This is a genomic window from Mesorhizobium sp. M0633, assembly GCF_040320645.1.
In the GTDB taxonomy this organism is placed as follows: domain Bacteria; phylum Pseudomonadota; class Alphaproteobacteria; order Rhizobiales; family Rhizobiaceae; genus Mesorhizobium.
The window spans coordinates 1-57,671 of record NZ_JAMYQC010000017.1; the positions used below are offsets into that span (position 1 = coordinate 1).

A 57,671-nucleotide genomic window follows, 5' to 3' on the forward strand; every position below is an offset into this window, starting at 1 on the left:
ACCGAAATCTCCACCCCGCGGGTTCCTTCCCTGGAGGCTTCCGGACGCCGGCCTCGAGCCACGCCATCTCAGTAGACGGCCGGCATCCGAAACCCATCACAGGAGCGGTCATTCGATGTTCTGCCGTTGAACGGCTTCATTCGCCAGTTTAGCGGAAATTGGGCGACAGCATGGTTGCCTGAACAGGGAAGTTCGAAACCCTCTTGGTCCGCGAATCCCGCTGATTGCACGCTGCGGTGCGATATTCTGCAAGATAGCCACCCAACCAACGCCGATAGCCGCATTGCTCTCGACAAGAGCACTCCTGCCGCACACCACCTAGCTGGCAGACACTTGGCTGATCCCGGCATCGACCCAGGCACGCGTCTGCTCAAGCACTTCATCCGAGAGCGCGGGATCGTCGATCGCCCGGGCGAGGATTACTGCCCCCACCATCGCTGCCCAGCCTCCGATCGCCGCGCGGCGTCTGTCTGCCGGATCCAACTCCGGGAGCGCCTTGCCGATACGGTCGATCTGCGATCGTAGGCCTTCCGTCATGGCCGAGCGTGCAGCCTGGGTCTGATGGCGGATGGCTGCGGCAAGGCCCGCCGTCGGGCAACCGCCGGCGCAGTTGTCGCGATGCCGGGGCGAAAGATAGGAACCTACATAAGCGCGAAGATCGCCCCCTCCGCCTGAGTCCGCGGCGAGGACGTGGGCAAGGGTCTGCGCGATCAGGTCGTCCTTCGAACTGAAATGGCCATAGAAGCCGCCATGGGTGAGCCCGGCGGCCTTCATCACTTCCGCCACGCTGACCGCGTCGAACCCCTTCTCGCGAAACAGCCGGCTGGCCGCATCCAATATCCGGTGACGGTTCTCCGCCATCTGCTCTCGACTGACCTTCATTTCAAAATTCTCCGTCGGCCCCGTTGACATTTACATGATGCCCATCATATTTAGCCGCAATCATGATGATCGTCATGAATATAGGTTCCATCAGACAAAAGAGCAATGCCATGACCACCATTCCATCAGTCCTCATCACCGGCGCCTCCACGGGCATCGGAGCTTCCTATGCCGAACGGTTCGCCCGCCGCGGACACGACCTCGTGCTGGTTGCCCGTGACGTGGCACGAATGGAGGCACTGGGAGCCCGGCTCCGTCAGGAAACTGGCGTTGCGATCGACATCGTCCAGGCTGATCTTACGCAGCCTGCCGAGCTTGCAACGGTAGAGACGAGGCTGCGCGATGACGCCCGCATCGGGATTCTCGTCAACAATGCCGGAACAGCCATCGGCGGAAGCTTCATCGAGCAGAGTACCAATGACGTCGCCCGGCTCGTTGCGCTCAACACGACCGCACTTCTGCGGCTTGCCAGCGCCATGGCCCCGCGTCTTGCGAAAGCTGGCGAAGGGGCGATCGTCAACATCGGTTCCGTGGTCGGGCTGGCGCCGGAGTTCGGCATGACGGTCTACGGCGCAACCAAAGCCTTCGTGCTGTTTCTGTCGCAGGGGCTCAGCCTCGAGCTTGAGCCGAAGGGCGTCTACGTCCAAGCCGTGCTGCCCGCCACGACGCGAACCGAGATCTGGGGCCACGTCGGCGCCGACATCAACACGCTCTCCAACGTGATGGAGGTGGACGATCTGGTTGACGCGGCGCTGGTCGGCTTCGACCGCCGCGAACCGGTGACCATCCCGCCACTCCCCGATGCCGGTCAGTGGGACGCGCTTCAGGCCGCGCGCCAGGCCATGCTTCCGAACTATCGGAACGAACATCCCGCCGAGCGGTACCGCAAGGTCGCCTGAGCACCAACGAATCCATTTGATAACGACCTCGTCGCGGCGGGGACAAACAAGGTGACCTATGACCAACAAAGCACTTTTTGAGCCTTATTCTCTCGGCTCGCTGACGCTCTCCAATCGTATCGTCATGGCGCCCCTCACGCGCAATCGCGCTGGCCCGGGCTTCGTTCCGGGTGATCTTGCCGCCGAGTATTACGGCCAGCGGGCCTCCGCCGGCCTGCTGATCTCCGAGGCCACGCAGATCTCGCGGCAGGGACAAGGTTACCAGGACACGCCCGGCATCTATTCTCAGGCTCAGATCGACGGCTGGCGAAAGGTCACGACCGCGGTGCACGCCAAGGACGCGCGGATTTTCCTGCAGCTCTGGCATGTCGGCCGCGTCTCGCACGTCGATCTGCAGGAGAACGGCGCCGCGCCCGTCGCGCCCTCGGCAATCCGGGCCGCGACCAAGACGTTCGTGAACAACGGCTTTGTCGAGGTTTCGGAGCCCCGCGCGCTGGCGCTCGACGAGCTTGCGGGGATCGTCAACGATTTCCGGCAAGCAGCGGCGAACGCCATTGAGGCCGGCTTCGATGGCGTCGAGATTCATGGCGCCAACGGCTATCTGCTGGACCAGTTCGCCAAGGACGGTGCCAATGTCCGCACGGATGCTTATGGCGGATCGGTCGAGAACCGCGCCCGGCTGATGCTGGAGGTTGCGACTGCGGTGGTCGAGGAGATCGGCGCAGAGCGCACCGGCATTCGGATTTCGCCCGTCTCGCCCGCCAACGGCGTCTCGAGCAGCGCCCCCCAGGCGCAGTTCGACTATATCGTCGATCAACTCGATGCTTTGGGCATCGTCTATATCCATGTCGTCGAGGGCGCCACGGGCGGATCGCGCGATGTCGCGCCGTTCGACTTCGGATCGCTCCGCCGGCGCTTCAACAATACCTATATCGCCAATAACGGCTATGACCTCGAACTCGCGGCGTCGCGGCTCGCCGAGGGCAAGGCGGACCTCTTCGCCTTCGGGCGCCCGTTCATCGCCAATCCCGACCTTGTGGAACGGCTGAAGACGCGCACGCCGCTGACGGAGTTCAACTCGGCGACGCTCTATGGCGGCGGCTCCGCTGGCTATACCGACTATCCCGCGATCGCCGCCTCAAGCCGCCCATGAGCTATCGGAGGGCGGCGCCTGCGAGGCAGCCATCCCACGTGACAGCAGCGCCTCAGGGCATCTCTCTGGCGCTCCGCTCGAACTGGTGTCCAAACCCAGGGATTCAGGAGGGCCATGGAGGGCTATAGCATAGACGTTAGCTCCTCTGGTCCGCCCAGGACCAGCCAGGCGAGATTCGTAGCACATCGTACGTTCGCTTTACAGGCGCAAGCGGACCCGTTCACCGTGATTTCAACTGTCGTGAATGGGTCAATCCTTCCGGTTCACGAACAGGAAGGATGCGCCATATCGCGACATGGTGCTTCTCCAAACCTGCCGTTCGCGCTCGGCCGAATTCACGCCCATGACCTCTTGCAGACGGTCAGACTAGTTCTGTGCAAGGGCCGACTGAAACTCCTTGGTGTTGTTGCGATTGGGATAGGACTGGTCCGGTACTGCCACGCCAAGATGCAGGCAGAGCGGCTCCCATCCGTCGCCCAGATTGTGGACCAGCAGTCGACCCGGCGTACTGTCGCAATGATCGCCGTTACATTGGCTTCGTAGACGGCTATGGCATTGGCGCGATCGTGCGGCCGGCCGCCGAAGACCTGCCTGGAGACCAACGCAAGACCCAGTGACTCCTGATCCGTGCTCTGGCTGATAGCTGCCAGGATCGTTTTCTCGAAGCTTTTCCACCAGCTTCCGGCGATCGGTATGTCAGGATGACCAGGGCGTCCGGATAGAAGTCAATCAGGTCACGCCAATAGTGTGCCGAGGGCGAGTCGATGCAGGACGCGTAGCCCGCAATCAGCTGGTTCCAGTCTGGTGCCGCGCCCTTCGCTAGCGAACGCCAAAGCCGTTTCTGGTCCTCATTGGCCATGACTTCGAACATGTGGTGACAGGGGCCGAAGCCAAGAATCGTCAGCGCCTCACGCATCGAATCCGTCCCCGTCCGACCGAAGCCCGCTCCGATTACCCTTATCGTCATTGTTCCCCCGTTCAGGCCCACAGCCGTCAGATCAGTCTTTCGCGAGCACCATCCGCAGTCGGTTTCCCTCAGGGTCGGAGAGGTCCAGTGCCCCGTCAGTTTGCAGCGAGGGCACGTGCGCATCCTCGAGACGTCGCGCGACGCCCGCAAAGTCTTCCTGGGTGGGAAGCACGACGGTAAAATGCTCCAGACCTGCCGCGCCGAGTGGTGGCTCCTTCAGCTCGTCGCGAGCCCAGATGTTGAACGCCACCATGTGTGGGCGTTCCTCGGTGCCGCAGTCGAACAAGCCAAACGTTGCAGACTGGATATGTGGCCTGAAGCCAAGCACGCCGAGGTAGAACGCCATCAGCGTTTCGGGCGACCGCGCGCGCATATGAATGTGACCGATGATGGAATCCGCCGCCAGCGGGACTTTGACACGGTCCGCCGGGTCGAGCTCCTGCAGCAATCGATCGATATCGAGAGGTTCGAGCCCGGAATGTCTCGTGCCGTCCTTGGCGACAAGCAAAACACCGCCGCCAGCCATCTCTTCCCTGGAGGCCAGGCGCTCGGGCGTGTCGAAGCAGATCTCGATTCCGTTGCCTGAAGCGTCGGAAACGTAAAGGGATTCCGAGATCAGATGATCCTGAGCGCTGTGCCTCAGGCCGGAGGCACGCAGCTGGGCGGCGACTCGGGCCAATTCCTTGCGGGTCGTGACGTGGATGGCGACATGAAAAAGATCGCGGGACTTTGACGGCAGGACGGTTGTTGCCCCGGCGTGCAGCGCAATAAGGGTCTTGCCGTCGACGCCGAGTTCGGCGATCCCGCCGTCCCTGGTCAGGGTCGAGAGGCCGACCACGTCACGCCAGACCGGTAAGGCGGCGGGAATGTCGACGACGCGCAGATGAACCGGGCCGAGACGGGTGGTGTTGGCCAGAATTTCTTGACTCTTCATCGGCCGTTGTCTCCCTGCAGCGCTGGAACATTAGCTGCGAAAGATATGCCTGTCTGGCGCCTAGTTCGGGTCGACCGTTCCCGGCGCGTATTCGCCTGTGGTAGCCGGGCCGTTGGGTCACCAAAGGTAACTATTTGAGCAAACTAGCCGACCCAGGCCCGTAGCAGTAATTGCGCAAGAGATCATCGATTCAAGGCAGCGGGATCGGCTTGTCACTGAGTGTGCGCAAGTAGGCGATCAGGTTGACCCGTTCGGTCTCGTCCGGGACACCAGGCGTCTCCATCTTAACGCCCGGTGTGGTGAGCATAGGCCCGAAGAGATATCTGTTCAGGTCCTCGTACGTCCATACACCCTCCCAGCCCAGCAAGGCGTCGGAGTAACGCATATTTGCCATAGATGCCTTGTCGCGGCCGACGACGCTCCACAAGTTCGGTCCTATTTTGTTCCCTCCCTTTGGCTCCGCGTTGTGGCAACGGTTACACGCGCGGGTGAAGGTGGTTCGGCCTTTCTCGACATCGGCAGAAGCCAACTTCATTGAGACCGGAGCTGGTGTTGGCAAGACCACGCCGTGGGATATGAGATAGTCGGCAATTTCGCGTTGCCCCTGGCGTTTTGCCAGATGGAGTGGTGTCTTGCCGTCCATTGCCTTCGCATTCACGTCTGCGCCGGCCTCGACCAGTGCCTTCACGCAGTCGAGACAACCGAGAGTGACGGCGACATGAAGAGCGGATTCGCCGCCACGGTCGGACTTTGGATCTGCGTCATGCTCCAGCAAAAGATTTAACAGATCGATCTTGCCTACCCCTACAGCCGCCATCAGCGGGGGACCCCAAGTCGTCTGGGCGTTGACGTCCGCGCCACGTTCTATGAGCAGTTTTGCCGCTTCTATGTGGCCCATCATGACCGCAAAATAGAGCGGCGTTGCGTCTCCATCGCTCTCATCGACGCCGGCACCTGCATCGAGCGCTGCCGTGATCGCCCCGACGTCGCCCTCTTTCGCGGCGTCGTGAATGTCGGCCGCATGCGATATAATCGGGATGTGTAGAAGCAGTAGCGGAATGAAGAGCAAGAACCCGCGCATTTAACATCTCCTAAGGCAAGCCGGAGGACGCGGCACGATTTCAAGGCGGCAAAGTTTACCTCAAAATCCTTGATGCTACCACGCCCATCTGTTGCCTAAACAGATTGTGGAATCCCTTAAGGGAATGAGAGTTTTCAAGACCGGCTACCTCGCTGGCTGTCTCGCAACGGGCGGTGAGGTCCCATCCGGGTCACGACCAAGCGCTGGCCAAGTTGGCCGAAGCAAACGCACCCATGGACCGGCTCGCGCGGCATCAGTAGGCCACCCTCACGCCCGCCTTCGCATCGGCGCGATGTGCGGCGGATTATGCGGTCCATAAATCCACTGATAACCTGCTCTCATTAAGCGGTGCAATGCTCATGCCGCTTCGTGGCACGGCTTAACTTATTCGTTCGGCGTACGGCGGGAGAATGGCCATTGACAGCAAACGGTTATGAAAGGAACGACGGGCCGGAGCCTGATCGGGTTCCTCCGCTGGGCCTGGGCGGCTCCGCTGCTCTGTTCGGCGCGGGTGCTCTGCTGCTGTTCCTGACAACGCGGGTAGCCGTCCCGGCGTTCGTCTCCGCCACCGGGGCAGAGCCTGTGGTGATGTGGTTCCTGGCCGCAAGCATCGTCCTTTTTGGCCCCCTGCTTCTCACGGCTGCCCTGCTGTTGTATCGGGAACGGCGTCTGCCGGGTTCGTTGGGCGCGCGGCTGTGGCTTCGCCTGATGAATGGCGGCGACTGGCTCTGGGCAATTGGAGGGCTGGCGGCTGTCGGCGTGCTGACCGGCGGCATCGGCGCCGCGCTCCTGATGCTGCAAGACGGGAAGACTCTTCATCCCTCGTTCATGGCTTTCGAGCCGCTCGGTCCTGGGCGGTACTGGATTCTCGGCGCGTGGCTGCCGTTTTTTGTACTGAACGTCATTGGGGAAGAGTTTGTCTGGCGGGGTGTCGCACTGCCGCGGCAAGAGGTTGCCTTCGGGGAGCGGGCTTGGCTGGTCAATGGGAACTGTGGTTGCTGTTCCACGCTGCCTTCCCCTGGCAAGTCCTGTTGACGCTCGTGCCGATCACGTTGCTCCTGCCCTATGTCGTCCAGCGGCGTCGCAGCACACGGGCCGGGATCGTTATCCATGCCGGGTTCGGAGCAATGGGCTTCCTGGTCCTAGCATTCGGGCTTGCCTAAGTGTCCTCACAGCGCCGAACCATCCGCTGCAGCAGACGGCGGCAGCGATCTTGGTATCTCGGAGTTCAGCCGCCGGTCCACGGCCGATATCTTCGTTTCAGCGGCCTGGCCAGAGAGATTTCTGCCTACTCCATCAATTTGGGATATAGTCCGGGGAACAGAGCAGCCCCCCGCAGCCGAAGAGGAGAAGGGGCGTGGATATCGCGGCATGGCTCCTGAGCCTCGGCCTGCAGCAATACGAGCCGGCTTTTCGCGAAAACGACATTGAAGCTGATACGCTTCCCCAGCTCACCGCCGACGATCTCGTGGCGCTCGGGGTCATATCGATCGGCCACCGCCGCAAGCTGCTCGCCGCCATCGCCGCCCTGCGCGCGACTTCGGATACAGCGGTTACCTCGACCACGCGATCCCTGGCGGCGATCTCAGGGGCAGCCACGCCGCTTCCAGACGCTGAGCGGCGGCAGCTAACGGTCATGTTCGTTGACGCCGTCGGCTCGACGGCACTCGCAGCCCGCCTGGACCCCGAGGACATGCGCGAGGTGATCGGGACCTACCATCGCTGCGTCGCGGAGACTGTTGGTCGCTATGGCGGCTTCGTCGCAAAGTATATGGGGGACGGTGTACTGGTCTATTTCGGCTGGCCACAAGCTGATGAGGCCGATGCCGAGCGCGCCGTGCGCGCTGCTTTGGCTACGCTGGAGGAGGTCGGCCAGGCCGCCCCGGCCGGCGAACGGGTTACCGCACGCATCGGCATAGCCAGTGGCCTCGCCGTCGTCGGCGACCTGCTGGGCGCCGGCGCCGCACAGGAGCAGACGGTGATAGGCGAGACCCCAAACCTCGCCGCGCGCCTACAATCGCTCGCTGATCCTGGCTGCGCATTGATCGACGCAGAAACACGGCGGCGCATCGGCGGCTTGTTCGAGTACCGCGAGCTTGGCGACTTTGATCTCAAAGGCCTGCCTGGCCCTGTGCGCGCGTGGCTGGTGCTGGGCGAAGCCTTGGTTGAGAGCCGGTTCGCGGCAATGCATGCGGCTTCCCTCTCGCCGCTGGTCGGGCGCGATGACGAGCTCGGCCTGTTGCTGCGCCGCTGGCAGCAAGCAAAAGATCGTGAAGGGCAGGTGGTGCTCATCTCCGGCGAGCCCGGCATCGGCAAGTCCCGCCTGATCGCTGCGCTCGAGGAGCGCGTGGCCGGGGAGGCGCATCTCAAACTCAAGTACTTCTGCTCGCCGCATCACCGCGACAGCGCACTGCAGCCCATAATCGCACGCTGGCAGAACGACGCCGGCTTCGTGCGCAGCGAGTCTGCGGGCGCACGGCTTGACAAGCTGGAAGCCCTGCTTCTCCCACTCGGCGCCACCCTGGAAGAGGTGGCGCTCGTCGCCGAGTTGCTCAGCGTGCCGGGCGGAGAGCGTTATCCGCCACTAGCTCTCAGTCCGGAGCGCAAGAAGGAGCAGACCTTCGGAGCGTTGAACCGGATTCTGGACGAAAAGGCAGGTCGGTCCCCCGTGCTGATCCTGTTCGAGGACGCGCATTGGGCCGACCCAAGTTCGCTTGAGCTGTTGGACAGGTTAATCATGCGTCTAGCCGCATTGCCAGTGATGGTGATCATTTCCTTTCGGCCAGAGTTTCAGGCGCCTTGGGTCGGCCAAACCAGCGTGACCTTGATTGCGCTGAGCCGGCTCGGCAATCGCCAGGCAACGGCGCTCGCAAGCCAGGTTGTCGTCGGTCAGGCGCTACCGGCTGGGATGCTGGAGCGGATTGTGGCGCAGACCGATGGGGTGCCTCTGTTCATCGAGGAATTGACCAAGGCCGTGCTGGAGCGCGCCAGTCAGCCCGATATCGCGGGCTCGCTTTCGGTGCCGAGCACCTTGCAGGCTTCACTGGTGGCACGGTTGGATCGGTTGCCGTTCGCAAAACAGGCGGCGCAGATCGGCGCGGTTATCGGCCGAGAGTTTAGCCATGAGCTGCTGGCCGCGGTGGCGAGAATTCCCGAGGCGGCATTGACGCAAGGATTGGACCAGCTCGTGAGCGCCGGTCTGGCCTTCCGTCGCGGCACCTCGGCCGAAGCTACTTACTCCTTCAAGCACGCTCTCGTTCAGGATGCCGCCTATGTGAGCCTGCTGCGTAGCACACGACAGAAGTTGCACTCGCGGATCGCCAAGGTGCTGGAAGAGCGGTGGCCGGACGTGGTCGAAACCCAGCCTGAGCTGCTTGCCCATCACTTCACCCAAGCCGGCTTGATGGAGCGCGCCGTCGATTACTGGCAGCGGGCTGGCGAACGCGCGTTCCGGCGCTCGGCAGCTGCGGAAGCCACAGGCCATCTTGCCAAGAGCATCGAACTCTTGCGAACCTTGCCGGAAGACCGCGCTCAAGCGGAGCGCGAGCTGCATCTCCAGACGATGCTCGGCCAGGCGTGCATCGCCCGCCACGGCTACGCCGCGTCTGAAACCGCTGCCGCTTTCGCCCGCGCCCGGGATCTGGTCGAGGCCATAGGCGACGTGTCACAACAATTCCCCGTGCTGTATGGGTTCTGGGCTGTCCAATACGTCCGGATGGCGGTTCGAGAGCAGCAGAACCTCGCCCGACATATTCTCGCGTTGGCCGAGCAGCACCCCGACCCGGAGCGACTATGCGTAGCGCACCGGATTTGCGGGGCGACCAACGAAATGACGGGCGAGTTGCCCGCCGCCCGGGAGCACCTCGAGCAAGCTATTGCGCTGTACGACCCGGAGCGGCACGGTTCCACAGCCTTTACCTTCGGACAAGACCTTGGGGTTGCCGTGCTGTCGCACCTGGTTTGGGTGCTGTGGCTGCTGGGCTACCCCGATCAAGCATCTCGCCGGCAAGCCGAAGCACTGGCGTTGGCGCGCCGTGTTGGCCACAAGAACACGCTAGGGTTTGCCCTGATGTACAGCGCGATGGCGGGTGCCTATGGCCACAACGCTGGAGTGGCCGCTGAGCACTCCGCATCCTTGCTGGAATTGGCCCGGGAGCAGAAATTTGATCTGTGGCGCGCCGGCGCGACGGTGGTCAATGGCTGGGCCACTGCTCGCCAAGGGCACGGAGCAGTCGGCATTGCGGCGATCGAGCGCGGTCTCGCGGAGTGGACGGGCAGCGGCGCAGAATGGATGCGACCATTCTTTCTCAGCCTGCTTGCCGACGCCTGCGCACTCTCCGGTGACGTGCTACGGGCGCTCGGGGAATTGGATGAGGCTAAGGCGGCGGTCGAGCGGACGGGGCAGCGCTGGCCGGACGCCGAACTGCATCGATTGCGAGGGCAGTTCCTGACAGCTTTGCCGGACGGCGGAAGACCAGGCGAGGCAAGCGCCGCGTTTCAGAGTGCGATCCAGATCGGCCGGCGTCAATCCGCAAAGTTCTGGGAGCTACGTGCTGCCACCAGCCTCGCCCGACTCTGGCGCGATGAGGGCAAGCATGCCGACGCCCGCGATCTGCTCGCGCCGGTGTATGCTTGGTTCACCGAAGGCTTTGAGACACCCGACCTCAAAGAGGCCAGGGCGCTGCTCGACACCTTGAGGTGAATAGAGATCCACGCTACTCTCGTGCGGCTTCCTGAGCCAGAAAGCGTCGGACGAACCGCGGCGCGTTGCCATCCCATCTGCCGCGGGTGGAAGGATCGTCGACATCGAGGACCATGCCTGCCCACGCTGCCGCAATGGCTTGCATCGGATCGGCGAGGACGTGAGAGAGCGGCTCGACTCGGTCCGGCGCAGCTGCGTGTAATCGTGTGCGCCGGCCTAATATGCCTGCCCCGCGGCCATTCTGCGTGCCTGCCTGCGGCGCAGCGATCAGGATGAGATTCAGCATCAATCAAGATGAGACTCGGCGGAGGTGGTGTGACGCAGTGAGGCGTAGCCCGAACGGAGTTACACCACCTCCGCGACGCCCACTGCCGACGTCTGTTGAGCGCGGTTGGCTGAAGTACCTTGGCGATTTTCTGAGAATGGAGAATCACCTTTGTGCCACGCCGTCATGTAACCGACCATCAGACGGCTCTTTATGAAGTTACGACAGGAACACACGACCGAGATTGCCGCGGCCAAGGCGTCGATCAGCAGAGCGACGGCCTATCGCATCAAAAAGCATCCGGACCTGCCATCGCAAAAGCAAAAGGCTCGCGGCCGGCGACGGCCTGGCCCTCTCGAGCACATCTTCGATGCCGAGGTCCTTCCCCTTTTGAAGGCGGCGCCAGGCATCCCTGCTGTCGCCATCTACGAAGGAATACTACGGCGGCAGTGCCGAGCAGGCAGGGATGTTACTCCGCGCGCGCCGGACCTGAGAGCCGTCTCATCGGACCTCTCTAATCCGACCAGACGAAGTGGGAACAATGTCACCGTTCGGCAGTTCTTCTCCGTCCACTAAGGAGATTTGAAAGTCAGAGGCGCGAGAATGGCTTGCCCAATGGCTTAGAGATGCTCATGCCATGGAAGAGCAGGCCGAAACGATGTTGAACGGGCAGTTGAGCCGTATCGAGAATTATCCCGAGCTCAGCGACCGAATCCGACTGCACCTTGATGAAACGAGGCAGCAGGCTGCTCGGTTGAAAATCTGCCTCGACCGAATGGATGAGGGTTCATCCACGATGAAGGATGCTGGCGGCAAGCTGACGGCGATGGCGCAATCGTTGAGCGGCATCTTCGCCGGCGACGAGGTGATGAAGGGATCACTCGCGAGTTACACTTTCGAGCACATGGAAATCGCCTCCTACACGATCCTGATTGCCGCCGCTGAATCGCTGGGCGAAAGCGAGGTCGCGCGGGCTTGCGACGAGAACTTGCGAGAGGAGGTCGCGATGGCGGAATGGTTGAAGGACCATCTTCCCTCGACAACCGAGCAGTTCCTCGCGAGGGCCGAAACGGAAAGCGATAGCGCGAAGCGCTGATGAGCTTGCAGGGTACGCGCCGCTTCTGAATCCTTCCGAGGAACCCTGATGCGCCCGTCGGCCGAGATATTCATCTGGCGCTCGGTTGCCGAGAAAACATCGCCGCCGCCGCAGCGCCGTCTTGGCGCCGGCTTGGGACCCCGGCGATGATGGCGCCCGGAACACACAGCTTCAGATCCTCGAAGCGCATGCCCCTGACTCAACTATGGCGCGGGGAATAGCTTGGCGACGTGGTGGCGGTTGCCACGACCGCAGAAGCCCCTGATCGCGGGAAGGAAGCTCGCTGTCAGCCGGCGTCCGCGATTTGGAGGTGGCGAAACGAGATGCCCCATGGCGAACTGCAGTGAGCAAGTAAAGGCTTGCCTAATGACGTCGTGATTGCATCGTCTGAGGCTGCCAAGTCTGACCCGGCGTGCGAGCTCACTATCCAGACACCGCGCCACGCCATGCAGGTCAAAGCATACCGTCCATTCGTCTCCAAAACTTCCCTGTAACCCCGGGACAGCCACCAAAGATGTGGGAACATCGGGATAGATCCGACTTACGGGTCCGCACCTTAACTGATCGAGGGCGCTGCCAAGTGTAGGTAGATAGCACGGCTGTGCCCATCGGCGCTAACCCGAAGGGGCACCGGGGCCTTCGGGGGAGCGAGTTATCCGATCCCCAGACAGCATTCCCAGGGAACAACTCTGGCCCTCGGATGGTTCGGTCCTATGGTCGCATGCAGGCTCGTCGATGGTTGAGGTCGACAAAAGGAAACAGAAGGTTATCGCCGACCTTGTACGACGGTGGATCAGGGCAGAAGCCATCCGCAACTACCTTCGCAAGGCGCTAAATCTTCCGGTAGAACAGGAGCTACCGGATCACCACAGGTCATTGCTCGACCAAATCGATCGGGCCGACAAAGAGTGAGTACGTGTTGGTCGTGAACTCACCAAATAAAGTCCAGGACGTTTTGTCAAAAGCGTACGTGGCCAGACACATCGCCCCCATCGGCTTATAGTTACTTTTCCGAACGGGAGGCTGTCATGCTACCATTGCCCCACGCCGGCGAGTCAGAAGTACTTGCCGAGATCAATAAATTGCTAGACCATCACGCCGGGGCAACGCCGGTGCCGGTTCACAAACTCGCGGCGATTATCCGGCTGCGCCTAAAGAGCCATCTCTCCGTCGCGACTATCGAGGGGCTGATCGTAGACGAGGCCGGATGTCGCCAATTGCCTATGCTCTTTGAAATGCCGGGAACAGATGCGACTGTCGTTTCATCTGCTCTGGGCCGCGCGCCTTGAAGGTTAGGCGATCTGGCATTGGGCAGTAGGAGAGGGAGCCCGCCGCCTCGGAGGGATTGGCGACGGACCCCGGCAGTGGCTGCACCGAGACGGATCGACCGCTGCGAGTCTTTAACCGGCGAGGGCCTGCATTGTTCCCCCAATGCGTGTGGCGCTAGCATCGAGCATGCAATCGACGATCGCCTGAAAGCCGGGCTCCATCGCCTCCTGGCAATCGATCTCGCGGTCGGCATATTCGCGCTGTCGTCTTGGCGCTGCAGGCTGGACGCGAAGAGAAATGATGCGGCCCCTCTAGAGGCTCATCGCTGCCGACAAATGACGCAGAGGGACCACGCCGAGGTCGCGGCGCAGCTCGCCATCGCGCGCGCCATCCCATGCGGCGGTCGGCCTTGACGTCGGGCGGGTAGGCGCCAGATGGCGCCGAATGAAGCGCATCCGAACCAACAACATCGCCACGGGGTACAAGGGCGAGACGCATGACGGCCCCGCCGACGACGAGTCCAAACATTCATTTACTGCCCGGTTTGCGGGCAGACATTCGACGCGCGCGACCTGGGACAGGTGTTTCACCATGCAGAGCCTGTGCACCATCCAGTTCCAGTGGAACAGTAGAACTCTCCAGCAAGGCTGCTCGGGACGCGCGGCCATTGCGTACGGGACTGGGCACCGTTGGATCGAACATGGCGACCCCGCTCGACGTCGCGGCTCAAGGCTGCCAGGGGGTAGTGAGGAGCGACCCGAGGAATTTTCGTCGATCTCCGCAGGGAAACCCATTCGCCGCTCACGTTCAACGACTCTGTCTTGGAACGACACCGCGATTTCATACCGAGCGGCGACACCGGTGAGCCGTCCTGGTAGGAGGCCCGGCCCCGTCGTGCCAGAGCCTGTGGGGAGTGAAGCGACCCTGGCCCCGAGACATGGGGATGCCGGCTTGCCGATCAAGCGGGCATACTCTGCCTCCGGCTGCCCATACGACCCGTTTGCCAAGGAGATGAGGGCAGCTCGGTCGCGGACGATGACCTCGCCACGATTTGACCTGATGAGCACGCGGCCTTCCGGCATTTGAAGTGCCACGGCGTTATGCAAGCTTCCGCTGGAAAGAACCATGCAAGGCGAGCGCAGCACCGCCCTGATCGCGTGAAGCTGGTCATCGAGCACAGGGCTGCGAGTTAGCCGACGAGCGTGGCTGTTTCTATGTAACCAAACCACCTGCGCCGCGTTTCGTTCAACGCGATCGCGACACTTCGGTCACGGCGCAAAATTCGGCAGGTCAGGAGGCCATCGTGGTGGCGCGAAGTTCGCCGAGTCGTAGTGAATTATGGGACTGTCTCATCATCGGCGGCGGCCCGGCCGGCCTGTTGGCCGCAACGTATCTGGGACGTTTTCTGCGTCGCGTGATTGTCATCGACTCTGGCGAAAGTCGGGCGAAGTGGATTCCCGAAAGTCACAATTGTCCGGGTTTCCCAGATGGCATTTCTGGCGTCGATCTTCTCACGCGCATGAGGGAGCAAGCCGTGCGGTATGGCGCGGAGCTGGTCGACGATATGGTGCTAGACGTCTGCCTTGACGGGACAGACTTCCTTGTCGCCGCGAGCTCTCGTATTCGAGCTCGCTCGGTGCTTGTGGCCACCGGAATCGTCGACACACTGCCAGATATTTCGGAAATCGCGGCTATGATCGAAGCCGGTTCCCTGCGGCTATGCCCAATTTGCGACGCATATGAGCTTATCGGCAAGCGGGTGGCCGTGTTCGGTCCGGCCGACGATGCGATGAAGAAAGCGCTGTTCCTGCGAACGTACACCCAAGACGTCACCATGCTGGTGACCAGTGCGGTCACGGCATTGGACTACGACGCTGGCGCATTGCTAAGAAGGGCTGAAGTCAAAGTAGAGGCATGCATGCCCGGCTCGCTGCACTCCAAAGGTGGAGCCAGTGTCAGGCTCATCAACGGGGATGTGCGCGTCTTCGACACCATCTACCCCGCGATGGGCTGCACCATACGCTCGAAACTGGCTATCGACCTGGGTGCGAAATGTGATGAGGTCGGCAACGTGGTCGTCGACTCGCATCAGCGAACCGCCATTGCTGGCCTCTATGCCGCTGGCGACATCGTCAACGAGATCAACCAGCTCGCGGTCGCATTCGGGCACGCCGCGGTCGCTGCAACCGACATTCACAACTACCTGTGCGAAAGAGACGGCGAGCGCCCACCGCGCGGTTGACCCGCAGGCATCACAGCTGGTCGTTGTTCCTTGGTCTCTCCAGCGCGCCAATTCGAAAAACGACCGGACGTCTATTTCGCCGTGGGCATTGTTGGCCGCCTGGAGCAACCGGATCGGAGGCCAGGCGGCGTCACGATTGGCGGGAGACATCGTTCTCGTCGCCAGAGAATTCTTTTGGGGTGGAAGGGCTGATCTCGCCGCCGGCGACTTTGGCGAGCAGCATCCCCAAGGTCAGGCGCGCTCGTTCATGGCTGCGCCGGCAAAAATATTCTCAAGAAGCTCGATAATAGAGACGCCAAGTATCAGAGCATCATGCGATCCCTCGATAGCGAAATGGCTGGCGGAGCGGGAAGTGAATTGAACCAGGGGGTGACCCACGAACTTAGAGTGACGTGCAGCGACACGTCTCAAGGAACCTTTCCGGCGTTGCGCGCTTGTTGAGCATGCGTTTCACAACCCCGTGAACGACAACAGAAAAATGCTGGAACCAAAAGGAAATCCGCCCTGGCGAAAGAAAAGACATTGGACGATCTCTTCCTCGATACGCCCAAGATATCTTACGCGGAAAAGAAGATCCTGAAGGCGCTTCCCAAGATGGCGCGCGCCGCATCATCGGCCGATCTGAAGGCAGCCTTCGAGAAGCACAAGGACGAAACCGAAGGTCATGTCGTGCGCCTGCAGCAGGTTTTCGAGCTCCTTGGCAAGCGGGCACAGGGCAAGACGTGTCCCGCGATCGACGGCATCATCGAGGAGGGCGAGGAGATTATGGAGGAGTTCAAGGGAACTCCCGCACTGGACGCCGGTCTGATCTCCGCTGCCCAGGCCGTCGAGCACTACGAGATCACCCGCTATGGCACGCTGAAGCGCTGGGCCGAGGTCTTGGGCATGAGCGACGCAGCCAAACTGCTCGACCAGACGCTCGCGGAGGAATCCATGACGGACGAGGCATTGACGGGTCTCGCGGATGCTTCCGCCAACGAAATGGCCAAGGCCGCCTGATCACACACCAGCCACCCCAACATGTTGGGTTGGCTGTTTTACTTCCAGCATCCGTTCTTTCGATAGGAGACAATCATGGGTCGAGGCATTCTACTCTGGCTGCTCGGAGTTCCTATTCCGATCATTATCCTTCTCGCGGTGTTCATGCGGTAGGAGGAATTCATGGCATCAACCATCCTGGCGACGGACGTCGCCGCGCCGGTCGAGTCCTCGTCATCCGCAGTCAACTGGGGACCGATCATCGCCGGCGCCTTCGCTGCCTCGAGCCTGACGTTCATCCTGATGCTTCTCGGGTCCGGCCTCGTGTCTCCATGGTCCAACGAGAGCGCCAGCGTGACGACCTTTGCCATGTCCACCGCGATCTGGCTGGTCATCGTTCAATGGCTGTCATCGGGTCTGGGCGGCTATCTGACCGGGCGCCTTCGCACCAAATGGGTCGGCGTTCACAGCGATGATACCTTCTTCCGGGATACCCACACGGCTTTATGGCTTGGGCACTCGCCACGCTGCTGGTTGTGTTCGTGCTCGGCTCGACCCTGTCCGCGGCAATCGGCACCGGCGTTCAGGCGGCCTCGACAGTGGCCTCGGGAGTAGCAATGGGTGCCTCGGCAGGCGCGACCGCAAACGCCGGGAACGACGGAGGCAGCGACGCGACGTCGTATTTCGTCGATGCGCTGTTCCGCCCGACCGATCTTTCCAGGCTGGCGGCGCCGGCCGCGGAGGGCGATGCGACAGCAGCCGCACAAGCTTCCCGCATCCTCATTACGAGTGCGGCGGCCGGCGAAGTCTCGGCCGACGACAAGACTTATCTAGGCCAACTCGTGGCCGCTCGCACTGGCCTGTCGCAAGCGGATGCTACTGCCCGGGTTGATGCGGTGCTTGCTCAGGTCGAGGCGGCCAAAGTCCGAGCACAGGAAGCAGCCGACACAGCTAAAAAAGCCGGCGCCACCTTCGCGCTGGTTGGCGCGCTTTCTCTCATCATCGGTGCTTTCATCGCCAGCGCAGCGGCTGCGTTAGGCGGCAAGCAGCGCGACGACGAAGAAGACGCGCTCTATCTCACAGCTAGTCGAGGCTGAAGACGTCTACTCCCGGCCGGCCCAGATGGTCGGCCGGACTCCATCTCCCCGCGCTCTCTTGTTCTTGTGCGTGCAGCAACGATATTGCTGCAAGCGCGTTGCACAGATTGCCGTCCATTCCGGGCGTCAGAACAGGGACGGCCCCATTGCGAAAAATCTCCGATACGATCGCCCACCTGGCCGCGCTGCAGGCGCGACATGCCGCACATCCCGCCGACCTCGGTGCGTCAGACCATCTCCGGACGCTGGCCGAGTTCGGTACCAATCCCGGCGGGCTGGGAGCGAAGTTCTACATTCCCAATGACCTATCCAAGGGCGCCACGCTCGTCGTCGTGCTGCATGGCTGCACACAGAACGCGGCCGGCTATAACCATCATTCCGGCTGGTCCCAACTCGCCGACGAGGCTGGCTTTGCGCTGCTCTTTCCCGAACAGCAACGCGGCAACAATCCGAACCTCTGTTTCAACTGGTTCCAGCATGGCGACACCAAGCGTGGTTCGGGAGAGGCGCTTTCGGTTCGCCAGATGATCGAGACGATGGTCGTCACCCACGGTCTCGACCGAAAGCGCATCTTCATCACGGGCCTTTCGGCCGGAGGCGCAATGGCGGCGGCCATGCTGGCTACCTATCCGGAAGTGTTTGCCGGCGGTGCGATCATTGCCGGTCTGCCCTACGGCAGCGCAGCGACCATCCCGGAGGCCTTCGATCGCATGCGCGGCCACGGCGGTCCTTCGGAACAGGATCTGCAACGGGCCCTCCGCGGCGCATCGGATCATCGGGGACCGTGGCCGAGGATTTCGATTTGGCACGGTGCCGCTGACCACACGGTTTCGCCTTCCAACGCGGAAGCGATCGCAGGCCAATGGCGGGGAGCCCACCGGCTTGAAAAAGTGACGCGTCAGGAAGCTGCCGGCCCGCACGCAAAGCAGGTCTGGCGTGACGGCGCGGGAGAGGCCTTGATCGAAATCAACATGATCGCCGGGATGGGCCACGGCACGCCGGTCGGCGACGGCGTCGGCGCTCCAGGACCTTATATGCTTGATGTCGGCATCGCCTCCACACGGGAGATCGCGCAGTTCTGGGGCATCGCGGCAACGGAGGAAAGCGCCTCCCGGAAATCGAGGCCGCAAGTCCCCGCCAGCCAACGGCCACCCCAGTCACCGGCGCCAGCTATGGAAAATGCGAAGACGAAGCCCCGACAGTCGACTGCCATCCATCAGTTCCCGCGTCACCCGGAATCGGGCCAACCCGGCGTGAAGAAGATCATCGAGGATGCCCTGCGGGCAGCGGGCCTGATGCGCTAGGCGGGCGGCGCAAATCGCTCGCCGACTGTCTCGCCGGCCCGCGAAGGTCAAGCGGGTCCGACCAAGCAAGGGAACGCGTTGTTCTTTGGAATCGTTGACCGCTTTTCAGCAAGCAGTCGCATGCACCTCGTCCAGATCCTGCTTCCCCATCGACTACCGAGCGGCTGCCTTCGGCCGGGTCTTTATCAAGACGGTTTTTCCTAGACATGGCACTTTCTCCGTTGAGAAATCGCCAACTCGGCATGAGGAGCAAAGTCCCTCGATTGGGCGGCTTTCCGCTTCTGCCCTTCCCGCTGGCGATACCGTGCCCCAGTCGGACTAAGCCGCCGGGCGCTCAGGCGGGCAGAGGCCCGTCTTCCTCTGCTTTTCGATCGGCCTCCGCCGCTTCCATTTCAAGCCGCGCCAAATGGGCTTGGATCTCCTCGGGCTCGGCGTGCTCTAGCCCGACGACATTGTTCCTCGTTTCCTGCAGTGCAACGATGATCTCATCAAGTTTTGCATGAATAGCAGCGGTGTCGCGATAACCCTGGATCAGGACGACACCGGTAATCACAATCGCAGCTACTGAAAGCGCATAGGTGACTACGTTTGTTAGCCCGAAAGGAACCATCGCCGTGCAAGCAACCATCGCGGCGATCATCAAATAGAAGCCAGGCGGCCGGGACAGAAAGTCGGCAACCGCAAAGAGAAATCGGTTCATGCGAATCCCCAGCAAACAATCTATTACGATTGGGGCGGGATTTTACATTTTCGTCAATGCTCCGGGGGCTATGAGCCGGACGGGCTTGAATGATACCGGCTGACGATCAGTCTTCGAAGCAACGGCGAAAAGCGCCATGACGGGTTTGAGATGGATGGACTCTTTAACGGTTCTCAGCAACCTTCCGCCAGGGATCGCACCATACGCGCCACAATCGGATCGTACGGGATTTTTTCATCGCTGCTGTAATTTATGGTAAAGAGCGCGGCACGGTCGTTGCAGACCGCAATGGCGCGGACATATCGGATGTGTTCGTTCTTGATCCCCGAGTAGCTGGCCCATCTCGGCGTGACGCGCCTATAGGTCAGTTTCCAGCCCCGCTTTTCATCCTCGACCATGCGGTGCTCGATCTCTGCGCGAAAACTGTGCTTGCCGAGCCTTGCGCCCCACACGGTAAGAAGGGCATCGTTTTCGCCCCGAAATTCCGCGCCCTGGTCCGAACGCTGCGTCAGGACAAAGCCAGGGGGAACATCGAATATGAAGCCAAACTGCCTGACGCCGAAGAGCTGCCACGCGTGCGCTTGGAGAAGCGTGCTGCAAAATAAAACCGAAACGAGGCTCAACAGAAAACGTGCCATTGGCATTAAATTAGCGTCGCGTCATATACCGTCCAGACCGGACAAGATTGGCGACAAAGAAAAAGTCGCAGACGACTTGCCGCTGATGTCAGCCTCGTGCACGACTGAAACCCGGGAGACCACCCTTGAAATTCTTAAGGGTTGATCACTTGGGACGACACTTCAAGCCGGGCTCCTATCAAGCACGGCGGCGGGAGATGTTGGCATAGCGCCGGGGGCGGACTGGCAGGTCTCGGGGACGTTATGCACTTCGATCCAGGCGGTCGATCTCATCGGGCGTTCGCCCCCGCCGCTCGCGATAGCGTGGCAGCGACCATCCCTTCTGCAACGCCATGCCGCGCACGAGCAGCCCGGCAATGAGACCTGCCCCGAGCACGACCTCGCGACTTAAGCCGATATTCGTGAGCACAACAAAGACCATCGCCCCAGCAAGCGCTGCCGTGACATAGACTTCACGGGAAAGCACTATTGGACTTTCATTGCCCAGCACGTCACGAAAGATTCCGCCGGCACTCCCATTGCCACCGCCACCACCGCGCCTAAGCCTGCAAGCAAAGCGCGCTCCGCACCCGTGACAGCGAAGAGCGCCAAACCGAGGGCATCGAGCCACAGGAGCCAGCGGTAGCGACTCTGCGGGATGTGAGCGGTGAAAAACACTGCGCATGATACGATGACGCATGCGAGAAGAATGGCGGGCTCCCGCACCCAGAAAACGGGGCTCAAGCCCAGAAGAAGGTCGCGCAGCGTGCCACCGCCGATGCCCGTCACCGTGCCGAGCAGGACGAAGCCGACTACGTCCAATTTGCTTGCTCGAGGCGACCAGCGCGCCCAAGATCGCAAAAACGATCAAGCCCAGCCAGTCGAGAAGTGCGGCGGCTGTGTCGAAGAGCATAGGAATCTTCCGCTTGGGTTGGCGACCGCAGCGCGTCTTCCGCTGCTGCATACGCTCGACTACGCGTCAACACAGAACCATCGCGTTGACTCTATCGAGGTTTTCGGCGTATTTTACCGCTTGCCATAACCAACAAAAACCCTGCCGAAGCGGGGCTTTGTCGTACAGCCGTGGCGGCGAGATGGTTAGGCGCCTCGATCCGGGCGCCCTCGCCGATCTCTTTTAGCATAGCCTCTGCTTTGGCCTTGTCCTTCGTGGTCAGCACGGTGCGCCAGTACGGCTTCTCGAAAAGGCTAACGATGTACGTCGTCGCAGGCTTGTCGTTCATCGCCCGTCCAGCCAATTTGCTATGCGGCTAATGTAGATCCAAGCACAAAAAGCTCGCCCATTCGTTCGCATGTTTCGCTTCGAATTGACTTGAGCGCATCTATTCGTCAGCCGGCCAGTCCACCATTTTCTCGCCGGTTAGGCCCGGCGGCCGAGCCCCAACGACGCGGGCCGCTGTGTCATAGTTCGCAACATGGGAGGAAAGCGGTGCCCAGACCCCAACGCGCTGCCTGTGATAATCCAGAGGGCTATGACGGCCTTTTGGAAACCCGAATTGAAGTGGTAGAAGTCCACGGCGAGTGGTCGGTGCACGTAGTCGAGGAAGACGAAGAACGCATCTACGCATTCGTGCTGGAATCCTTCGCCCTAGCCTTCGCGGAGGGCCAGAGGATGCGCCTGAAACTCGCTGATATTGTGCGGCATTAGCGCTGCGTTTGGGTGGCGTCCTTTGCCTCGCTGTAGGTGTTCTACCTACCCGACATCGGCGCCGCATGCGGCCGCTCGTAGTCGGCCGGCCTGCCGTTCAGCAGATTGATCGCCCGCTTTATATCCCCGTGCAGCCGGTCGATCACGTCCCAATGCTCATGAAATGGCTTGAGCGACAACTGCGCGTCGCGGAGTTCTACCGTCAGAAGCCACGCCTGTGGTTCAATTTTGGCGAGGTGATATTCGGAAACGGCTTCGTGTCGGCGAGGGTGCGGCATCCCGCAAAATAGGAATATATTCCGCATCCCGTCAAGGCACATAGACTTCGTCCCGCCCTCAGCGCATGCTCGAGATCGGCGAGCTGAAGGGCAACATGGACGCGATCAACGCAGCCCGACGAACGGGCGGCTGTGTTGCACTCTGTAAGCCGTTCCAACGATAAAAATTGTCGGGTTGCTCCCCGCCCTCGCGACTGCGGAGTGGTCGTTTCATCGATTGACTCGCGTAATGCACCGGCAGTTAATCTCCCCGCCAGGGCAAAAGAGGGGCTATGAAACTGGGAGCAAACGATGACTGTCCAAAAAGAAGACTATCGAACCAACAGAGCCGACTACGCCATAGCTGCCATGCATAGCCGAGCGACCGCTGAGGGCGATCGTGACGATTTGGTGGCGAGGAAAAAGTCCCTGTGGGTAACAGATCGGCGATCTGCAAAATTGGCTGCAAACCCGTCCGAAAGCTCGCCAGAACCCAAGGCAAAACCGCGCGGTAAGTGAATCGGACGCCAGCCACTTTCTTACCGCCGCGTACTTCGTTCGCATGGTTCGATTATATTAGAGGTATCTAAAATACCAACCAGCCAGTCGAGCATTCCCTAAAGGCTCGCTGGTCAGGCCCAGCGGCCGCCCCCTAACCCAAGCTGCTGGGCCGCCCGCTAAGGAAGTGCGTTGTATCCCTGATACGGTCGTCGGTGACCCCCTCCGTACCGCGGCCGTGATCGCAACCACGTCACCGATGCGAAGGCCCCGCATCGGTACCACTCAAACGAATGGCAATTTTCTGTCTGGATGCGTTTAGTATCCATTCTCCGGAGACCCGCGCATGGGCTCGCGTGGGAGACAAGTGACTCCCCTTTAAAGGCATCGAGATGCTACGAGCGCTGAAAAGTCAGTTCCTTAGACCTAAGGATCGGGCGATTTGCCAGCGGGCTGTCGACCAGATAACCGCCGACGCTAAATGGTACAGCACTTCGATAGTCAGATTCTGGCCTCGACCACGCTGAATCTCTTTCAATCAGGGGTCGTAAACGAAACGAATTTGCTGGCACATGTTCGGGCGCGGCGCCACGACTTCACTAAACTGACAGGCTAGCTCCACCCGGGCGGAAACAGCGCGTTTCAGCAAATCGTGAATTGACTGCATCCATGAAAGCCGGTTGGCGGCACGGCGAGGTGATGCGGTCGCTCCGTCGCCTGATCGCAGCCGACAACATGACGCAAAAGGAAAATGCCAAGGTCGAAGCGCAGCTCGCCATCGCGCGTGCGATGATGCGTGCGGGCCGGCCTTGACGATCGCCAGACCGGCGCCAGACGGCGGCGCACTGGCGCTCGGCGGCGTCATCGTGGTGAATTTGAGACGCTGATTCAGCTGCTCCCCGCAAGCTGATTGCGATCGAGACAACTTTACCGGCTCGCGAAACGGACCCTCCATATGCTGCCTCTAGGTTAGTCCCAGCTAAATGAAGGGGGCTTCCATGCGTGTGACGTTTTGGCGTTCAGAACGCGGCAACCTCGCCGTGGTGTTTGCGTTGGTCTTGCCAGTCGTGCTTTTGGGCGTCGGAGTGGCGATAGACTTTGCGCGCGTGAGCCGAACTGCCCAACAGTTGCAGGAGGGAGCCGACTCCACGGCCCTTCAGTTGGCCGTGGCAAGCGCGAACAGCAGCGATATGACGTCGGAACAGCGTCAGGAGAACGTTGATACTTTCGCCAGCCCCACCTTTGTGGCCACGCGAAGTCCCTATAGTGGTGACGCCCACCACACGGTTGGATCAACCAATCCCACAATCGTGACGGTTGTATTGCACCAACCGCAGGAATTGGCCTTCTCGGCAATCCTTGGCGTCGATAAACTTGATATTAGCCGAAGCGCAACCGCGATTGCCTATCCGCGATACCCAGTCTGTCTTCTCGTGTTAGATCGGTCCGCCTCGAACGCATGGTCGAATTCGGGGTCTTCGTCGATAAATGGCCAGAAATGCGTTGCGCAGGTGAATTCAAGATCGGGGTCTGCGCTAGCCACGAATGGCTCATCGTCCATCAGGACATTGGTGACGTCAGTCGTCGGCCCCTCCGGGCCGTCTGCCGGCTTCAACCCTCAACCGGTTTTCAATCAGAAAGAGCTGGCAGATCCCATTATCTCCCGACTGGTCTGGCCAACAGACAATGTCTGCACCTACAATAACCTGGTGATCAAAAACGCCACCGCAAATCTCGTTCCCGGCACTTTTTGTGGAGGGCTCACTCTATCGGTCGGAGCGGTGGTCAATCTTGCCGCGGGAACGTATGTTATCAGGACGGGAGGGCTTTCGCTCTCCTCCGGCGCGGTTCTCGATGCAGCTGACGGTACCACCATCGTTCTACTCGACGATCAGGCCACCACCACAATGCAGGCCGGCGCCAAGCTACGCCTGACGGCGCCGACCAGCGGCCCGTGGATGGGGATCGCGCTAGCTCAAAAACCCCAAGGCGTGGAGAGAACCTCCACGCTCATTGGCGGTGGCGATACAGATCTAGGCGGTATAGTCTATCTGCCGTCACAAAAGCTTTTTCTTACAGGTGGCGGTGCATTGTCGACCGACAGTAAGCCTCGCATCTTTGTGGTCAACCGGATCGAGATGAACGGCAATGGCTCAATTTATCTTGCTGGCGCAAGTGCCTTATTGACAACGAATTCTGCAACGAGACTGATGAAATGAACTTGGCTATAGCCAGCGCAGTGTTGTGAGACAGACTGCATTTGAGGTTCGCTTGCTTCCGTGTTGGACGGATCGAGCGACTGACCCGCGGCCCGAATTGAGGTGCGCCCCTCAGCCTCGCTCGATCATGGGGACCTAAGTTTGACCTGGCTGCGCAATGGTCCGGGTGCAGACGGCGGCTGCGTGTCATGTGATTTCGGAGTGGTGAAGTAGCCGCGTTACCTACGCGCCCGGCAATTGGATGGGCAGGGGTCCTAAGAGGAAACAGGCGGCGAAATGGGGCAATGTATTTCTCTAGGGCTGCCGGTTGGTAGACCCGACGCCGCCGACGCGCATATGATTTTCCACGATCCGTGCACCGGGCACACCTGATCCCCGCCCCCGAGTCACCTTGCGGATATCCGGCGCCTTGCCCTTGTAGGCGAAAGAGGAATTCCGGGCGATCACGAAAAGGCCCGAGACCTTTGAGAGATCGGTGATGATGTCCTCCGTGATGCCGTCGGCGAAATAGCCCTGCTCCGGGTCGCCGGACATGTTGTCGAAGGGCAGGACGGCTATCGACGGCTTTGCCGGAAGCCGCGGCTGGGCTTCGACGGCAGCCTTGACGGCACCGTCCGCGCGGTTCGGCGACCAGGTCCAGATATGCACCGGGCGCTCGATGTTCTTGACCTCGTGATGGCCGCTGTCGACGAAATCGACCCCGATGCGGCCGTGCAGATGTTCGCGAACGCCATCCGAAATCGCCACGCCCCCAAGATCGGCGAGCGTCTCGAGGCGGGCGGCCACATTGACCCCGTCGCCGTAGAGATCGCTGTCGTCGACCATCACGTCGCCGAGGTTGACGCCGACGCGAAGCACGATGACGCGGTCCGGCGGCACGTTTTCGTTGGCGGCGGCCATGGCCTGCTGAAGGGCGGTGGCGCATTCGACGGCGTTGACGGCGCTGCCGAACTCGACGAACACGCCGTCGCCGGTCCGCTTGAAGACACGGCCCTGATGGCGTTTGACAAGCGGCTCCAGCACATCCTTCCACCGCGCCATGAGCTGCGTGTGCGTAGCCGTTTCGTCGCGCTCCATGAGCCGGCTGTAGCCGACCACGTCAGCGGCCAAAATGGCAGCAAGCCGGCGTCGGATGGATTCGTTGGCCATATGCAAGGGCGCCTTCCTTGCACCCATTGGTCAAACTTTACTGGCGTCTTGCTTCCAAGTCTATTCGGCTTGAAGCTGGCCTTGGTTGACATCCAGCGTTCATTGCAGTGCGCGCAAACCTCCGCTTGTGTGGCGCGTTTTCCCGTTGAAGGGACGGATCGGAATTTCCGCTCTCCACCACCCCAGCCAGCCTTTCGACGCTCGTTTCTGGCGTTCTGCGGCTCAGGTGTTTGAACCAGGGACGCGCCAGGAGCGGAAGCTTAGCAGGGGTCACGCCAGCGCCGAGTTAGCGCTACGAAGCAGACCTTCAGCCTGTGCCGGAAGCGGGGCCCGGCTTACCAAGTGGCATATCCAGGAAGCGCGTCCCCCTCCTCAGCTCGGCACCGTTTTCGGCTCTACGCTATACCTGCGCGACGAGCCCCTTCCTTAATCGCAGCGAGGGCCAGAGGATTGGTGACGGGATAGGTTCGGATGAAGTTCTCGACGGTGAACCTTGGAAACTCGACGGCAATCCGCCTGGCGATCGACTGCGCCTGCGCCGGCTCTTCGAGCAGCGCGTGACACAGGGCACGGAACATCAGAGTGACGGGAATATCCGGCGGACTTTGGCGCAGCGACGACAGACTGTCGGCATAGCGACCGGCGACGAACCGCGCCCGGGCGAGCTGCGCGTAGTACCAACTCGGAGCCTGCGGATTGAGGCGAAGCGCCCGTTCGGCAAGAGCACAGCCTTCTTCCGGATTTCCACACACGAGAGCTCGGCTTGAGGCAAGCATCGACAGCACATCGGCGTCATTGGGTGCCAGGGCCAGCGCCCGGTCGTATTCCTCTGCGGCCCCGCTGATATCGCCGCCAATGGCGCGGAGAGCGCCCATGTAAAGGCGCGTCATCGGATCGGTAGGGTCGAGCGCCAGAGCCTTTTCCACGCATTCTCGCCAGCGCTCGACCGAAGCGGCTGAATCTGGCGTGAAGGCATTGAAGGCATCGACCGCATGTGCCAATCCCAACGTCATCCAGGCCCGCGCGAAGCCGGGGTCGAGTTCCACGGCGCGGGACAGCATGCGTATGGCTTCTGCCCTCGCATCGGTCGTGAATCTGTCGTGCAGTTCCACCCCGAGTAGATAGCAGTCGTAAGCACCCAGGCTCGAGGGAGGCTTCCGCCGAGCCACCTCACGCCCGAGATTGGCGAGCTTGCCGAAAGTGCCTGCCAGGGCATTGATGACGTTCTGTGTGATGCTGTCCTGCATGAGAAAAAAATCATCGGTCGACTCGTCGAACCGCGCCGACCAAAGGTTGGCTCCGGTCCGGGTGTCGACCAGCTGCACCGCGACGCGGACACGCTGTCCGATCGCCTGGAGGGTGCCTTCCAGCAGGTAATCGGCGTTCAGTTCCCGTCCAACCGAGCGTGTGTCGCTCGCCCGTCCCCGATAGGACTGCATGGTCTGGCGCGAAATGACCGCAAGGTCGGGATAGCGCGCTAGGTCGCCGACCATGTCGGCCGACAGGCCGTCTGCCAGCCGCCTCCAGCCGTCGTCGGCGCTCAGGTTTTCGAACGGCAAAACCGCAATTACCGGCGGCTTACTGTTGTCGCCGGCAGAAAGGCCTGGTTTGGCACCGACGATCTTGCCCGCAGTAGCGGGGTCGATCAAGACACGGTACACGCGAACAGGTTCGGCGATACTTTTCATTTTCTGCACGCCGAGTGAGGCAAAGCCGATCGGCACCTTTCCCCTCACATGGTCGCAGGCGGTGGCGGAAATCGCGATTCCTCCAGGTTCCGCCAGCCCTTGCAGCCGATCGGCGATGTTCACCGCATCGCCGTGGATGTCGTCACCCTCAACCATAACATCGCCCAGATTGATGCCGATGCGGAAATCAAGCCGCCGTTCTGGCTGCGTGAGAACGTTCACCTCCGCCTTCCGTTGCTGGATTTCGACCGCGCAGCGTAGGGCGTCGACCACACTGTGGAACTCGACCAGCATCCCATCTCCCATGGTTTTCACCAGGCGACCATGGTGCGCAGCGATCCTTGGCTCGAATACTTCGTTCAGGTCGGTTCGGAAAAGCGCACGCGTACCCTCGTCGTCGATCTGGCTCAAGCGGCCATAGCCGACGACATCGGCAATCAGGACGGCTGCGAGATGACGTTCCATCCCTCAATCCTTCGCGGATTGTTACCCGCTTTCCAAGCTTACAGCAGGTCGCAGGTTGATGCCATTGCCGCCGCCCTTGAAAGACAGCTTTTCGGGTCTGTGTACCTGCTGCATGAGAGCCCGAATGTCGGACAAGGGTCAGATCGCGTCATGCGACGCTCCCAACTGGATGACGGCAAAGGGTCGAACTCGGTCGTTCAGAGTGATTGGGTTTTGACCCAAGCATTTTGCAGCCAAGTGGAACGCGGCTAAAACAAATAGATAGAGCGGGATTGAACTTGAACGCATCCCGCCTCAGCTGAAGCGGCTACCGATCAGCCGGCTCCACTGCTCGCCCGCAAGCCCGTTCAGAAAGACTTGCGAGTTCTTCATCGCGTCCAAAAGCTCTGGATCACGTGAATGTACCACCGTTGAGGCAACGGTCAGGAAAGCAATGCGTCGTCCAAGCATCGCCTCCAGAAGTGCAGGTTGAATGCGTCCGCGCAGGCCGCTGACGCCGCGCGTGGCGGCGTGATCGATCAGGCAGTCAATCACCGGGCCCGCCTGGCCGGGGAGGGCGAAGATTTGCAGCACGCGACCAATTTCATACTTTCGTGCGTAATAGGCGAAAGCGCCGACATTGGTGCCGACTGGCGACGTCACACAAACGTAGACAAGCTCGCCCAGATCCGGTTTTTGTGCCGCATCGGTCAGGATGTGGTCGAGTTGGTCTTCCGTCCATTCCGGGCGCAGGGCGAATTGAGCGGTAAACGGTTCGATGAGCCTGGCAAATGCGTGGCTGTCGATTTCGGATGTACGAAATGCTCCGTGGCCTGCCCCGTCCACCGCCACACCCGACCAGCGTCGTTCGCTGGACGTCATCCTTCTGCAGTAAAATCGGTCGACTGTACGCGCCAGCGGATTGAGCATTCGCGCAAGCGCCATGCGATTGGCGGAAAGGCTGAGCATGAAGGCCGCGGGGCGCATCACGCGGACCCAGTCAAGGCTGTATTGCGGCAGGACCACGCCGCGCAGCCGGGTCCACAATTTCACGGAAATATCGTTGGCCGTCTCGCTGAAGGAGATGTCCTGCGGACCATCCAGGTAAGCTTTCAGCAAGCGGGCGCCGGCCAGCGGGTCGTGCTCATGGTCCTCGACCATGAGCGAGCTACAGATGGCCGCGCGTAGTTGTCGGCCGTTGAACGTCATCGGCAGGACGTGGACGCCGACAAATCCGGAGACGCGACCGGCGTCGTTGACATGGACAAGCGACCGGAGGTTGTCTGCGCAACCGGGCGCATCCAGATAAAACCGTTTCATGTATTCCACGAGAGAGGCCGGCGCTTCGGTCCTCTCCTTCAACAGCACGCGCTGAAACATGTTCGCAACTGCCGGGAGGTCGGCGCCTTGCAAGGCGCGAATGACGCTCAAGCCCGGCTCCCGCCACCAAAGTCCCATCCACCGAGCTTTCGGGCCAAGGCGACGCGAGGCACGAGAACATCGGGCGCGCGTTCCAACTCGACGCCCATGAAGCCGTGCAACCTCGGCCAGTTGCGATCGCCCCGGTGACAGAACGGAGTGCTGAATTGCTGCGGCAAGGTGGAACCCTTTGCTTGACCGACGAAAAACCGGCGTCATTGCTGCTAGCAGATTCAGGTAAACCGATATTAAAGTCGTTGCTTTGAATGGTAGCGAACCGGGTTTGTCCGGCCCCATCCTGGACATCAGCAATTTTGGTTCCTGGCGGACTCTACACGACCAGCGGCATGAGTTGCGTGCTCCGCGCCGAACCGTTTCGGCTGGCCAAAGTTTCGCGTGGCGGCTCTTGACTGGGAGCGCGGGCGTAATACGGTGAGGACAAATACCGGCTCTGACCGCCGGGCGGCAAGAATGCCTCGTATGCTCTCGCCTGGCGGCGGTGGCTGCGGGGCATTGTCATTTTGAGGCATTGCTTGAAACGGCATATCGAGATCGGCATTCTCTATTCGCGGTCCGGCAACTACCAGCTGGTGTCCGAATCCTGCCGTGCGGGTGCGATGAACGCCATGGCCGACGTCAACGCCGATCCCGCTATCCCATTCGAATTCATCCCGATCGAGCGCGACCCGCAGGGCAACATCGATCGCTATGCAAGCGGCTGCGCGGACATTCTCGCCAACAGCGGCGCGCGTCACATCATTGGCTGCGTCACCTCGTGGAGCCGCAAGGAGGTCATTCCAATCCTGGAGAGGGCAGGCGGCACGCTGTGGTACGCCTGCCCGTACGAGGGCTTCGAAGCCAACGAGCATGTCGTCTACACACACGCCTGCCCCAATCAGCATCTCGTACCGCTGCTTGCCTATGTCGTGCCTCGTTTCGCCGCCGACGGCTTCCTGCTCGGTTCCAACTACATCTGGGGTTGGGAGACCAACCGCGTGGCGCGCGACCTGATTGCGGACGCTGGCGGCAAGGTGCTGGGCGAACGCTATCTGCCGCTCGGCGAGGTCGATGTTGCGCGGCTGATCGCGGAGATACAGGCGACGAGACCTGATTTCATTCTGAATAATCTCATCGGCCCTTCTTCTTATGCCTTCATCGCTGCGTATGCGGAGCTTGGCCGGCGCGACCCGCATTTCAGGCCGGAGCGTTGCCCGATCCTGTCCTGCAATCTCACGGAATGCGAATTGCCGGCGCTCAACGGGGCAGGCGATGGCCACCTTTCCGTTGGGCCCTATTTTCACGACATCTCGGGGGCGGATCGCCGTGCGGCTCCAGTGCCTTCCGTCATGCCGGCCTCATCGTTCGAGGCGGCGGCTTATGCCTCGGTGCGCATGCTCGCCGAGATCCTCACCCGCAACCCCGGTGCACAATGGACGGACCTTCCCAAGGTCTTTACCGAAACGTCATTTCGAACGCCACTGGGCGACATCGCCATCGACCCGCAAACCCAGCATGCTACCTTGCCGGTGCTAATCGGACGTATCGATGGAACATCGTTCAAAACGGTCACGCTGACGAAGGGCGTGGCACCCGATCCCTACCTTTCCCGCTATGACCGGACGGAGACGTTCGGGCGGCCACGCCTGCGGGTGGTGTCGTGAGCAAGATGGCGCGTATCCCGAACCTTGGAGGCGCTAGGGCTTTTGTCCTGCATCGTCCACATCCGACCGTGCAGGCGATCACAAGGCAATTGTCGGCCATCGGCCTTGAGGCGATTGGCTTTTGGCCGGAACTGCCGGCCGAAGCCTTGGCGGCGGACTTCGTCTTCTTCGACGTCGATCTCGGCTTTGACGAACAATTTCCGTGGAAGCCGGGCGAGGCACCGATGCCGCTAATAGCACTGATCGGCTCCGAGGCGCCGGGGCGCGTCGAATGGGCATTGTCGCACAAGGCCGATGCGCAGTTGCTGAAACCGGTCGGCAATGCCGGCGTCTATAGCGCGCTTTTGATCGCAAGGCAGAGTTTCGAGGCGCGCAAGCTTCTGGCCAGCGAGATTGCCTCGCTTCGTCAGCGGGTCGCGGAGCGCCAGACCATCGTACGCGCGGTGGAGGTCTTGTCGAAGGGCGCCGAGGACGGCCGTGCCTATGCGCAGCTCCGCTCGCTGGCGATGAGCTGGCAAATCAGTGTCGAGGAAGCCGCGCGCAGGATCGTGGCGATGACACAAGAAGAAGGCGACGATGACCAATCCGATCGCGCCTGAGCTTTCGGCCGCCGGGCGTCTGCCAGCCAAGCCTCGCGCCGGCGTCTGGCGACGTCTGCTAAAACGGCCTCTCGCTTTACTCGGCCTCGGGATTATTGCCGTTGTCTTGGCCGGCGCCATTCTTGCACCGTGGCTGACAGGCTACGATCCAAACGAGCAGATGTTCGACGGGCTCACGCTTGAAGGCGCACCACTGCCGCCGGGGGCCCAATTCTGGCTGGGCACCGACCTGCTTGGCCGCGACCTGCTGACCCGTCTCCTTTTCGGCGCGCGCACGTCGCTGATCATCGGCATCGTCGCCAATGGCGTGGCGCTTCTGATCGGCACGTTGGTCGGCATCACGGCCGGCTATTTCCGCGGCTGGATCGGCAGCGCGCTTATGCGTTTCACCGATTTGATGATGGCTTTCCCGGCGCTGCTGCTCGCCATCTGCCTGGCGGCGGTGCTCCAGCCGAGCCTATGGATCGTCGCCATGGTGATCGCATTGGTGAACTGGGTGCAGACCGCCCGCGTCATCTACACCGAGACAAGTTCGCTCTCCGAGCGCGAGTTCATCGATGCCGAGCGCACCATCGGCGCAAGCGCCCCGCGCATCCTGTTTCGTCATATCCTGCCGCACCTTTTGCCGACGATCATCGTCTGGGGCACGCTCGGCATCTCGACGACGGTGCTTCTTGAAGCGACGCTCAGCTATCTCGGCATCGGCGTGCAACCGCCGACTGCTTCCTGGGGCAACATCATCTTCGAAAACCAAACCTATTTTCAGGCAGCGCCCTGGCTGGTTTTCTTTCCGGGTGCGGCGATCCTGGCGCTGGCGCTAGCCTTTAACCTGGTCGGCGATGCGCTGCGCGACATCCTCGATCCGACGCAAAGGGGGCGGGCATGATCGCCTATCTCGGCCGCCGCGTTGTCCAGTCCGTGCTCATCTTGCTCGGCGTCTCCCTGATCACCTTTGCGTTGCTCTATCTGCTGCCCGCCGATCCCGTCCGCCAGATCGCCGGCCGCAGCGCCACGCCCGAGACGGTCGAAAACATCCGCCGGCAGCTCGGCCTCGATCAGCCCTTCGTCGTCCAGTACTGGCACTATCTGATCAGTCTGCTCAGCGGCGATCTGGGGCGCTCCTACATCCAGCGCTCGGAGGTCACGGAGCTTATCGTCTCGCGGCTGCCGGCAAGCCTGCTGCTGATGCTCGGCGCAATTGCCTGCGAAGTCGTGATCGGGCTGACGATGGGCCTCATCGCCGCCGTCAAGCGTGGCACCGCCACTGACCAGTCGCTGATGGTCGCCTCCTTCGTCGGCGTCTCGGCGCCGCAATTCGTCGTCGGCCTGCTGCTGCTTTATGTGTTCGCGGTGCGGCTCGGCTGGTTCCCGATCGGCGGTTACGGCACCTGGCGTCATCTGGTGCTGCCATCGCTGACCATGGGAATTCTCGGTGCCGGCTGGTACGCCCGCATGATGCGCTCGTCGATGATCGACGTGCTGCGCCAGGATTACGTGCGTACCGCGCGTGCCAAGGGTCTTACACGCAGCGCCATTATCTTCCGGCACGCGCTGCCCAACGCCATCCTGCCGGTCATCGCCATGATCGGCATCGACATCGGCATCTTCATGGGCGGCATCGTGGTTGTCGAAAGCGTGTTCGGCTGGCCAGGCATCGGCCAGCTAGCCTGGCAGGCCATTCAGCGCATCGATATTCCGATCATCATGGGGGTCACCCTGGTTTCGGCCTTTGCCATCGTGCTCGGCAATCTCCTGGCCGACACTGTCGCACCGTTCATCGATCCACGCATCAAGCTCAGATGAAAACCAAGAAAACCAGAGAAAGGGAACATGACATGAGAAAATATCTGATATCGACCGTGGCGGCATCGGCGCTTGCGCTGGTGCTTGGCATGACAAGCGTACGCGCCGAAGACGCCGTCGATCCGAATGCCAAGCAGGGCGGCGCGATCACCATCACCTACAAGGACGACGTCGCCACGCTCGATCCGGCCATCGGCTATGACTGGCAGAACTGGTCGATGATCAAGAGCCTGTTCGACGGGCTGATGGACTACGAGCCGGGCACCACCAACCTGCGGCCCGACCTTGCCGAGAGCTACGAGATTGCGCCCGACGGCAAGACCTTCACCTTCAAGCTGCGCCACGGAGTGAAGTTCCACAATGGCCGCGAGATGACCGCCGACGACGTGAAATATTCGCTCGATCGGGTCACCAATCCAAAGACACAGAGCCCGGGCGCCGGCTTCTTCGGCTCGATCAAAGGCTATGACGACGTCGCTGCCGGCAAGGCGGAAAGCCTGGCGGGCATAACCGTCGTCGATCCCTACACGATCAAGTTCGAGCTGACCCGGCCCGACGCCACCTTCCTGCATGTCATGGCGATCAACTTCTCGCATGTCATGCCGAAGGAAGAAGTCGAAAAATACGGTGCGGACTTCGGCAAACATCCGGTCGGAACCGGCGCCTTCAAGCTCGCCGAATGGACGCTCGGCCAGCGCGTGGTCTTCGAGCGCAACCCGGATTACTGGCACAAGGGTCTGCCGCATCTCGACAAGATCACCTTTGAGATCGGCCAGGAGCCGATCGTGGCGCTGCTGCGGCTCCAGAAAGGCGAGATCGACGTTCCCGGCGACGGCATTCCGCCGGCGAAATTCCAGGAGGTGATGGCCGATCCCGAGCAGAAGGCCCGTGTCGTCGAGGGCGGCCAGTTGCACACCGGCTATATCACCATGAATACCACCATGGCGCCCTTCGACAACGTGAAGGTGCGGCAGGCGGTCAACATGGCGATCAACAAGGACCGCATCGTCCAGCTGATCAACAACCGTGCGGTGCCGGCCAATCAGCCGTTGCCGCCGTCGATGCCCGGCTATGACAAGGCATTCAAGGGCTATCCCTATGACGTGGCCAAGGCCAAGGCCTTGCTTGCCGAGGCCGGGCATCCCGACGGATTTGACACGCAGCTGTTTGCCATGAACACCGATCCCAACCCGCGCATCGCGCAGGCCATTCAGCAGGATCTGGCGGCGGTCGGCATCAAGGCCGGCATCCAATCGCTCGCGCAGGCCAACGTCATCGCCGCCGGCGGCGACAAGGCCGGTGCGCCGATGATCTGGTCCGGCGGCATGGCCTGGATCGCCGACTTCCCCGATCCGTCGAACTTCTACGGCCCGATCCTCGGCTGCGCTGGTGCCGTCCCGGGCGGCTGGAACTGGTCGTGGTATTGCAACAAGGAGCTCGACGCCAAGGCGGCCGAAGCCGACTCCATCGTCGACCCGGCCAAGGCTGGCGACCGCGCCAAGATGTGGAGCGAGATCTACGGCAAGATCATGGAAGACGCGCCCTGGGCACCGGTCTTCAACGAGCAGCGGTTCACCATGAAATCAACCCGCATGGGCGGCGCCGACAACCTCTATGTCGACCCGGTCCACATCCCGATCAACTACGACAATGTGTATGTGACCGATGTGCAATAACTGCGACTACACCATCCACGGGCGCCACCATCATTTCGGCTGGGACAATTCCTTTGTCCCGACCGAACGGGTGGCGCCAGGGTCGACGATCGAGTTCCAGTGCCTGGACTCGTCCGGCGGGCAGCTGACGATGGAGAGCACCGTCGACGACGTTGCTTTGCTCGACTTTGCCAAGGTGAACCCGGTCACTGGGCCAATCTATGTCGACGGGGCAGAACCGGGCGATGCCCTGAAAATCACCATCGAGGCGTTCAAGCCGTCAGGCTTCGGCTGGACGGCGAACATCCCGGGATTCGGTCTGTTGGCGGATGACTTCTCTCAACCGGCACTGAATATCTGGAAGTACGACGCCGCCTCGCTCGAACCGGCGCTGTTCGGCAAGAGCGGCCGGGTGCCGCTCAAGCCCTTCGCCGGCACCATCGGCAATGCCCCGGCTGAGCCGGGTCTGCATTCGGTGGTCCCGCCGCGGCGCGTGGGCGGCAATCTGGACATCCGTGATCTCGCCGCCGGCACGGTTCTCTACCTCCCTGTGGAGGTCGCGGGCGCGTTGTTCTCGGTCGGCGACACGCACGCCGCGCAAGGCGATGGCGAGGTCTGCGGCACGGCGATCGAGAGCCCCATGAACGCCGTGCTGACGCTCGATCTGGTCAAGGATGCACGGCTGCGGACGCCGCGTTTCACAACGCCCGGTCCGGTGTCGCGGCATCTCGACGCCAAGGGCTACGAGGTGACAACCGGTATCGGGCCGGATCTGATGGACGGCGCCAGGAGCGCCGTTTCCCAGATGATCGACCTGCTCTCCGGCCGCTACGGCATGGATCCGGTAGATGCCTATATGCTCGTCTCGGTTTGCGGTGACCTGCGCATCAGCGAGATCGTCGACATGCCCAACTGGGTGGTTTCGTTCTACTTCCCCCGCTGCGTCTTTGAATGAAGGTGGAGGACATCAAACGATCCGGGCAGGCCGCCGCGGAGAGTGGCTCTGTCAGACCGGTACTCAGCGTCTCAGGTCTGAGCGTCGCCGTGCGCGGCGAGGAGGGCGAGCGCGACGTCGTTTCCGACCTGACATTCGGCCTGATGCGCGGCGAAACGCTTTGCATCGCCGGCGAGTCCGGTTCCGGCAAGTCGATGACGGCGCTGGCCATCATGGGCTTGCTGCCGCAGCCGGCGGCACGCATCGGATCAGGCTCCATCCGGCTCGGCAATCAGGATCTCGCGGCTCTCAGCGAGAGCGGCATGCGCCGCATCCGCGGCGACCGTATTGCCATGATCTTTCAGGAACCGATGACATCGCTCAATCCGGTTCTGTCCATTGGGCGGCAGCTCACGGAGGCGATCGAGGCACACACCTCGCTGTCGCGCTCCAACTCGCGGCTGAGGGCGCTCGAGGCGCTGAAGGCAGTCCGAATTCCGGATGCCGAACGGCGGCTCGAGCACTATCCGCACGAACTGTCAGGCGGCATGCGCCAGCGCGTGATGATTGCCATGGCTCTGGCCCTGAACCCGGACGTGCTGATCGCCGATGAGCCGACGACCGCCCTCGATGTTACGGTTCAGGGCGAGGTGCTGGAGCTGCTGCGCGACCTCCAGCGCGAGCACGGCACCAGCGTCATCCTGATCACGCACGACATGGGCGTCGTCGCCGAGATGGCGGACCGCGTCATCATCATGCGCGATGGCCGGATGATCGAGCAGGGCAGGGCGGCTGACATCTTCAATCGCCCGCAGGCCGACTATACACGCGAGCTTCTGGCCGCCGTGCCGCGTATCGGCGGCGGACGGACGGCCGAAGGCCGACAAGATGCCGCCAACATGCCGGCCGAGCTTGTATCTGTCAGCGATCTTCACGTCCGCTTCGACCTGCACGGCGGCTTCTTCGGCCGCGTTGACCGCAGGGTGCACGCGGTCGAAGGCGTGAGTTTCTCGATCGCGCCGCACGAAACCCTGTCGCTGGTCGGCGAATCGGGCTGCGGCAAGTCGACGACGGCCAAGGCGATCGCCGGACTAGTGCCTTTCACCGGCAGCATTTCAATCGGCGGCCACGACCTGTCGGCGCTCAGCCGCAAGGAGCGCAAGGCTGTCCGCCGCAATGTGCAGATGATCTTTCAGGATCCCTTCGCGTCCCTCGACCCGCGCATGCGGGTCGGCGATCTCGTCGCCGAGCCTCTGCTGATCCACGGCCTCGGCGACAGAGAGCAACGGCATGCCCAGATCGCCGCCCTGTTCGAACGCGTCGGCCTCTCCGCTGACCAGATGGAGCGCTATCCCCACGAATTCTCCGGCGGGCAGCGCCAGCGAATCTGCATTGCACGGGCGCTGGCGCTGCGACCAAAGCTGATCATTGCCGACGAGAGCGTCTCTGCTCTCGACGTGTCGGTGCAGGCGCGCGTGCTAAGATTGCTGAAGGAGCTGCAGCGCGAATTCGGCGTCGCATATCTCTTCATCTCGCACGACATGGCGGTGGTCGAGAACATCTCCGATCGCGTGGCGGTAATGTATCTGGGGCAGATCGTCGAGATGGGCACCCGCGACCAGATCTTCTCCAACCCGCGCCATCCTTACACAAAGCGGCTGATCGAAGCCGTTCCGGTTCCCGATCCAGGCCGGCGCCGCGCCAGGTTCGCCCGTTTGGACAGCGAAATTCCAAGCGCTGTGCGACGCATCGGTGACGAGCCCCGGAAACTCAAGCTCGAAGATGTTGGCGACGGCCACCTCGTCGCCACTTGATCGAGCTTAGGCTGCCTCGTCCAGCCAATCCCGCAGAGGCTCGGGGACAGCTGCATATGTGATGTTCGAGCGGCGGAAAATGATCGGCGATGGCGCTGCCGCGGCAGCGCCGTTCGGCGATGCCGAGTTGGCAAGATCACCCGTTTACATCTGACATGTTAGCGTGCTAACGCTACGTCCACATGGATTTCAACGGAGATCGCATTGGCTTCCCGCTTTGGTCTTTCGGTTGCCCTGACCACACCCTTCGACCCGTCGGGGCAGATAGCGCTCGCGCCGATGATCGCGCATGCCCGAGCCTGCCTTGGCGCCGGCTGCAGCAGCGCGACGCTGTTCGGCACCACCGGCGAAGGAGCCTCGGTCGGCACCGACGAGCGACGGATCGTCACCGAGGCCATGCTGGCGGCCGGTATTCCGCCACATCAGCTCGTCGCCGGAGTGCTGGTCGATGCAGCCGAAGATGCCGCCGATCAGGCCCGGCACGCTTTGCAGCGCGGCGTTCGCAACATTCTGCTCGCTCCGCCGAGCTACTTCAAGAATGTCGGCGAGGACGGGCTGTTCGGATGGTTTTCCGCCGTCTTCACCGCACTCGGTCCGCTGGCGCGCGACGTGCTGCTCTATAACATCCCCTCAGTCACCATGGTGCCGCTCCCGCTTGGGCTGATCGGCCGGCTGCGCGCCGCTTTTCCCGCTGTGGTGGCCGGGGTGAAGGATTCCGGCGGGGACTGGAGCTACAGTGAGGCGCTGCTTGAGGCGCACGGCGATCTGGTGATCCTCATCGGCGACGAACGGCATCTGGCGAGAAGCGTGCGCCGCGGCGGACAGGGCGCGATTTCCGGCATGGCTAATTTTGTTACCGGCGAAATCCGGGCAATGGTCGAAAACGGGGGCGACGACCCACGCGTCGAAGACTTCGTGCTCGAATTGCTCAAATACCCGGTCACGCCGGCGGTGAAGGTCATGGTCGCGCGCAAGACCGGCGACGAGCGCTGGCTGGCGGTCCGCCCGCCCCTAGAGGCGATCGATCCGCAGGGACAGCGGCAGCTTGCCGCTGCCTACGACAGGCTGTTTGCGACAGAGGCGGCCTGACCGACAAGGCCGGGCTGACCGACAAGGAAGCGAGCTGAAGTGGAAGACGGCAGCGAACCGATCACTCTCCGGGAGAAGGCCTATGCCAGCTTCACGCGGCATTTGCTGGCCCGCGATCTGCGGCCGGGGCAGTTCGTGTCACAGCGCGAACTGGTCGCTTTCACCGGGCTGCCGCTGGGTGCCATTCGTGAGATCGTCCCGCGCCTCGAGGCCGAGGGATTGCTGACCACCATCCCGCAGCGCGGCATGCAGATCGCGCATATCGATATCAATCTGATCCGCGAGGCGTTTCAGTTTCGGTTGTTCATGGAACGCGAGGCAGTGGCGCTATTCACGACCAGCGCTTCTGATGCCGAACTTGCCCGCATGCGGCGCGAACATGAAGAGATGCTGGCTCAAGCTCTCGGGCAGGCGCCGACGCCGGAAATGGAAGCCAAGGCCCAGAACATCGACTGGGCGATGCACGACACCTTCATCAATGCGCTCGGCAACGAGATTATCGCCAAGGCCTATCTGGTCAACTCGGTGAAAATCCGGCTGATCCACCAGGAGCGTTTCCGCATCGACGGTCGTGTGGTGCCGGTGATGCGCGAACATTTGGCGGTCATCGAAGCCATGGAGAGCCGCAATCCGCAAAAAGCGGTTGAAGCGATCAGTCTGCATATCGACAATGCGCGCCGGCTGGCGCTCCAGATCTGAGGAAATATAGCCGCGCCGCGGTTCGCGGCGCATCCACAACGACAGCAACCGGGAGGAAGAAATGTCGTCCAATCTGTTCAACCCAACCAGGAGGCAACTCCTTGCCGGAACCGCGGCGCTAACCGCTGCCGGCCTTGTGGGGCTTCGCCCCGGCTTTGCCGCAGGCGTTGACTGGAAACGCTTTGCCGGGACGACGCTTGACGTCAATCTGGTGAAAAGCCCGCGCAGCGACACCATCCTGAAATATCTCGCCGAGTTCGAGGAACTGACCGGCATCAAGGTCAATGCCGAGGCAACGCCCGAGCAGCAGCAGCGCCAGAAGACGGTGATCGAGTTGAGCTCGGGCAAGCCGAGCTTCGACGTCGTGCATCTGAGCTACCACGTGCAGAAGCGCCAGTTCGAGAAGGGTGGCTGGCTGGCCGACATCGCCGGCTATCTCGCCGATCCGTCGCTCACCGACCCGGCGCTGGTCGAAAGCGACTTCGCCGAAGCCGGCATGCTGTTTGCCAAGGACGGCCAGGGCGTGCTGCGCTCGCTACCGTTCTCGGTGGACTACTGGATCCTGTATTGGAACAAGGAGCTGTTCGAGGCCAAGGGCCTCAAATACCCAGAGACCTTCGAGCAACTGGTGGCAGCCGCCGAAGCGCTGACCGACCCCTCGACCAATACATACGGCTTCGTCGCCCGCGGGCTCAAGAACGCAAACACGCCGGTGTGGACGTCGCTGATGCTCGGCTACGACATGACGCCGCTAGATGACAAGGGCAAGCTGCGCACCGAGGCTCCCGAGGCGATCGAGGCGGCCGCGCTCTATCAAAGATTGATGACCAAGTCCGCCCCTCCGGGCGTTACCGGGTTCAACTGGGCCGAAGCACAGTCGGCCTTCCTGCAGGGCAAGATCGGCATGTGGCTCGACGGCGTGGGCTTTGCCCCGCCGATGGAAAATCCGGAAAAATCGAGGGTGGTCGGCAAGGTCGGTTACGGCGTGATGCCCAAGGGTCCCAAGGCGCATGCCTCGGGCACCTTCGGCGACGGGATTGGCGTTACCGCCGCCAGCGAGAAGAAGGAGGCTGCCTATCTGTTCTGCCAGTGGGCGGTATCGCCAACCATGGGTGCACGGCTGTTGCAGGCCGGGGCCGGCGTTCCGTTCCGCAAATCCGTGCTGGAGGATCCCAAGGTGCGTGAAGGCGTCACCATGCCGGCAAGCTGGCTTGATGCCGTGGTCGGCTCGGGCAATATCAGTCGGCTGGCACTGCCGGTCATCATCCCCGTCACGGAATTCCGCGACATTTATGGCGTGGCGTTGACCAACATGATTGCCGGCGCCGATCCAGCCGCGGAGCTGAAGAAGGCCACCGAACAGTTCCAGCCGGTTCTCGACAGGAGCGAGCAGGGCTGATGTCGGCCACCACCCCAGAACAGACCGGGGTGACGATGCCGGTTATCGACGGGAGCCAGACGATCCGGCTGGCTCCCAACTACTGGCCTTTCGTTGTCCCCGCACTCGTCGTCGTCGGCGCCGTCATCGTTTTCCCCTGGGCTTTCACCCTGTGGATGAGCGTCAATCGCTGGACGCTCGGCCAGTCGCGGAGCTTTGCCGGGATGGAAAACTATCTCCGCCTGGCCAGCGACCCACGTTTCTGGGAATCCCTTGTTCATACGTTGACCTACACTTTCCTCTCGGTTGCAGCGCCGATGCTGCTGGGCACTCTGGCCGCCCTGATCTTCGATGCCAGGTTTCCGCTGCGCGGCTTGCTACGCGGCGTCTTCGTCATGCCGATGATGGCGACACCCGTTGCCGTCGCACTGGTTTGGACAATGATGTTCCATCCTCAGCTTGGCGTGCTCAACTACCTGCTGTCGCTGGTCGGCATCCCGGCTCAGGAATGGATATTCAACGCCAACACGGTCATCCCGTCGCTGGTTGGGGTCGAGACCTGGCAGTGGACGCCGCTGGTCATGCTGATCGTGCTTGGCGGGCTGGCCTCGGTGCCGCGCGAGCCCTTCGAAAGCGCCGAGATCGACGGCGCCAATGCCTGGCAGCAATTCCGCTATCTCACTCTGCCGATGATCGCGCCGTTCCTGATGATCGCGGTCATCATCCGCACCATCGATGCGCTGAAGAGCTTCGACATCATCTACGCGATGACCCAGGGCGGGCCGGGAACGGCGTCGGAGACCATCAACATCTATCTCTACAACACCGCCTTCTCCTACTACGATATCGGCTACGGCTCGGCCATGGCCGTGGTGTTCTTCATTGTCATCGTGGCCCTGTCGTTTGTCCTGCTGATGCTGCGCCAACGCTCGCAGTGGATCGATACGGAGGGCAAATAGATGAGTTCACGGCTGCTCAACCAGATCGGTCTGTTTTTCGCTGCCCTGGTTTTCGTTTCGCCGGCGATCCTGTTCTTCCTCTGGATGATCTCGCTGTCGCTGAAATTCGAGATCGACAACGGTGCCTATCCGCCGATCCTGATCCCCGAACGCTTCGCCTGGTCGAACTATGTAAAGGTGTTCGAGGAGAACAATTTCCTGCTCTATCTCTGGAATTCGGTTCTGGTGACCGGCACGGCGACCTTGCTGGCGCTGCTGATCGGCGTACCGGCCGGCTATGGCATCGCACGGCTCAAGGCTGAACGATCGGCGGTCGTCATCATGATCGCCCGCATGACGCCTGGGCTATCCTATCTCATCCCGCTGTTTCTGCTGTTCCAATGGATCGGGATACTCGGCACGCTGTGGCCGCAGATCATCATCCATCTGGTGGTGACGGTGCCGATCGTGGTGTGGGTGATGATCGGCTATTTCGAGACCACGCCGATGGAACTGGAAGAGGCGGCCAACATCGACGGCGCCAGCTCCTGGCAGGTTTTCCGGCTGGTTGCCCTGCCCATCGCCAAGCCGGGCATCGTCGTCGCCTTCATCCTGTCCGTGATCTTCTCGTGGAACAATTTCGTCTTCGGCGTGGTGCTCGCCAGCCGTGAGACGCGCACACTCCCGGTCGCCGTCTACAACATGCTGTCCTACGAGCAGGTCAGCTGGGGGCCGCTCGCCGCGGCGGCGCTGGTGGTGACGTTGCCGGTGCTGATCCTGACCATGTTCGCGCAAAGGCAGATCGTCGCGGGGCTGACCGCCGGCGCCGTCAAGGGCGGCTGAGGGCGCGTCCTGACATCACTCTTTTTCCAGGAAAGATCCAATGGCATCGGTAACAATCAACAACGTGCAGAAGGCCTTCGGGGCCACCAAGATCATTCACGACGTCAGCGTCGACATCGCCGACGGCGAATTCGTCATCCTGGTCGGCCCGTCGGGATGCGGAAAATCGACGCTGCTGCGCATGATCGCAGGCCTTGAGACGATCTCCGGCGGGAAGATCGCCATCGGCGAGCGTATGGTCAACAATCTGCGGGCACGGGACAGGAACATCGCCATGGTGTTCCAGAATTATGCGCTCTATCCGCATATGACTGTGGCCGACAATATGGGCTTTGCCCTCAAGATCAAGAGAGCCGATCCGGCCGACACCGTTGGCCGGGTCCGGAAGGCAGCCGGCATCCTCGGCCTGGAAAAGCTGCTTGACCGCTATCCGCGCCAGCTTTCGGGCGGCCAGCGCCAGCGCGTCGCCATGGGCCGCGCGATCGTACGCGACCCACAGGTCTTCCTGTTCGACGAGCCGCTCTCCAACCTCGATGCCAAATTGCGCGTCCAGATGCGCGGCGAGATCAAGGCCCTGCACCAGCGGCTGGGTACCACGACGATCTATGTCACGCACGACCAGATCGAGGCCATGACGATGGCCGACAAGATCGTCGTGCTGCATGACGGCCTGGTCGAGCAGATCGGCGCGCCGCTGGACCTCTACGACCATCCGGCCAACCTCTTCGTTGCCGGTTTCATCGGCTCGCCCGCCATGAACTTCATCGCCGGCCGCATCGAGGAGGGCGTGTTCCGCAGCGCCGGCGGGTTGGTCCTGCCGTTGCCGGAAGGCGCCCAGCCGGCGGATACCGCAGGACGCGAACTCGTCTACGGCATTCGCCCGGAACATATCCGGGCAACCGGGCAGGGCGTGCCGGGCACGATCACGCTTCTCGAGGCGACAGGCTCGGAAATCTTCGCCAGCGTCGACTGCTCCGGTGAAGAAATCTCCTGCCTCTTCCGAGAAAGGCTTGCGCTCAAGCAAGGCGAAGGGGTGCGGATCGAGATCGACCGCGCATGTGCGCATCTGTTCGACGCAGCAACCGGTCGGCGCATTTGACTCGGTGGTCCGGTAATGCGTCGTCGGCCTAGGTCGGCAACGCGAATTCACCGGCGAGTTCGATGGCGCGGCCTTCGCGGGCCGATCTCTGGGCGGCAACACCCATGACGACGGCCCACCAGCCGTCTTGCAAGGTCACTTCCACCTTGCCTTGTCCGCGCACCGCAGCGGTGAAGCGGGCGTGCTCGAAATAGGTCGAACCGTTATGGTCGCCTGCCTCGAGCAGCCGGGGGTCGACGGGAATCTCCAGCAGTCGTGGTCCAGGCGGATTGCGCGGACTAACGATCAACTGGGGCACTGGCGCAGGGCCAAGGTGGGTCGGCCAGAAACGGCCTGGTCCGGGCACCAGACATTCGATCTTTCCGTCGCCGCCGACAGCGCAGAGTTCCTCCTGGTAGCGGCTGCCCTCGGCAAACATGCACAGTTCCAGCATGGCGCGCGCGCCGCTCGCGAAATCAACCAGCACATAGCCATGGTCAAGGATATCCGGCCTCTCACCGCCATAGCGTTCGTCGAGATGGTTTACGGCCTGTCCAGCGCTCGCCATCACGCGGACGGGGTCCGATCCGAGGATCAGCCGCATCAGGTCGAAGAAGTGGCAGCACTTCTCGACGAACGTGCCGCCGGTGTTGCGGTTGAAGTGGTTCCAGTCGCCGACCTTGGCCAGAAACGGGAAGCGGTGCTCGCGGATCGTCAGCATGCGGATGCCGCCGGTGGCGTGGCGCGCCTGCTCGACGAATAGGGCGACGGGGGGCATATAGCGATATTCCATAGCCACCCAGACGAGCGGAAGCCGAGCTTTCAACGCCGCGATCAGCCCCTCGTCGGCGCCCTCGGTGAAGAGCGGCTTTTCCACCAGTACCGGCAGTGGTCGAAGCGCGGCGATCTGCTCCATCTGACCGAGGTGCTGGTGGTTGGGGCTGGCGATCAAGACGCAGTCCACCTCATCCATGGCCAGCAGTTCGGCGATCGATGCCGCCGATCGCGCGCCCGACGCCGTCGCCAGCGACGCCGCCAACATGCCGGGGTCCGGCTCGACGATCGCGGCCACATGCGCGTCGGGCAACAGAGCGATATTGCGGATATGCTCGCGGCCCATCATGCCGCAGCCGATGATGCCGTAGCCGATCGATGATCTGGTCACGCTGCGTCTTCCTCCGGCCTATCTGAAACGCGTGACGTACCGCGCCGCGCCCGGATCGAACCAGCTGCGGGAATATTCCGCGCTGGCGCCGTCGCCAGCCCAGGCGATACGTTCTATGAACCCCACGACCGTCCCCGGCGGTGGCCTGAATTCGAGCGGGGCCCAGTCCGGCGCGGGTGCGACGGCAACATGGTCTTCGGCGCGAACGATCGAAAAGCCGAGCGCGAGCCGGTAGTGGAGATAGAGGGATTCCGACAAATCCTCGCGCTTGAGCCGCTCGGCGCGGCTGACGTCCAGCCAGATCTCCTCGACCGCGGCCGGCTCGCCGTCGAGCCGCCGCAGCCGGCGTATACGGTGGGCTTCGCCGGCGCTGCCGAATTGCGGCATGTCGGCGGGCTTGCGCAGTCGCTCGACGGACAGCACGTCGGCGCTCGGCAGGCCGCCGCCGCCGATACGCTCCAGGCGAAAGAAAGCATAGACCCCGAGCAGGTCGCCGCGCGCCCGCACATAGTTACCCGAGCCCTGGATGCGGTCGAGAAGGCCCTTTTCGGTCAAATCTGCCAGCGCCCGCCTGAGCGTGCCGACGGCAATCCCGAGGCTCGCGGCCATCTCGCGCTCGGGCGGCAGCCGCGCCCCGTCGGCCAGCCGTCCGGCCGCGATTTCGCGGATCAGCATTTCGCTGGTCTGCAAGTGCACAGGCAAGGGCCCGCGCATCTGGCTGGATCGGTGGCCGGGGTCCGCCCTTGTCAAATGCATCCGGTGTCCAATCGCATCCCGGTTTCGGGTTTGGCTCAAATTGATCCAGTATTGATCTACACCAAAACGAATGCTAAGCAAGCCCTATTCGCAGCTCCGGACCTCTTTGAAGAATGGCCCGGGCTTCTTTTTTGAAGAGTGGCAATGAGCATCGTCCCAATCACCTCGCCGGATCTCGATGCAGCCGAAGTCTCGTGGTTCGCCGCACTCTGCTCGGACGACTATCGCTATCTCGGTGTGCCGCACGGCGCGTTGCGCTCGAGCTGGGCGCATTGCTCCGAGATCGTGAAGACGTCCGAGGAACTAGGTTTCCGCAACATCTTGTGTCCGTCGTCCTATCAGGTCGGCCAAGACACGCTGAGCTTCGTAGCCGGCTGCGCGCCGATCACCTCGAAGATCAATCTGCTCGCCGCTGTGCGCTGCGGCGAGATGCAGCCGATCATGCTGGCGCGCACGATTGCGACGCTGGATCACATGCTGGAAGGCCGGCTGACGGTGAACATCATTTCGTCTGACTTTCCGGGCGAGACGGCCGACAGCGCCTACCGTTATCAGCGTTCGCGCGAGGTTGTGCAGATCCTGCGCCAGGCCTGGACCAGGGACAGCATCGATTTCGAGGGCGAGGTCTATCGCTACAAAGGACTCTCGACGGCGCCAGCGAAGCCCTATCAGCAAAATGGCGGCCCGCTGCTCTATTTCGGCGGTTATTCGCCCGACGCGCTCGAGCTTTGCGCCGAACAGTGCGATGTCTACCTGATGTGGCCGGAAACCAGGGAGGAACTTGCCGGCCGCATGAAGGCCGTCCACGAACGCGCCGAGCGCCATGGGCGGACGCTCGACTACGGCCTGCGCGTCCACATGATCGTGCGCGATACCGAGGCCGAGGCAAAGGAATATGCCCGGGAGCTGGTTTCGAAGCTGGACGACGAGCAGGGCAGGGCGATCCGCGAGCGCGCGCTCGACGCCCGATCGCTCGGCGTATCGCACCAAGCCAGGAACCGCCAGATCGCCGATGCCGAAGGCTATGTCGAGCCGCATCTGTGGACGGGCGTCGGGCGGGCGCGCTCTGGTTGCGGCGCGGCGCTCGTGGGCTCGGCCGATCAGGTTCTGTCGGAAATCGAGACGTATATGAAGATGGGGATCCGCGCCTTCATCTTTTCCGGCTACCCGCATCTCCACGAGGCGCGTCATTTCGGCACCAAGGTGCTGCCCCAGCTCAAGACATGCTCGCTCCCGCACGCCTATGGCCGTGTGCCGGAACGGACCCCGGCGACACCATTGGGAACGGGGGAGCGCCGCTGATGGAGCATGTCGTGTGCGATCCACGCCTTTTGCGCAATGCCTTCGGGCGCTTCGCCACCGGCGTCACGGTCGTCACCACCGGCACGGCCGACGGCCCGGTCGCAATCACTGCCAACAGCTTCTCATCCGTGTCGCTCGATCCGCCGCTGGTGCTCTGGTCTATCGGCCGCCACTCGCGCCGGTTCGAAGCCTTCGCCAATTCCGCGCACTACGCCATTCACGTGCTGGCGGAAGATCAAATCGATCTGTGCTGGCGTTTTTCGAAGTCGGGGACGGACTTTGCCGATCTTGACCTGTCGTGGAGCGAGCACGGCGTGCCATTGCTGCCGCGCGCACTGGCGCGGTTCGAATGCAGCGTCGCCGACCGCTTCCCGGCTGGCGACCATATGATCCTGCTTGGACGTGTCCTTGAACTGCAGACGCAAGAGGGTTTGCCGCTGCTCTTTGCTGGCGGCAAGTCGCGCGCTCAAGAGGCCAGTTGATGACCGCCGGCGCCGCTTCGGGCTGGTGCCGTCGACTGGCGCACCACGAGATTGCAGGCAAGTTCGACGCGACGCGGCGGCGACCCCGAATGGGCCATATCGTCGAGCAGCAGGCTAAGCGCCGCCGATCCGATCTCGCGCATGGGAATGTGCATCGCCGTCAGCGGCGGGTTGCAGAAGGCAGCGAGCGGCAAGTCGTCCATACCGACCACGGACACATCGCCAGGCACCGAATATCCGGCCTCCTGGACGCCGGCGATGGCACCAAACGCCAAGCTGTCGCCGGCCGTCAGCACGGCGGTGAAATCGAGGCCACGGGCCGCGATGCGCTCGGTCACGGCCCTGCTCGCAAGTTCCGGCAGCCAGTCCTGCACCTCAACCACGAAGTCGTCGAAGCCGGCAATTCCGGCTGTGATCAGCGCGTCGCGCCAACCTTCGTAGCGCCGCTCGATCGTGCGCCGGCCACGCCGCATCAGGAACAGGATGCGGCGGTGGCCGAGGCCGATCAGATGCTGCGCCGCAAGCATGGCGGCAGAGCGATTGCAGGGCGTCACGCTCGAATGGCGCATCGAGGGATCGTCGCCGTTGACGAGCACGATCGGCTTGGCGAATCCGGCTGTCAGCGTCAGCACATCGTCATCGTCCAGCGTCAGAAACAGGCAGCCGGCGACGCTGTCGTCGCGCTCGGATTCACGCAGCAGCGCGATTTCGTCCTCGGGCGCCGAAACCGGCCGGGTCACGAGTTCGACGCCCAGCAACCGGGCGCGCTCGTTGAGTCCATCAAGGACATGGTAGGTGAACTGATTGCGGGCACTGTCCACCATTGCCACGCTGCTTGCGGCCAGGATGACCTTGCGGCCGGCAACCGAGGCGGGAATGGCATAGTTCATCGACTTCGCCGTTTCGATGATCCTGGTGCGAAGCTCGTCCCTCACGCCGCCGACGCCGCTCAGCGCACGGGAGGCGGTGCTGACCGACACGCCGCAACGCGCCGCTATCTCTTCAAGTCGAATGCGGCGGCTGGGGCGGCCGCGCTTGCCCTGGATATTCATCCGCTCCGTCACCTCCGGCAAAGTCATCCGATTAATGCAAAAAATTTTCAGATTGCGCAAGAAAAATGGCTGTGAAACAGTTCCGATGAAGCGGGAGAAACGGGAGGAGTGATGCCGCTATCGGCCGAACGCCTGAATTCCGTGCTTGCCAGCCTTGTGGCCGGCATGACCGGCTTGCGTCATGACGGGCGGTTCCATGAGCCGAATCTCGACGGCACGCCGGGCGACTATGTCAGCTTCGACAGCTGGGAATGGCCGCAAGGCGTCGGGCTCTACGGGCTGATTCGGCTGTGGGCGCAGACCGGCGACGATCGGCTGCTGCAGACGATCGAGGCCTGGTACGACCGACGCATCGCTGCCGGTCTCCCTGCGATGAACGTCAACACCACCGCGCCCCTTTTGGCGCTAAGCGAATTGTGGCGGCGCCGGCGCCAGCCGCGCTTCGAGCCGGTGCTGCGCGAATGGGCCGAGCGGGTGGCCACCGCCTTGCCACGGACGCCCGAAGGCGGTTTCCAGCATGATGTTTCGGACCGGGTCAACGACGACGAATTGTGGGACGACACGCTGTTCATGGTGGCGCTGTTCCTCGCATCCTACGGCCAGGCTGCCGGCCAGCGTCGCTTCGTCGAGGAAGCAGAAAGGCAATTCCTGGTCCACGCCCGTTATCTCGCTGACCCGGCATCAGGGCTGTGGTTTCACGGCTGGACGTTCGCGGGACGGCACAATTTCGCCCGCGCGCGTTGGGCGAGAGGCAATGCCTGGATTACCGTCGGCATCCTGGAACTGGTGGAGTTCGCCGAAATTGCACCTTCGGTCCGGGCCTATCTGCTCGGCGTGCTGGACACGCAGATCAACGCCCTGCTCGAGGTGCAGGCAGGTTCGGGCGCATGGCACACTCTGCTCGACGACCCGACATCTTACGAGGAGATTTCCGCCACGGCCGGCTTCGGCTACGGGTTGATGAAGGCCGCGCGGCTCGGAATCGGCTCGACAGAGTGCCGTGCCGCCGGCCTCCGCGCCTTGGAAGCCGTGGTAGCCAACATCGATGACAAAGGTGTGGTGGCGAACGTGTCCTATGGCACACGCATGGGCGCCGACCTGCAGTTCTATCGCGATATACCCATCCATCCGACGGGCTACGGGCAGGCGCTGGCCATTCTGTGCCTGACCGAAGGGGCGCGTCATCTGCAGTCGAAGGTGGAGGCGGCATGATGCGGACGCTCTATGGCGCGTCGCCGGGCGATATTGCCGGCATGGACACGGACCGGCTGAGGGCCGAGTTCCTCGTCGACGGCTTGTTCCGGCCTGGCGCGATCGAATTCGTCTACACCCATGTCGACCGCATGATCGTCGGTGGCGCGGTGCCGCTGGCCAACCCGCTGGCATTCGGCGACGGGGCCGAAGTCGGCACCCCGCTCTTCTTTGACGCGCGCGAGATGGGCATCGCCAATCTCGGCGGCAATGGCACGGTCGCGGTGGACGGCCGGCGCTTTCACGTGGCTAACCGCGACATCGTCTATGTCGGACGCGGAGCGCGTGAGGTGACGCTGGAGAGCGACGATCCGGAGAGGCCGGCACGCTTCTACATGAACTCGGTGCCGGCTGGCGCCGATATTGCGCACCGTCTCATCGTCAGCAGCGAAGCCAGGCCGCTTGTGCTCGGCGAGGAGGCCCGTGCGAACAGGCGCACGCTGCGTATGTACATCCATCCCGAAGTGGCCCCGTCCTGCCTCTTGCTGATGGGGATCACCGACCTCGCGCCGGGCAGTGTGTGGAACACCATGCCGCCGCATCTGCATGAGCGGCGCATGGAAGCTTATTGCTATTTCGACCTCGCCGAGGCCGACCGTGTAATCCATCTGATGGGCCGGCCAGACAAGACGCGCCACCTGATGGTCGCTGACGGCGACGTCGTCCTGTCGCCTGCCTGGTCTATCCATATGGGTGCCGGCACCGGCCCTTATGCCTTCGTCTGGGGCATGACCGGCGAGAACCAGGCCTACACCGATGTCGATCCAGTTGCCGTGAAGGATTTGCGATGAGCGAGGCCGCGCAAAGCGTTCGGACGGATTTTACGCTGCGCCGGCCGCTCATGGCGGGGCAGCCAATCGTCTATTGGCGGCTCGGGTCTATCGCCGAGCAACGCTACGACGTGGCCGACCAGCCCATGCAAGGCGAGATGGATCCCTTCTTCTTCCTGACCAAGCACAAGAATTTCATTCCCCACGAATATCCGTGCCGCACGCAGTTCGCAGCGGAACGACGCGGCAAGCGACCACAGGTCAGCGCCGAATTCGGCGCCGAGCGCATCTGGCTGCCCTTCGCCTCGCCGCGCATCGACCTATCGGGCTTCTGGTTCCGGCCGACGGTGCTTGGAACCTGGGCCGAGACCACCATCGAGGCTGCCTCGACTGGCGAGGCGCTGGTGCGGCTGCGCACATGCGGCGGCGCCACACTCTTTGCCAATGGCGAGGAAGCCGGCTGGATGGCGCCCTACGGCCGCAATCTGGAAAGTGCCGAGCACTTCAAGATCGCGCTGCGGGCCGGCCGTAACGACATTCGCGTGTGGTTCGACGATCTCGCCGAGCGCGACGCCCGCTACTATTTCCAGCTCGATTATCTATCCGGTCCGGCTGCTTCGGTGGCACTGCGGATCGAAGTCGAGAGCGGCGTTGCCGATGCGATGGAAGCAGCCCTTGACGACATGCATTTCGACCGTCCCGCCTATGACGGCGGCGAGGTGGCGCTCGTCACCGGGGTGGCCCTGCCGCGCGACGCGCAAGTCGAGATCGAGATCGAAGGCGATTTCATGTCGATCGAGACGCCGGTGCGCTTCGCCTTCGATCTGCCGGCGGGCCAGACGCGGCTGCCGATCGCCGATACCGAGCAGCTGCCGGCCGACTTTCGCCATTTCAAGGTGGCGCTGACGGTCGCAGACCATGCCGTATCGCGTGTCTTCGGCGTCGAGATATGCCACACGCGCCGTCAGGGCGATGCGCCGGAAACGCTTACCGCGCGTATAGATGAAGCCCTGCGCGAGGTCGCCGGTCACGCCGAGGCCGATACGGTGCGCGCGCTGGCGCGCCTGGCGATCGGACAGCAGGGCGCCGAGACCGACGCCATGATCTCCGGCACGCTGCCGGCGATCGAGGATTGTCACGATTGCGCCGACTTCATCCTGGTGCCGCTGCTGTGGTGCCGCAAGGCCTATGGCGATCGGCTGGAAGCGAGCCTGCGCGCGCGCGTCGACAACGCCATCCTCGGCTATCGCTACTGGATGGACGAGCCCGGCAATGATGTGCAGTGGTACTTCTCCGAGAACCACGCGCTGCTCTTCCACACCGCCGCCTATATTGCCGGGGGCCTGTTGCCTGATGTGCGGTTCGTGCGGTCGGGCCGCCTTGGCCGCGAACAGTCCGCGGTTGGAGCAGCGCGTGTACGCGCCTGGCTCGACCATTTCGAGGCATGGGAGATGGCCGAGTTCAACTCGGCGCCTTATTTCCCGATCGACCTCAAGGGCCTGTGCGCGCTCTACGCGCTGGCCCCGGACAAGAACATCGCCGAACGTGCCGGCAAGGCAATCATACGCCTGCTTGAACTCGTCGCCCGCTCGGCGCATCGCGGCATCCTCACCGGGGCGCAGGGCCGCTCCTATGAGCACACGCTGCGCGCCGCGTGTTCCCTGGAATTATCCGGCATCTGCCGCATGCTTTGGGGCAAGGGCAATTACGGCATGCGCTTTCACGCGCTGCCGCAGCTGGCACTCTGCCTGCGGGATCACGATTTGAGCGTTCCGGACGGGTTGGCAGCCATTGCTTCCCTCACCGACGATACGGCGTGGGAATGGACTTTTGCGCAGGGACAAAATCGCTTCGCGCGGCTCTACCACTACAAGACGCGCGACCATGCGATGGGCAGCGCCGCTGGCTACCGCTGGAACCAATGGGGTTATCAGGAGACCGTCATTCACGCCCGGCTGGGCAAGAATCCGGATGCGCAGATCTGGATCAACCACCCCGGCGAAGTGCTGCAGTCGGGATATGGCAGACCATCATATTGGGGTGGCTCAGGCACGTTGCCCCGCCTTCACCAATACCGCGACCTCGCCGTCGTCAGCTTCTCCTGCTCGGATGAACAGCCCGACTTCACGCACGCCTGGTTTCCCGTACGTGCCTTCGATGCCGTGCAAGTGGGTGGCGATCGGGCGTTCGCGCAATCGGGCGACGCCTTCGTCATGCTGAAGACGGATGTTCCGCTCACGCAGGTAGTGGCCGGCCCGACGGCCGGCAACGAGTTGCGGGCGGCGGGACGCAGGACGACATGGATCATTCGCCTCGGTGACCGGAATGCCAATCGGCCGGCCCTCGACGCCTGGACTGCCGTTTTTGGGGACCTGTCGGTGCGGTCGGGTCCCGACGGCGAGTTGATCGTCGAGGATCCGGAATACGGCACGGTGCATTTCCTCGCCGACGCAAGGATCGTGGCTGAGGCACGTACACTCGATCCGGCCAACTGGACCGTGCGCGGTGAGGCGATGCGCATGAAGCACAGAGAGTAGGGAGGAGATCGGCTGCGACGCTCAAGAGGAGGAGGGCGTAGCAGGCTTGAACCATCGGGGCGCCGCCCCGCTAAAGGAGGAGACGAAGCATGAATAAGACCCGCACTTTGCTGGCCGCGCTATCGGTCAGCCTGCTCGCATCGACCAGCGCGTTTGCCGGCGACGTGCGCATCATGTGGTATTCGGACGGTGTCGAGGGCGATGTCATCCAGGACATTCTGAACCGCTTCATGAAGGACAATCCCGACATCCACGTCACGCTCGACAACGTCGCCTACAAGGTGATCCAGGAGCAGTTGCCCATCCAGCTCGAAGCCGGCCAGGGTCCGGACATCGCCCGCGTCACAAACATCAAGGAGCTTGCCCAGCACTGGCTCGATCTCAGGCCACTGGTGGCCGATCCGAAATATTGGGAGGACAATTTCGCTGACACGCTGGACTGGATGCGCCCCGACGGCTCCAACGCCATCCCGGGTTTCATGACCCAGCTCACGCTCACCGGCGGCTTCGCCAACAAGACGCTGTTCGAACAGGCCGGCGTGCCGCTGCCCGGTGACAAGGCGACCTGGGACGACTGGATCAACGCCGCCGCCGAGGTGGCGAAGAGCCAGCAGCTTCCGGCTGCCTTCGCCATCGACCGTTCCGGTCACCGCATTTCGGGCCCGAATGTCTCCTTCGGAGCGAACTATATCGGCCCCGATGGCATGCCGGCGAAAGTGGACGACGGCACCAAGGCTTTCGTCGGCAGGCTCGTCGACTGGACCGCCAAGGGCCTGATGCTGAAGGATACCTGGGTTTCGGCGGCAGGCTCGACCTATCGCGCGGCCGCCGACGACTTCATCAACGCCCAGATCCCGTTTTATTATTCGGGCAGCTGGCAGGTCGCCAATCTATCGACCAAGATCGGCGATAGTTTCGACTGGGTGGCGACCGGCTCGCCTTGCGGTACCGCAGGCTGTTCGGGCGTGAAGGGCGGCGCGGCGCTGGTCGCCATCAAATACACGAAGAATCCCAAGGACGTCGCCAAGGTCATGGATTATCTAGCCCGTGAAGACGTGGTAAAAGAGTTCAGCGAGCGCACACTGTTTCTGCCCGCGCACAAGGGCGTCGTAGACAAGGGCGGGCTGAAATGGGTCTCGGCCGACAAGAACGTCGGTCCGGCGCTCGACAAGTTCGTCAAGGCGGCGGGTGAAACCCTGCCGGCGGCCGATGCGCTGCCGCCGTGGAAGTGGGCCAACGCTTACTTCGCCGCGCTGGTGACGCGCGTCAGCCAGGTGATGGCCGGCGAGCTCAGCCTCGACGATGCCTGGGGCAGGATCGACCAGGATATCGCCGACAAGGTTGCCGAGGCGAAGTGACCGCCGCCGCGACACTGAAGGCATGGATTGGCGCCGCCCTCGCGGCGCCGGTCGTGTGGCTGGCGTCGATCGTCAACGTGCCGCTGAAGTTCTGGCAGCGAGCGACGGGCACCGGCGGCATGGCCGCGTTCTTCCTCGCCCCAAACATGGCGATCTTCGGCATTTTCGTCCTGGTGCCGATGATCATCAACTTTTTCTATTCGGCCACGTCGGGAACGGCCTACTTCCTGCAGGACCGAACCTATGTTGGGCTCGAGCAATATCAGCGCCTGCTCGATTGCGGCAACTACCTGGACACTGCCACTTGCCACGAGGATCTCTTCTGGAAGGCCGTGCACAATACCGGCCTGTTCGTCGTCGTGCAGGTGGCGCTGATGACGGTCGTGTCGATGGCGACAGCGTTGATCCTCAACCGCGAGATCGTCGGGCGCAGCTTCTGGCGCGCGGTGTTCTTCTTTCCGGTGCTGCTGTCGCCCGTCGTCACCGGCCTGATCTGGCGTTGGATCCTGCAGCGCCAGGGCCTGCTCAACCTGATCGTCCATGATCTGGGCGGCGAGCCGCACAATTGGCTGACAGACCGTTTCTGGGCTTTCACCGCCGCGGTCAGCGTTTCGGTTTGGGCACATATGGGCTTCTATACGCTGATCTTGCTTGCCGGATTGCAGGCGATCCCGCGCGACCTTTACGAAGCGGCCGAGATGGACGGCACGAAGCCGGCGCGGGTGTTCTGGCGCATCACGCTGCCGCTGCTGATGCCGAATCTGCTTGTCGTCATCGTACTGGCGCTGATCCGCGCTGTGCAGATCTTCGACGAAGTCTATGTGCTGACGGGTGGAGGGCCGGGAACCTCGACCCTCTATATCACGCAGTACATCTATGAGATCGGCTTCGCCTCCCTGCTGCGCAACCCGGGGCTGGCTTCGGCGGCTTCGATCCTGATGGGGTTGGTGCTGGTCGTGCTCACCTTGGTTCAGCTGCAGGTTGGACGCCGGGGTGAGCGGAAAGGAGCCCGCGAATGAGCGGCGTGATGACATTCCTGACCCGCCGGCGCGGCGGTCGCGGCTGGCACTGGACGGATATCGTGAGCTGGCTGTGGCTGCTCGGCGGCGTTGTCATCATGTTCGGCCCGGCCGTCTGGCTGGTGGGTTCGTCATTCAAGACGCCGGCACAGCTCGCCGAGTTCCCGCCGACCATAATGCCTTATGTCAGCCAACACGCGAGGGTCGAAGGCTACGACAAGCCGCTGACCCTCTACAGGGTGAAGTTGCCGGATGGTTCGACCAAGGTGCTGGCCGAGGTGCGGCGCATCGGCATCGTGGCGCAAATGGTGGATCCGCAGGCGCCGAACGATATCGTGAAGGTCAACATCGCCGACCGGCAGCCGGTGCGCGAAATCGGCTTCGCGACGGAGAATTACACCGAGCCCTTCGTCCATTTCGACTTCCTGCGCTATCTGCGCAATTCGGTTTTTGTGACGGCAATGGCAACGCTGATCACGCTGCTCACCAATTCGATGGCCGCCTTCGCCTTGTCGAAATACAAGTTCCGCGGTCGCGATCTGACGATGCTTGTGATCGTCGGTACGCTGATGGTGCCGCTGTCGGTCATCCTGGTGCCGCTCTATTCCGTTGTGGGCGCCGTCGGACTGCTCGATTCGCTGTGGGGCGTGATCTTGCCGACCGTGGCGACGCCAACCGGCGTCTTCCTGCTGCGCCAATATATGCTGACTATCCCCGACGAGCTGCTCGATGCGGCGCGCATGGACAACGCTTCCGAATGGCAGATCTACTGGCGCATCGTATTGCCGCTTGCAGCACCGGCGCTCGCCGTGCTGGCGATCTTCTCGGTCGTCTGGCGCTGGAACGACTTTCTGTGGCCGCTGGTGGTGCTGTCGCGCAAGGAACTCTACACACTCCAGGTCGGCCTCAACACCTATGCCGGCCAGCTAAACGTGCAGTGGCACTACATCCTGGCGATGACCGTGGTGACGATGATCCCCGTCGTCCTCGTCTTCGTCTTCCTGCAGCGTTACATCACTTCCGGCATTGCCGGCACCGGGCTGAAGTGAGGATGTCATGGGACGGATAACGCTGACCAACATTGATCGCGCTTACGGCAAGATGAAGATCTTGCACGGTATCAACCTCGACGTCGGTGACGGCGAGATGCTGGTCCTCGTCGGCCCGTCGGGTTGCGGCAAGTCCACGCTGCTGCGGTTGATTGCCGGGCTCGATCGGCCGACCGACGGCAAGGTCGAGATCGACGGGGTCGACGTCACCAACGTTTCGGCCGCGCAACGCGGTCTGGCGATGGTGTTCCAGTCTTACGCGCTCTACCCGCACATGAGCGTGCGCCAGAACCTCGCCTTCGGGCTTGAAAACATTCGTATGCCGAAGGCCGAGATCGACGCGCGGATCACGGAAGCGACGCGCATGCTGGAAATTGCTCCCTATCTAGACCGCCGGCCCGGTCAATTGTCGGGCGGCCAGAAGCAGCGCGTGGCGATCGGCCGTGCGGTGGTGCGCAATCCGACCGCCTTTCTGCTCGATGAACCGCTGTCCAACCTCGATGCCGAACTGCGCATCACCATGCGCGCTGAACTGGCGGGCCTGCACCGGCGGCTGGCAACCACGATGGTCTACGTCACCCATGACCAGATCGAGGCGATGACGCTGGCGGACCGCATCGTGGTCATGCGCTCGGGGCGGATCGAACAGGTCGGCCGGCCGCTCGATCTCTACAACGCGCCGGCCAACCTGTTCGTCGCCGGCTTCATCGGCGCGCCGCGGATGAACCTGCTGCCGGTGAAGGTGCGTTCGGCAAGCGGCGCCGAGGTGCGTGTCGAAGGTCCAGGCGGGCTGTCGGCCTCGATCGCCGCCGACGGGGTCGCGCTGAAACCGGGAGACGACGCGACGCTTGGCATCCGGCCACACGACATCCAACTTTCGAATGGCAGCAAGGGATCGGTGGAAGCGCGGGTA

The 57,671-nt window shown here is 62.3% G+C and carries 47 protein-coding genes and 6 pseudogenes (1 of these 53 running past the window's edge); 36 read left to right on the top strand and 17 right to left on the bottom strand.

Annotated elements, in window-relative coordinates; genetic code table 11:
- Positions 1-318: 318 nt before the first annotated feature.
- Positions 319-882, bottom strand: a complete 564-nt coding sequence (locus NKI47_RS18615) for a TetR/AcrR family transcriptional regulator (RefSeq protein WP_352592660.1) — start codon at positions 880-882, stop codon at positions 319-321.
- 110 nt (positions 883-992) lie between these two features.
- Here NKI47_RS18615 and NKI47_RS18620 point away from each other — a divergent pair, with 110 nt between their 5' ends.
- Positions 993-1,781 carry an SDR family NAD(P)-dependent oxidoreductase gene (locus NKI47_RS18620; protein ID WP_352592397.1) on the top strand — a complete coding sequence of 263 codons (789 nt, stop codon included), beginning with the start codon at positions 993-995 and terminating at the stop codon, positions 1,779-1,781.
- 58 nt (positions 1,782-1,839) lie between these two features.
- Positions 1,840-2,934, top strand: a complete 1,095-nt coding sequence (locus NKI47_RS18625) for an alkene reductase (RefSeq protein WP_023674678.1) — start codon at positions 1,840-1,842, stop codon at positions 2,932-2,934.
- A 366-nt stretch (positions 2,935-3,300) separates the two neighbouring features.
- On the opposite strand, the gene NKI47_RS18630 is transcribed toward NKI47_RS18625, so the two are convergent.
- The 4 genes from NKI47_RS18630 to NKI47_RS18645 all read right to left on the bottom strand — a co-directional run bounded on the left by NKI47_RS18630 (position 3,301) and on the right by NKI47_RS18645 (position 5,916).
- The gene (locus NKI47_RS18630) at positions 3,301-3,429 is read right to left on the bottom strand and encodes a sulfotransferase (RefSeq protein ID WP_352592663.1); all 129 of its coding nucleotides are present in this window, start codon (positions 3,427-3,429) and stop codon (positions 3,301-3,303) included.
- A 52-nt stretch (positions 3,430-3,481) separates the two neighbouring features.
- Positions 3,482-4,024 (bottom strand): sulfotransferase family protein, encoded by a 543-nt coding sequence (locus NKI47_RS18635; RefSeq protein ID WP_352592400.1) that lies wholly within the window; start codon positions 4,022-4,024, stop codon positions 3,482-3,484.
- Positions 3,933-4,835, bottom strand: coding sequence for a VOC family protein (locus NKI47_RS18640; protein WP_352592403.1), 903 nt, complete (start codon positions 4,833-4,835; stop codon positions 3,933-3,935). The genes NKI47_RS18635 and NKI47_RS18640 overlap by 92 nt, the downstream gene beginning before the upstream one ends.
- 190 nt (positions 4,836-5,025) lie before the next feature.
- Positions 5,026-5,916 carry an ankyrin repeat domain-containing protein gene (locus NKI47_RS18645; RefSeq protein ID WP_352592406.1) on the bottom strand — a complete coding sequence of 297 codons (891 nt, stop codon included), beginning with the start codon at positions 5,914-5,916 and terminating at the stop codon, positions 5,026-5,028.
- 417 nt (positions 5,917-6,333) lie between these two features.
- Between NKI47_RS18645 and NKI47_RS18650 the strand changes: the two genes are divergently transcribed.
- The 8 genes and pseudogenes from NKI47_RS18650 (at position 6,334) to NKI47_RS18685 (ending at position 16,489) form a co-directional block, all read left to right on the top strand.
- The gene (locus NKI47_RS18650) at positions 6,334-6,951 is read left to right on the top strand and encodes a hypothetical protein (RefSeq protein ID WP_352592408.1); all 618 of its coding nucleotides are present in this window, start codon (positions 6,334-6,336) and stop codon (positions 6,949-6,951) included.
- Between the two features lie 322 nt (positions 6,952-7,273).
- Positions 7,274-10,618, top strand: a complete 3,345-nt coding sequence (locus NKI47_RS18655) for an AAA family ATPase (protein WP_352592411.1) — start codon at positions 7,274-7,276, stop codon at positions 10,616-10,618.
- Between the two features lie 41 nt (positions 10,619-10,659).
- Positions 10,660-10,825, top strand: a pseudogene (locus NKI47_RS18660) (IS66 family transposase zinc-finger binding domain-containing protein); the annotation flags it as partial.
- A 231-nt stretch (positions 10,826-11,056) separates the two neighbouring features.
- Positions 11,057-11,330, top strand: a pseudogene (locus NKI47_RS18665) (IS21 family transposase); the annotation flags it as partial.
- A gap of 148 nt (positions 11,331-11,478) precedes the next feature.
- Positions 11,479-11,979, top strand: a pseudogene (locus NKI47_RS18670) (ferritin-like domain-containing protein); the annotation flags it as partial.
- 1,028 nt (positions 11,980-13,007) lie between these two features.
- A complete protein-coding gene (locus tag NKI47_RS18675) occupies positions 13,008-13,268 on the top strand; it encodes a hypothetical protein (protein WP_352592414.1) in 261 nt (86 codons plus the stop codon).
- Positions 13,269-14,554: 1,286 nt separating this feature from the next.
- Positions 14,555-15,490, top strand: coding sequence for an NAD(P)/FAD-dependent oxidoreductase (locus tag NKI47_RS18680; RefSeq protein ID WP_352592417.1), 936 nt, complete (start codon positions 14,555-14,557; stop codon positions 15,488-15,490).
- A 504-nt stretch (positions 15,491-15,994) separates the two neighbouring features.
- Positions 15,995-16,489, top strand: a complete 495-nt coding sequence (locus NKI47_RS18685; protein WP_352592666.1) for a YciE/YciF ferroxidase family protein — start codon at positions 15,995-15,997, stop codon at positions 16,487-16,489.
- A gap of 38 nt (positions 16,490-16,527) precedes the next feature.
- Here the strand turns inward: NKI47_RS18685 and NKI47_RS18690 are convergent, their stop codons facing one another.
- Positions 16,528-16,863, bottom strand: coding sequence for a hypothetical protein (locus NKI47_RS18690; RefSeq protein WP_352592688.1), 336 nt, complete (start codon positions 16,861-16,863; stop codon positions 16,528-16,530).
- Between NKI47_RS18690 and NKI47_RS18695 the strand changes: the two are divergent.
- Together NKI47_RS18695 and NKI47_RS18700 are read left to right on the top strand one after the other, a co-directional pair.
- Positions 16,772-17,565 (top strand): annotated as a pseudogene (locus NKI47_RS18695) (hypothetical protein). The gene NKI47_RS18690 and the pseudogene NKI47_RS18695 overlap by 92 nt on opposite strands.
- A 146-nt stretch (positions 17,566-17,711) precedes the next feature.
- The gene (locus NKI47_RS18700; protein WP_352592420.1) at positions 17,712-18,869 is read left to right on the top strand and encodes an extracellular catalytic domain type 1 short-chain-length polyhydroxyalkanoate depolymerase; all 1,158 of its coding nucleotides are present in this window, start codon (positions 17,712-17,714) and stop codon (positions 18,867-18,869) included.
- Positions 18,870-19,203: 334 nt separating this feature from the next.
- Here the strand turns inward: NKI47_RS18700 and NKI47_RS18705 are convergent, their stop codons facing one another.
- From NKI47_RS18705 to NKI47_RS18720, 4 genes and pseudogenes are all read right to left on the bottom strand, one after another.
- Entirely contained in the window at positions 19,204-19,569 is a 366-nt protein-coding gene (locus tag NKI47_RS18705) for a low affinity iron permease family protein (RefSeq protein WP_352592422.1), read from the bottom strand.
- Between the two features lie 173 nt (positions 19,570-19,742).
- A complete protein-coding gene (locus tag NKI47_RS18710) occupies positions 19,743-20,207 on the bottom strand; it encodes a hypothetical protein (protein ID WP_352592425.1) in 465 nt (154 codons plus the stop codon).
- Positions 20,208-20,448: 241 nt separating this feature from the next.
- A pseudogene (locus NKI47_RS18715) lies at positions 20,449-20,975 on the bottom strand (trimeric intracellular cation channel family protein).
- Between the two features lie 215 nt (positions 20,976-21,190).
- On the bottom strand, positions 21,191-21,427 hold the full coding sequence (locus tag NKI47_RS18720) for a hypothetical protein (protein WP_352592428.1): 237 nt from the start codon (positions 21,425-21,427) through the stop codon (positions 21,191-21,193).
- 206 nt (positions 21,428-21,633) lie between these two features.
- On the opposite strand from NKI47_RS18720, the gene NKI47_RS18725 reads away from it, so the two are divergent.
- On the top strand, positions 21,634-21,852 hold the full coding sequence (locus NKI47_RS18725; protein WP_352592430.1) for a hypothetical protein: 219 nt from the start codon (positions 21,634-21,636) through the stop codon (positions 21,850-21,852).
- Between the two features lie 41 nt (positions 21,853-21,893).
- Here NKI47_RS18725 and NKI47_RS18730 read toward each other — a convergent pair whose 3' ends face one another.
- A complete protein-coding gene (locus NKI47_RS18730) occupies positions 21,894-22,031 on the bottom strand; it encodes a hypothetical protein (RefSeq protein WP_352592433.1) in 138 nt (45 codons plus the stop codon).
- A gap of 1,574 nt (positions 22,032-23,605) precedes the next feature.
- On the opposite strand from NKI47_RS18730, the gene NKI47_RS18735 reads away from it, so the two are divergent.
- Positions 23,606-24,826, top strand: coding sequence for a pilus assembly protein TadG-related protein (locus NKI47_RS18735; protein WP_352592435.1), 1,221 nt, complete (start codon positions 23,606-23,608; stop codon positions 24,824-24,826).
- Positions 24,827-25,198: 372 nt separating this feature from the next.
- On the opposite strand, the pseudogene NKI47_RS18740 reads toward NKI47_RS18735, so the two are convergent.
- The 3 genes and pseudogenes from NKI47_RS18740 to NKI47_RS18750 form a co-directional block, all read right to left on the bottom strand.
- Positions 25,199-25,975: pseudogene (locus NKI47_RS18740) on the bottom strand (adenylate/guanylate cyclase domain-containing protein); the annotation flags it as partial.
- Positions 25,976-26,370: 395 nt separating this feature from the next.
- Positions 26,371-28,128, bottom strand: a complete 1,758-nt coding sequence (locus NKI47_RS18745; RefSeq protein WP_352592438.1) for an adenylate/guanylate cyclase domain-containing protein — start codon at positions 28,126-28,128, stop codon at positions 26,371-26,373.
- A 294-nt stretch (positions 28,129-28,422) separates the two neighbouring features.
- Entirely contained in the window at positions 28,423-29,538 is a 1,116-nt protein-coding gene (locus NKI47_RS18750) for a hypothetical protein (protein WP_352592441.1), read from the bottom strand.
- A gap of 521 nt (positions 29,539-30,059) precedes the next feature.
- On the opposite strand from NKI47_RS18750, the gene NKI47_RS18755 reads away from it, so the two are divergent.
- The 13 genes from NKI47_RS18755 (at position 30,060) to NKI47_RS18815 (ending at position 44,038) form a co-directional block, all read left to right on the top strand.
- Positions 30,060-31,187, top strand: a complete 1,128-nt coding sequence (locus tag NKI47_RS18755; protein WP_352592444.1) for a transporter substrate-binding protein — start codon at positions 30,060-30,062, stop codon at positions 31,185-31,187.
- The gene (locus tag NKI47_RS18760; RefSeq protein WP_352455770.1) at positions 31,184-31,786 is read left to right on the top strand and encodes an ANTAR domain-containing response regulator; all 603 of its coding nucleotides are present in this window, start codon (positions 31,184-31,186) and stop codon (positions 31,784-31,786) included. The genes NKI47_RS18755 and NKI47_RS18760 overlap by 4 nt, the downstream gene beginning before the upstream one ends.
- Positions 31,764-32,672 (top strand): ABC transporter permease, encoded by a 909-nt coding sequence (locus NKI47_RS18765; protein ID WP_352592446.1) that lies wholly within the window; start codon positions 31,764-31,766, stop codon positions 32,670-32,672. The genes NKI47_RS18760 and NKI47_RS18765 overlap by 23 nt, the downstream gene beginning before the upstream one ends.
- Positions 32,669-33,589 (top strand): ABC transporter permease, encoded by a 921-nt coding sequence (locus NKI47_RS18770; RefSeq protein WP_352592449.1) that lies wholly within the window; start codon positions 32,669-32,671, stop codon positions 33,587-33,589. Before NKI47_RS18765 ends, NKI47_RS18770 begins: the two co-directional genes overlap by 4 nt.
- A gap of 32 nt (positions 33,590-33,621) precedes the next feature.
- Complete coding sequence (locus NKI47_RS18775; protein ID WP_352592452.1) at positions 33,622-35,265, top strand: ABC transporter substrate-binding protein; 1,644 nt, start codon at positions 33,622-33,624, stop codon at positions 35,263-35,265.
- Positions 35,255-36,199, top strand: a complete 945-nt coding sequence (locus NKI47_RS18780) for an acetamidase/formamidase family protein (protein ID WP_352592455.1) — start codon at positions 35,255-35,257, stop codon at positions 36,197-36,199. The genes NKI47_RS18775 and NKI47_RS18780 overlap by 11 nt, the downstream gene beginning before the upstream one ends.
- Positions 36,196-37,992 carry an ABC transporter ATP-binding protein gene (locus tag NKI47_RS18785; protein ID WP_352592458.1) on the top strand — a complete coding sequence of 599 codons (1,797 nt, stop codon included), beginning with the start codon at positions 36,196-36,198 and terminating at the stop codon, positions 37,990-37,992. Before NKI47_RS18780 ends, NKI47_RS18785 begins: the two co-directional genes overlap by 4 nt.
- A gap of 204 nt (positions 37,993-38,196) precedes the next feature.
- Positions 38,197-39,081, top strand: a complete 885-nt coding sequence (locus NKI47_RS18790; RefSeq protein WP_352592460.1) for a dihydrodipicolinate synthase family protein — start codon at positions 38,197-38,199, stop codon at positions 39,079-39,081.
- Positions 39,082-39,120: 39 nt separating this feature from the next.
- The gene (locus NKI47_RS18795; RefSeq protein ID WP_023674176.1) at positions 39,121-39,780 is read left to right on the top strand and encodes a GntR family transcriptional regulator; all 660 of its coding nucleotides are present in this window, start codon (positions 39,121-39,123) and stop codon (positions 39,778-39,780) included.
- A 61-nt stretch (positions 39,781-39,841) separates the two neighbouring features.
- Positions 39,842-41,179, top strand: coding sequence for an extracellular solute-binding protein (locus NKI47_RS18800; protein ID WP_023674177.1), 1,338 nt, complete (start codon positions 39,842-39,844; stop codon positions 41,177-41,179).
- Positions 41,180-41,214: 35 nt separating this feature from the next.
- The gene (locus NKI47_RS18805; RefSeq protein ID WP_352592669.1) at positions 41,215-42,117 is read left to right on the top strand and encodes a carbohydrate ABC transporter permease; all 903 of its coding nucleotides are present in this window, start codon (positions 41,215-41,217) and stop codon (positions 42,115-42,117) included.
- The gene (locus NKI47_RS18810) at positions 42,118-42,939 is read left to right on the top strand and encodes a carbohydrate ABC transporter permease (protein ID WP_023674179.1); all 822 of its coding nucleotides are present in this window, start codon (positions 42,118-42,120) and stop codon (positions 42,937-42,939) included. It begins immediately after the preceding gene.
- A gap of 40 nt (positions 42,940-42,979) precedes the next feature.
- On the top strand, positions 42,980-44,038 hold the full coding sequence (locus NKI47_RS18815; protein ID WP_352592463.1) for an ABC transporter ATP-binding protein: 1,059 nt from the start codon (positions 42,980-42,982) through the stop codon (positions 44,036-44,038).
- Positions 44,039-44,066: 28 nt separating this feature from the next.
- On the opposite strand, the gene NKI47_RS18820 is transcribed toward NKI47_RS18815, so the two are convergent.
- Both NKI47_RS18820 and NKI47_RS18825 read right to left on the bottom strand, forming a co-directional pair.
- Positions 44,067-45,140 carry a Gfo/Idh/MocA family protein gene (locus NKI47_RS18820; RefSeq protein WP_502898055.1) on the bottom strand — a complete coding sequence of 358 codons (1,074 nt, stop codon included), beginning with the start codon at positions 45,138-45,140 and terminating at the stop codon, positions 44,067-44,069.
- A gap of 60 nt (positions 45,141-45,200) precedes the next feature.
- Positions 45,201-45,857: a GntR family transcriptional regulator gene (locus NKI47_RS18825; RefSeq protein ID WP_352592469.1), complete on the bottom strand. Its 657-nt coding sequence runs from the start codon at positions 45,855-45,857 to the stop codon at positions 45,201-45,203.
- A gap of 225 nt (positions 45,858-46,082) precedes the next feature.
- On the opposite strand from NKI47_RS18825, the gene NKI47_RS18830 reads away from it, so the two are divergent.
- Together NKI47_RS18830 and NKI47_RS18835 are read left to right on the top strand one after the other, a co-directional pair.
- Complete coding sequence (locus NKI47_RS18830) at positions 46,083-47,240, top strand: LLM class flavin-dependent oxidoreductase (protein WP_352592472.1); 1,158 nt, start codon at positions 46,083-46,085, stop codon at positions 47,238-47,240.
- On the top strand, positions 47,240-47,722 hold the full coding sequence (locus tag NKI47_RS18835; protein ID WP_023674185.1) for a flavin reductase family protein: 483 nt from the start codon (positions 47,240-47,242) through the stop codon (positions 47,720-47,722). The genes NKI47_RS18830 and NKI47_RS18835 overlap by 1 nt, the downstream gene beginning before the upstream one ends.
- Here the strand turns inward: NKI47_RS18835 and NKI47_RS18840 are convergent.
- A complete protein-coding gene (locus NKI47_RS18840; RefSeq protein WP_352455781.1) occupies positions 47,707-48,774 on the bottom strand; it encodes a LacI family DNA-binding transcriptional regulator in 1,068 nt (355 codons plus the stop codon). The genes NKI47_RS18835 and NKI47_RS18840 overlap by 16 nt on opposite strands.
- 111 nt (positions 48,775-48,885) lie before the next feature.
- Between NKI47_RS18840 and bglB the strand changes: the two genes are divergently transcribed.
- The 7 genes from bglB to NKI47_RS18875 all read left to right on the top strand — a co-directional run.
- A complete protein-coding gene (bglB, locus tag NKI47_RS18845) occupies positions 48,886-49,986 on the top strand; it encodes a beta-galactosidase BglB (RefSeq protein ID WP_352592475.1) in 1,101 nt (366 codons plus the stop codon).
- Positions 49,983-50,816 carry a 5-dehydro-4-deoxy-D-glucuronate isomerase gene (kduI, locus tag NKI47_RS18850; RefSeq protein ID WP_051406061.1) on the top strand — a complete coding sequence of 278 codons (834 nt, stop codon included), beginning with the start codon at positions 49,983-49,985 and terminating at the stop codon, positions 50,814-50,816. Before bglB ends, kduI begins: the two co-directional genes overlap by 4 nt.
- Positions 50,813-53,332 carry a hypothetical protein gene (locus NKI47_RS18855; RefSeq protein WP_502898054.1) on the top strand — a complete coding sequence of 840 codons (2,520 nt, stop codon included), beginning with the start codon at positions 50,813-50,815 and terminating at the stop codon, positions 53,330-53,332. The genes kduI and NKI47_RS18855 overlap by 4 nt, the downstream gene beginning before the upstream one ends.
- Before the next feature lie 89 nt (positions 53,333-53,421).
- A complete protein-coding gene (locus NKI47_RS18860; protein ID WP_352592478.1) occupies positions 53,422-54,690 on the top strand; it encodes an ABC transporter substrate-binding protein in 1,269 nt (422 codons plus the stop codon).
- Positions 54,687-55,709 (top strand): carbohydrate ABC transporter permease, encoded by a 1,023-nt coding sequence (locus NKI47_RS18865; RefSeq protein ID WP_502896943.1) that lies wholly within the window; start codon positions 54,687-54,689, stop codon positions 55,707-55,709. Before NKI47_RS18860 ends, NKI47_RS18865 begins: the two co-directional genes overlap by 4 nt.
- Positions 55,706-56,758 (top strand): carbohydrate ABC transporter permease, encoded by a 1,053-nt coding sequence (locus NKI47_RS18870; RefSeq protein WP_023674192.1) that lies wholly within the window; start codon positions 55,706-55,708, stop codon positions 56,756-56,758. The genes NKI47_RS18865 and NKI47_RS18870 overlap by 4 nt, the downstream gene beginning before the upstream one ends.
- Positions 56,759-56,765: 7 nt before the next feature.
- Positions 56,766-57,671: the 5' portion of an ABC transporter ATP-binding protein gene (locus NKI47_RS18875; RefSeq protein WP_352592481.1), read on the top strand. Its footprint extends 183 nt past the window's final position; the window shows 906 of its 1,089 coding nt (coding positions 1-906); its start codon is at positions 56,766-56,768; its stop codon lies beyond the right edge, outside the window.

Bases quoted from the DNA above. Each gene is read 5' to 3' on its own strand.
- NKI47_RS18615 (WP_352592660.1), bottom strand. From the start codon at position 882: ATGAAGGTCAGTCGAGAGCAGATGGCGGAGAACCGTCACCGGATATTG.
- NKI47_RS18620 (WP_352592397.1), top strand. From the start codon at position 993: ATGACCACCATTCCATCAGTCCTCATCACCGGCGCCTCCACGGGCATC.
- NKI47_RS18625 (WP_023674678.1), top strand. From the start codon at position 1,840: ATGACCAACAAAGCACTTTTTGAGCCTTATTCTCTCGGCTCGCTGACG.
- NKI47_RS18635 (WP_352592400.1), bottom strand. From the start codon at position 4,024: ATGCGCACGTGCCCTCGCTGCAAACTGACGGGGCACTGGACCTCTCCG.
- NKI47_RS18640 (WP_352592403.1), bottom strand. From the start codon at position 4,835: ATGAAGAGTCAAGAAATTCTGGCCAACACCACCCGTCTCGGCCCGGTT.
- NKI47_RS18645 (WP_352592406.1), bottom strand. From the start codon at position 5,916: ATGCGCGGGTTCTTGCTCTTCATTCCGCTACTGCTTCTACACATCCCG.
- NKI47_RS18675 (WP_352592414.1), top strand. From the start codon at position 13,008: ATGCTACCATTGCCCCACGCCGGCGAGTCAGAAGTACTTGCCGAGATC.
- NKI47_RS18690 (WP_352592688.1), bottom strand. From the start codon at position 16,863: ATGACCAGCCAGATCGCGGTGGACATGGCAAAGGTCGTCACGCTGGCG.
- NKI47_RS18705 (WP_352592422.1), bottom strand. From the start codon at position 19,569: ATGAACCGATTTCTCTTTGCGGTTGCCGACTTTCTGTCCCGGCCGCCT.
- NKI47_RS18710 (WP_352592425.1), bottom strand. From the start codon at position 20,207: ATGGCACGTTTTCTGTTGAGCCTCGTTTCGGTTTTATTTTGCAGCACG.
- NKI47_RS18720 (WP_352592428.1), bottom strand. From the start codon at position 21,427: ATGAACGACAAGCCTGCGACGACGTACATCGTTAGCCTTTTCGAGAAG.
- NKI47_RS18735 (WP_352592435.1), top strand. From the start codon at position 23,606: ATGCGTGTGACGTTTTGGCGTTCAGAACGCGGCAACCTCGCCGTGGTG.
- NKI47_RS18745 (WP_352592438.1), bottom strand. From the start codon at position 28,128: ATGGAACGTCATCTCGCAGCCGTCCTGATTGCCGATGTCGTCGGCTAT.
- NKI47_RS18765 (WP_352592446.1), top strand. From the start codon at position 31,764: ATGACCAATCCGATCGCGCCTGAGCTTTCGGCCGCCGGGCGTCTGCCA.
- NKI47_RS18770 (WP_352592449.1), top strand. From the start codon at position 32,669: ATGATCGCCTATCTCGGCCGCCGCGTTGTCCAGTCCGTGCTCATCTTG.
- NKI47_RS18775 (WP_352592452.1), top strand. From the start codon at position 33,622: ATGAGAAAATATCTGATATCGACCGTGGCGGCATCGGCGCTTGCGCTG.
- NKI47_RS18780 (WP_352592455.1), top strand. From the start codon at position 35,255: ATGTGCAATAACTGCGACTACACCATCCACGGGCGCCACCATCATTTC.
- NKI47_RS18785 (WP_352592458.1), top strand. From the start codon at position 36,196: ATGAAGGTGGAGGACATCAAACGATCCGGGCAGGCCGCCGCGGAGAGT.
- NKI47_RS18800 (WP_023674177.1), top strand. From the start codon at position 39,842: ATGTCGTCCAATCTGTTCAACCCAACCAGGAGGCAACTCCTTGCCGGA.
- NKI47_RS18805 (WP_352592669.1), top strand. From the start codon at position 41,215: ATGCCGGTTATCGACGGGAGCCAGACGATCCGGCTGGCTCCCAACTAC.
- NKI47_RS18810 (WP_023674179.1), top strand. From the start codon at position 42,118: ATGAGTTCACGGCTGCTCAACCAGATCGGTCTGTTTTTCGCTGCCCTG.
- NKI47_RS18815 (WP_352592463.1), top strand. From the start codon at position 42,980: ATGGCATCGGTAACAATCAACAACGTGCAGAAGGCCTTCGGGGCCACC.
- NKI47_RS18820 (WP_502898055.1), bottom strand. From the start codon at position 45,140: ATGATGGGCCGCGAGCATATCCGCAATATCGCTCTGTTGCCCGACGCG.
- NKI47_RS18825 (WP_352592469.1), bottom strand. From the start codon at position 45,857: ATGCTGATCCGCGAAATCGCGGCCGGACGGCTGGCCGACGGGGCGCGG.
- NKI47_RS18830 (WP_352592472.1), top strand. From the start codon at position 46,083: ATGAGCATCGTCCCAATCACCTCGCCGGATCTCGATGCAGCCGAAGTC.
- NKI47_RS18835 (WP_023674185.1), top strand. From the start codon at position 47,240: ATGGAGCATGTCGTGTGCGATCCACGCCTTTTGCGCAATGCCTTCGGG.
- NKI47_RS18840 (WP_352455781.1), bottom strand. From the start codon at position 48,774: ATGAATATCCAGGGCAAGCGCGGCCGCCCCAGCCGCCGCATTCGACTT.
- bglB (WP_352592475.1), top strand. From the start codon at position 48,886: ATGCCGCTATCGGCCGAACGCCTGAATTCCGTGCTTGCCAGCCTTGTG.
- kduI (WP_051406061.1), top strand. From the start codon at position 49,983: ATGATGCGGACGCTCTATGGCGCGTCGCCGGGCGATATTGCCGGCATG.
- NKI47_RS18855 (WP_502898054.1), top strand. From the start codon at position 50,813: ATGAGCGAGGCCGCGCAAAGCGTTCGGACGGATTTTACGCTGCGCCGG.
- NKI47_RS18860 (WP_352592478.1), top strand. From the start codon at position 53,422: ATGAATAAGACCCGCACTTTGCTGGCCGCGCTATCGGTCAGCCTGCTC.
- NKI47_RS18870 (WP_023674192.1), top strand. From the start codon at position 55,706: ATGAGCGGCGTGATGACATTCCTGACCCGCCGGCGCGGCGGTCGCGGC.